Genomic DNA, 45,052 nt, shown 5'->3' with positions numbered 1-45,052 from the left:
GAGAGCTAGCACTCTCGATGTCATCAACCAAAGGAATCCCTCACCACACGAATCAACCGTGCAGTGCGGGGGTTTGTTACTTGGCACTGACTTTCGGCACGCTGTTGAGTTCTCAAGGAGCGGACGCACACCAACTCGACCCTCTCGGGCTTCCTCGGTGGCTGCTTGTTGTCCAACCCTGCGCCCGCCCGGAGTGTTCCCTCGAAGGGTCCTCCGCGCCGGCCCTCCCGGGCCGTGCGGCGCGCAGAGAGAAAGTTACGTGCCTGTCGGGAGCATGTCAAACCGGCTCGGCCGTGACGCCAGACACCGTTCCGGAACCGGCGTGTCACATGGCGGCAACGCGGCAGGACGTCCTCAGTGCGCGACGCGCTGCACCCCGGCGACGGACCGCTTGCCGCGGCGCAGCACCAGCCAGCCGCCCGGCAACCAGGCCTCCTCGCCCGGGACGATGTCGGCGTCGGTGACGCGCTCGTTGTTGAGGTACGCGCCGCCCTCCTTCACCGTGCGGCGGGCCTCGGACAGGCTCGAGACGAGGCCCGTCTGCTGGAGCAGCTGCGCGACGGTCGGCGTCCCGCCGTCGACGGTGACGCTGCCGGCCTCCCGCAGGGCGGCACCGAGGGTGTCGGCGCCGAGGGCGGTCAGGTCGTCCCGCCCGAACAGCGCGCGCCCGGCGGCCTCCGCCTGGCGGAGTTCCTCGGGCCCGTGGACGAGCGCGGTCAGCTCCTCGGCCAGGGCGCGCTGTGCCGCACGCGACGCCGGCCGCTCCCGGCTCTCGGCCAGGACCGCCTCGACCTCCTCGGCCGGCCGCTCGGAGAACTGCGGCAGCCAGGTGAGCGCGTCGGCGTCGTCGGCGTTGAGCCAGAACTGGAAGAAGGCGTAGGGCGAGGTGAGCGCGGGGTCGAGCCAGACGGTGCCGCTCTCGCTCTTGCCGAACTTCTGCCCGTCGGACTTGGTGACCAGCACGGTGGACAGGGCGTGCACCGCGGCCCCCTCCACCCGGCGGACCAGGTCGATGCCGGCGGTGAGGTTGCCCCACTGGTCCGAGCCACCGGTCTGCAGCGTGACGCCGTGGCGGCGGAACAGCTGCAGGTAGTCGTGCGCCTGGAGGATCTGGTAGCTGAACTCGGTGTAGCTGATGCCGGCCTCGGAGTTCAGCCGCGCGGACACCGCCTCCTTCGCCAGCATCCGGCCGACCCGGAAGTGCTTGCCGAGGTCGCGGAGGAAGTCGATGGCCGACAGCGGCTCGGTCCAGGTCAGGTTGTCGACGTAGACCGGCGCGGGCAGGCCCTCCTGCTCGGCCGGCCGGTCGAGGAAGGGCGCCAGCTGGCGACGGATGCTGTCCACCCAGCCGGCCACGGTGGAGCGGTCGTTGAGCTGCCGCTCGGCGGTCGGTCGCGGGTCGCCGATCAGCCCGGTGGCGCCGCCGACGAGGACCACGGGGTGGTGGCCGGCGCGCTGCAGCGCCCGCAGCACCATCACCTGGACCAGGTGCCCCACGTGCAGGCTCGGGGCGGTCGGGTCGAAGCCGCAGTAGTAGGTGACCGGTCCCTCGGCGAGGTGGGCGCGCAGGGCGTCCTCGTCGGTGGTCTGGGCGATGAGCCCGCGGCGCTGCAGTTCGTCGAGGACGGAGGAGGTCACGAGGTACCAGTCTGCCCGGCGGCGCGGCGCCGGCGTTGCCCGCCCGGGCGGAAGGCGCTCACCGACGGCGCCCCGGTCTCCCAGAACCGCCACGGCAGCTCGGTCGCCCGGCTGATCCCGACCCGGGGCCCGGCCGAGACGGCGGACGGCGGCTGCCCCGCGTGCAGCCGCACCGGCGAGGCGGGGTCGAGGACGTCGGCACCGCCGTCCTCCGGCCCGATCGCCAGCGCCGCGGTCAGCCGGGCCGGGCCGCGGGCCAGGTCCCGGGGCACGCGGGCGGAGGGACGGCGCAGGGCCGCGACCTGCTCCCCCACCACCACCTCGCCGGCGCGCAGCAGCACCGCCGAGCCGCGGCCGGCGGGACCGACGACGACGTTGGCGCACCAGTGCACGCCGTAGCTGAAGTACACGTACAGCCGCCCGGGCGGGCCGAACATGATCGCCGCGCGCGGGGTGGGGCCGCGGTGCGCGTGCGACGCCGGGTCCTCCCCCTCCCCCGAGTACGCCTCGACCTCGGTGAGCCGGACGGCGACGGTCCCCTCGGGCCGGTCGGTGACCACCCAGCAGCCCAGCAGCGCCGGGGCGACGTCGTCGACCGGCCCGAGCAGCTCCTCCGCCGTCAGCAGGCGGCCTGGCTGGCTCAGAGCGCGGCCGCCACGGGCGAGTCGGCCGACCAGCGACCGTGGGCGGCGACGACGTCCTTGAGCGCGGCCAGCTGGGCGGCGACCCGCTCGGGCGCCGTCCCGCCGCGGGTGTCCCGGGCGGCGAGCGCGCCGCGCACCGACAGCACCCCCCGGACGGCGGGGGTGAGCCGCTCGTCGATGCCGGCGAGCTGGTCGTCGTCGAGCTGGTCGAGCTCCAGGCCCGCGGCCTCGCAGACGGCGACCATCTCGCCGGAGATCTCGTGCGCCGACCGGAACGGCACGCCGTTCTTGACCAGCCACTCGGCGACGTCGGTGGCCAGCGCGAAGCCCTGCGGCGCGGCGGCCTCGAGCACCTCCGGGCGCAGGGTGAGCGTGGCGACCATGCCGGTGACCGCGGGCAGCAGGAGCAGCAGCTGCTCGAGGGAGTCGAAGACCGGCTCCTTGTCCTCCTGCAGGTCACGGTCGTAGGCCAGCGGCAGCCCCTTGAGCGTGGTGAGCAGGCCGGTGAGGTTGCCGACGAACCGGCCGGACTTGCCGCGCGCGAGCTCGGCGATGTCCGGGTTCTTCTTCTGCGGCATGATCGACGACCCGGTCGCCCAGGCGTCGTCGAGGCGGGCCCAGCCGAACTCGGTCGACGTCCAGAGCACGACCTCCTCCCCCAGCCGGGACAGGTGGACGCCGACCATCGCGGCGGCGAAGCAGAACTCGGCGGCGAAGTCGCGGTCGCTGACCGCGTCGATCGAGTTCTCCGCGGCCCGGTCGAAGCCGAGCTCGGCGGCGACGGCGTCGGGGTCCAGCGGCAGCGAGGACCCGGCCAGCGCGCCCGAGCCCAGCGGGCTGACGGCGGCGCGGCGGTCCCAGTCGAGCAACCGGTCGACGTCGCGGGCGAAGGCGTGCGCGTGGGCCAGCAGCTGGTGGCTGATCAGCACCGGCTGGGCGTGCTGCAGGTGGGTCATGCCGGGCGCGGGCACCTCGAGGTACCGCTCGGCCAGCCCCGTCAGGGCGTACTCCAGCGACGCCAGCTCACCGACCAGCGCGCGCACGTTGTGCCGCAGGTACAGCCGCAGGTCGGTGGCGACCTGGTCGTTGCGGGACCGGCCGGCGCGCAGCTTGCCCCCGAGGGTGCCGAGCTTGGCGATCAGGCCGCGCTCGAGCGCCTCGTGCACGTCCTCGTCGGCCTCGACCGGCGCGAAGGTGCCCGCGGCGACCTCGGCCGACAGCTCGGTGAGCGCGCCGACCATCTGCCCGAGCTCGTCGTCGGTAAGCAGGCCGGCGCGGTGCAGCACCCGCGCGTGGGCGCGGGAGCCGGCGAGGTCGTAGGGGGCCAGCCGCCAGTCGACGTCGGTGGACTTCGACAGCGCCGCCATGGCCGGCGACGGCCCGCCGCCGAAGCGGCCGCCCCAGAGCCGGGTCTGCGAGGCGGGGGCGGTCGGGTCGGTCACGGGGCTGATCCTCCAGCGGGGTCGTCGGTCTCGTCGGTCAGGTGGGGCGGCTCGCCGGGTGCGCGGCCGGCCAGCGACCGCAGGCGCCGGGCGAGCGCCGCGCCGCCGTCGGGGTCGCGCGAGACGACGAGCAGCGTGTCGTCGCCGGCGATGGTGCCCAGGACGTCGGGCAGGCCCACCTTGTCCAGCGCCGAGGCGAGGAACTGCGCGGCGCCGGGCGGGGTGCGCAGCACCGCGAGGTTGGCGCTGCCGTCGGCGCTGGTGAGCAGGTCCCCGAGCAGCCGCGTGAGGCGGGCGGGGGCGGCCTGCGCGGGGCGCAGCGGGGCGTTCTCCGGCGGCAGCACGTAGGACGCCGGGGCGCCGTCGGAGCCGCGCAGCTTGACCGCGCCGAGCTCCTCCAGGTCGCGGGAGAGCGTGGCCTGGGTGACCTCGACGCCGGACTCGGCCAGCAGCGCGGCGAGCTGGGTCTGCGAGGTCACCGGCCGGGCGGCGATGAGCTCGGCGATGCGGGCCTGCCGCGCCGACCGGGTCAGCGCCCCGGTCACGTGGATCGCTCCAGCAACCACGTGAGGAGGGCCTTCTGCGCGTGCAGCCGGTTCTCCGCCTCGTCCCAGACGACGCTCTGCGGGCCGTCGATGACGTCGGCGGCGATCTCCTTGCCGCGGTAGGCCGGCAGGCAGTGCAGCACGAGGGCGTCGTCGGCGGCGCGGGCCAGCGCGGCGTCGTCGACGGCGTAGGGCAGGAACGGCGCGACCCGGGTGTCGTACTCGTCCTCCTGGCCCATCGACACCCAGGTGTCGGTGGCGAGGACGTCGGCGCCGTCGGCGGCGGCCGCGGCGTCGGCGGTCCACTGGACCGAGCCGCCGGTCTCGGCGGCGATCTCCGCCGCCCTCTTCAGCACGTCGGGCGCCGGCTGGTACTCCTCCGGCGAGCCGATGCGCACGTGCATGCCGGCGGTCGCGCCGCCGAGGAGGTACGAGTGGGCCATGTTGTTGGCGCCGTCGCCGAGGTAGGTCAGCGACCGGCCGGCCAGCGAGCCCTTGTGCTCGGCCACCGTCTGCAGGTCGGCCAGGATCTGGCACGGGTGGAAGTCGTCGGTGAGCGCGTTGACCACCGGCACCCGGCTGGTGGCGGCCATGGTCTCGAGCCGGTCCTGGCCGAAGGTGCGCCACACGATCGCGGCGACCTGCCGGTCGAGCACGCGGGTGGTGTCCTCCACCGGCTCGCCGCGGCCGAGCTGGCTGGACCCGGCGTCGATCACCAGCGGGTACCCGCCGAGCTCGGCGACGCCGACCGAGAACGACACCCGGGTGCGGGTGGAGGGCTTGTCGAACAGCACGGCCACCGCCCGCGGCACGCCGTTCGCCGCGCGCAGCGGGGTGGGCGCGGCGTCGGTGTGCCGGGTGCGCTTGAGCTCGGCGGCCAGCGCGAGGACCTCGGCCTGCTCGCCGGGGGTGAGGTCGTCGTCGCGGGTGAGGTGCCGGGTCACGAGTCGGTCTCCTGCAGGGCGGTGTCGAGGGCGGCCGGCAGCGCGGCGACGAAGGCGTCGACCTGGCCGTCGGTGAGGACCAGGGAGGGCGCCAGGCGCAGCACGCCGGGGGCGACGGCGTTGGTGAGGAAGCCGGCCTCGCGCAGCGCGGCCTCCAGCGCGCCGGCGACCGGGGCGGTGAGGACGACGCCGAGCAGCGCGCCCCTCCCCCGCACCCCGGAGACGCCGGGGTGCCCGAGGCCCTCGATGCCGGCGGTGAACCGGTGCTCGAGCTCCTTGGCGCGCTCGAGCAGGCCCTCGTCGCGCATCGTGTCGAGGACGGCGAGCGCGGCGGCGCAGGCGATCGGGTTGCCGCCGAACGTGGAGCCGTGCGAGCCGGCGGTCATGAGCTCCGCGGCGTCGCCGAAGGCGAGCGTGGCGCCGATGGGCAGGCCGCCGCCGAGTGCCTTGGCCATGGTGACCAGGTCGGGCTGCAGGCCGTCTGCCTGGTGGGCGAACCAGTGGCCGGTGCGGCCGGTGCCGGTCTGCACCTCGTCGACGGCGAACAGCGCGCCGGCGTCCGCGGCGGTGCGGGCGGCGGCGGCGAGGTAGCCCGGCGGCGGGGGCTGCACGCCGCCCTCGCCGAGCAGCGGCTCGAGCAGCACCATCGCGGTCCGGTCGCCGACCGCCCCGGCCAGCGCGTCGGCGTCGCCGTAGGGCACGTACCGGGCGCCGCCGGGCAGCGGAGCGAACGCGGCGGCCTTGGACGGCTGGCCGGTGAGCGCGAGCGCGCCCATCGTGCGGCCGTGGAAGGCGCCCTCGGCGGTGACCACCTCGGGCCGCCCGGTGAGCCGGCTGATCTTGAAGGCGGCCTCGTTGGCCTCGGCGCCGGAGTTGCAGAAGAACACCCGTCCTGGCCGGCCGGCCAGCTCCAGCAGCCGCTCGGCGAGCGTGACGCCGGGCTCGTGCATCGCCAGGTTGGAGACGTGCCCGAGGGTCTGCGCCTGCCGGGTGATCGCCTCGACCACCCTCGGGTGGGCGTGGCCGAGGATCGTCGTCGCGATGCCGCCGAGCAGGTCGGTGTACTCGCGGCCGTCGACGTCCCAGACGGTCGCGCCCTCGCCGCGCGCGAGCGCGACCGGCGGGGTGCGGTAGTTGCCCATCATCACCGCCGACCAGCGGGTGGCCAGCTCCTCCGTGTGGGTCATGCCGGCTCCTCTCCGCTCAGTGAGTGGGCGGGGACGACCATCGTCCCGGTGCCCTCGGTGGTGAACATCTCCAGCAGCAGGGCGTGCGGGGTCCGGCCGTCGACGACGGTCGCCCGCTTCACCCCGCCCTCGACCGCCCGCAGGCAGGCGGCCATCTTCGGGATCATCCCGGCGTCCAGCGTCGGGAGGATCTCGGCGAGCTCGGCGGCGTCGATCTGCTGCACCAGCGAGTCGCGGTCGGGCCAGTCGGCGTAGAGGCCCTCGACGTCGGTGAGGACGACGAGCTTCACCGCGCCGAGCGCCACGGCGAGCGCGGCGGCGGCGGTGTCGGCGTTGACGTTGTGCACCACGCCGTCGCGGTCGGGCGCGACCGTGGCGACCACCGGGATCTTCCCGGACTGCAGCAGCGCGGTGACCGGCGTCGGGTCGACGGCGACGACGTCCCCGACCCGGCCGACGTCGACCGGCTGCCCGTCGACGAGCGCCCGGGTGCGCTCGGCGGTGAACAGGCCGCCGTCCTCGCCGGACAGGCCGACCGCCAGCGGGCCGTGCTGGTTGACCAGCCCGACCACCTCGGGGGTGACCTGGCCGGTGAGCACCATGCGGACCACCTCGACGGTCTCGTCGGTGGTCACCCGCAGGCCGCCGCGGAACTCGCTCTCGATGCCGAGCCGGCCGAGCATCTCGGTGATCTGCGGGCCGCCGCCGTGGACGACGACGGGCAGGATGCCGCAGGTCCGCAGGAACACCATGTCCTCGGCGAAGGCCCGGCGGCACTCCTCGTCGACCATCGCGTGGCCGCCGTACTTGATCACCACGACGTTGCCGTGGAACTCCCGCAGCCACGGCAGCGCGCCGGTGAGGACGGCGACCTTGCGGGCGTCACCCTCCGGGTCGTAGGTGCGCATGACCCGGGTGGTGCCGATCCGCCGGCGCGGCGGGGGCGCCTCGTCGACCCGGACGTCGGGCGGGGTGGGGTCCTCGTGGGTGTTCTCGTGGGTGTTCTCGTCGGTGTTCTCGTGGGTGCTCACGTCGAGTAGGCCGAGTTCTCGTGCACGTAGGCGAGGGACAGGTCGTTGGTCCAGATCGTGGCCTGCTCGGTGCCGGCGCCCAGGTCGACGTCGATGGTGATGGCCCGGCCGGTGAGGTCGACGCCCTCGCGCGGGTCGCCGATCGCGCCGCCCCGGCAGACGGTGACGCCGTTGATCGTGACGTCGACCCGGTCGGGCTCGAAGGCGGCGTCGGTGGTGCCGATCGCCGCCAGGACCCGGCCCCAGTTGGGGTCGTTGCCGAACAGCGCCGTCTTGAGCAGGTTGTTGCGGGCGCAGGCGCGGCCGGCGGTGAGCGCGTCCTCGACGGTCGCCGCGTTGCGCACGGTGATCGCGATGTCCTTGGTCGAGCCCTCGGCGTCGGCGAGCAGCTGCATGGCGAGGTCGGTGGCCGCGGCGGTGAGCGCCTCGGCGACCTCCTCCGCACCCGGGCTGACCCCGCTGGCGCCGTTGGCCATCGCCACGACGGTGTCGTTGGTGGACAGGCAGCCGTCGGAGTCGACCCGCTCGAAGCTGACAGCGGTGGCGGCCTTCAGCGCCTCCTGCAGCACAGCCGGGTCGACGGCGGCGTCGGTGGTGAGGACGACGAGCATCGTGGCCAGACTCGGCGCGAGCATGCCGGCGCCCTTGGCCATCCCGCCGACCGACCAGCCGTCCCGCTCGACGACCGTCGTCTTGGGCACCGAGTCGGTGGTCATGATCGCCCGGGCGGCGTCGGGACCGCCCTCGGCCGACAGCGCCTTCGCCGCGTCGGTGACCCCGGGCAGCAGCCTGTCCATCGGCAGCCGGACGCCGATCAGCCCGGTGGAGGCGACCGCGACGTCGATCGCGCCCAGCCCCAGCTGCTCGGCGGTGTGCTCGGCGGTGGCGTGGGTGTCCTGGAAGCCCTCGGGGCCGGTGCAGGCGTTGGCGCCGCCGGAGTTGAGGACCACCGCGCGCAGCCGGCCGGTGGCCAGCACCTGGCGGCTCCACTGCACCGGCGCGGCCGGGAAGCGGTTGGTGGTGAAGACGGCGGCGGCGTCGTCCCGCGGCCCGTCGTTGACGACCAGCGCGACGTCGGCCGCGCCGGTGCTCTTCAGCCCGGCCGCGACGCCGGCGGCCCGGAAGCCCTGCGGTGCGGTGACGCTCACGGGGCCACCCCCACCAGCGGCAGGCCCGCGGTCTCGGGCAGCCCGAGGGCGACGTTGGCGCTCTGGATCGCGCCGCCCGCGGTGCCCTTGGTGAGGTTGTCGACCGCGGCGACGACGACCAGCCGGCCGGCGTCCGGGTCGACCGCGACCTGCACCGCGACGGTGTTGGCGCCGAGCACCTGCGCCGTCGTCGGCCACCGGCCCTCGGGGAGCAGGTGCACGAACGGCTCGTCGGCGTAGGCCTTCTGGTAGGCGGCCCGCGCGGCGTCGGCGTCGATCCCGGGCCGCAGCGGCGCCGAGCAGGTGGCGAGGATGCCCCGGCTCATCGGCACCAGGGTCGGGGTGAAGCTGATCCGCACCGGGCCCCCGGCGGCCGCGCCGAGGGTCTGCGCCATCTCCGGGGTGTGCCGGTGCACGCCGCCGACGCCGTAGGCGCTGACCGAGCCCATCACCTCGCTGCCGAGCAGGTGCGGCTTGGCCGCCTTGCCCGCGCCGGAGGTGCCCGAGGCGGCGACCACGACGACGTCCGGCTCGACCAGCCCGGCGGCCAGCGCCGGGGCCATGGCGAGGGTGACCGAGGTCGGGTAGCAGCCGGGGACCGCGATCCGCCGCGCGCCGGCCAGCCGCTCCCGCTGGCCGGGCAGCTCCGGCAGGCCGTAGGGCCACGTCCCCGGGTGCGGCGTGCCGGCGTCGCCGCCGTACCAGCGGGCCCAGGCGGCCGGGTCCTGCAGCCGGTGGTCGGCGCCGCAGTCGACGACCAGGGTGTCCGGGGACAGCTGCGCGGCGATCGCGGCCGACTCCCCGTGCGGGAGCGCGAGGACGACGACGTCGTAGCCGGCGAGGTCCTCGGGCGCGCTCGACCGGACCTCGAGGTCGGCGAAGGGCAGCAGGTGCGGCTGCAGCTCACCCAGGCGTCGGCCGGCGCTGCTGTTCGCGTGCACCCCGGCCAGGCGGAGGTGCGGGTGCCCGGCCAGCAGCCGGCACACCTCTCCCCCCGCGTACCCGGTGGCGCCGGTGACCCCGACCGTCCACGTCTGCCCTGTGTTCACGATGCATGACCATACAGGACCGTGCATGACCTTTCATGGCCGGGTCCCCGCGTGCTCTGGCGCACGCTCGTGCTCTGCCCAGGGAGGTGTGCAGAGCACGGAGGGAGGGGACGCCCCGGGGTCCTGCGCGCGGTCGTGCTCCGCCCACAGGGGTGGGCAGAGCACGAACGTCCGGCGCGGGAGGTGCCGGCTCCGGCCTCCGTGCTCTGCCCCCGGAGGCGGGGCAGAGCACGACCGCGCCCGGACGAGGGCGGTCAGGCCAGCGGGTCGCCGTCGCCGTACGGGAGCAGCCGCAGCTTCCGCGCGTCGTCGGCCGGCTCCGTGGCGCGCAGCGTGTCGAGGTCGTCGACCCCGGCGCGGAAGAACCGCCCCGACCACTGGTCCAGCTCCCCGGCGGCGATGGCCACCACCAGGTCGACGACGTCCTCGGGACGGGTCCAGTCGGTGCGGCCCTCGTGCATCGGCATGGCGCGGGTCATCGCGGTGTCGACGACGCCCGGCGCCAGGTCGAACGCCCGCACGCCGTGCGCGGCACCGGCCAGGTCGATCGACTCGGTGATGCGCATCTGCGCGGTCTTGCCCGCCGAGTAGGCGCTGTAGTGCGGGTTGGCGCGGGTGCTGATCCCGCTGGCCAGGTCGACCACCCGGCCGCCGCCGACGGCGACCATCCCGGGCAGGACCGCGCGGGCGACGAGGAACGGCCCGCGCACCTGGCTCTCCACGACCTCCCACCACTGGTCGGGGTCGGCCTCCCACAGCGGCACCTCGGCGGCGTCGATCAGGCCGGCGTTGTTCACCAGCAGCCCGATCGGCCCGAGCTCGCGGACCACCTCCGCGACGGCGGCGTCGACGGCGGCGCGGTCGGTGACGTCGGCGGGCAGCGCGAGGGTGCGGGCACCGGTGGCGGCGGCGACCTCGGCCATCGCCGTCCGCAGCCGCTCCGCGCCGCGGGCGACGCCGGCGACGGCGGCCCCGCGGGCGGCCAGCCCCTCGGCCAGGTGCCGGCCGATGCCCGCCGACGCCCCGGTGACGAGTGCGACCAGGCCGGTGAGGTCCGCCATCAGTCGCCGCTGCGCAGGGTGATCCCCTGCAGCTCGACGACGGCGACGATGCCCTCGCGCACCCGGGCGACGTCCTCGGCGGTCAGCGTGCGGTCCGGCGCGCGCAGCACCAGGGAGTACGCCAGCGACCGCGACCCGGCCGGGACCGGCGGGCCGGAGTACACGTCGAACAGGCGGACCGCCTCGAACAGCTCCCCCGCACCCCCGCGGACCAGCGACTCGACGTGCGCGGCGGTGATCTCGTCGGGCACGACGAAGGCCAGGTCGAGGAAGACCGGCGGGAACGTCGAGATGCGCGGCCCCACCGGGACGGGCGCCGGCGGGAACGCGTCGACGTCGAGCTCCATCACCGAGGTGCGGGCCGGCAGGTCGAGGGCGGCGCACACCCGCGGGTGCAGCTCGCCGGCGTACCCGACCACCCGGTCGTCCACGACCAGCTCCGCGCAGCGCCCCGGGTGCCAGGGGGCCTGCTCGCCGGGGCGGACGAACAGCTCCACGCCCGCGGCGGCGGCCACCAGCCGGGCGGCCTGGACGGCGTCGGCCCAGCCCGCGGCCCGGCCCGGGCCCCACCAGCCGCGCGGCTCGCGCTGCCCGGTCAGCGCCACGGCGACGTGCCAGGGCTGGTCGGGCACCGCGCCGAGCAGGGCGGCGAGGGTGTCGTCGTCGGGCCGGCGGTCGACGCCGGGCAGCGGCGCGGGGGTGCGCCGGTCGCCCGGGAAGACCGCGCCGTGCTCGAACAGGGCGACGTCGCGGCGGCCGCGGGAGAGGTTGCGGGCCAGCGTCGCGAGCAGGCCGGGCAGCAGCGTGGTGCGCAGCGCCGGCTCCTCCTCCGACAGCGGGTTGCGCACGAGCACGACCCGGCGGCGCGGGTCGTCGTCGGCGAGGCCGAGGGCGTCCAGCGCCGGGGCGCCGACGAACGGGTAGGACGGCGCCTCGACGTAGCCGGCCTCGGCCAGCGCGCGGCCCACCGTGCGACGGCGGCGCTGGGTCTCGGTGAGCCCGCGCCCGGGCGGGGCGGTGGGCAGCACCGAGGGGACGTCGTCGTAGCCGGCCAGCCGGACGACCTCCTCGACCAGGTCGGCCGGGTCGGTGAGGTCCGGGCGCCACGACGGCGGCGTGACGGTCAGCGAGCCGCCGTCGGCCTCCACCGCGCAGCCGACCGCGCCGAGCAGCTCGACCACCTGGGCGGGCGAGTAGGGCACGCCGGAGACCCGGCCGGGCCTCGCGGCGTCCAGCGCGATCGACGGGCGGGGGGCGCGGGTGTCGACGTCGACCAGCGCGCCGACGACGCGGGCGCCGCCGTGCTCGGCGAGCAGCTCCGCGGCGCGGGCGAGCGCGGCGACGGTCATCTCCGGGTCGACGCCGCGCTCGAAGCGGCGGGCGGCCTCGCTGGGCAGCCGGTGCCGGCGAGCGGTGCGCGCGACGCCGGTGGGCTCCCAGTGCGCCGCCTCGAGCAGCACGTTCGTGGTGCCGTCGCCGATCTCGGTCGAGGCGCCGCCCATCACCGCGGCCAGCCCGATCGGGCCGGTGTCGTCGGTGATGAGCAGGTCGTCGCCGGACAGCGCCCGGTCGGCGCCGTCGAGGGTGGTCAGCCGCTCGCCCTCGCGGGCCCGGCGGACGACGATCGGGCCGGTCACGGCGTCCCGGTCGAAGGCGTGCATCGGCTGGCCGAGCTCGAGCATCACGTAGTTGGTGACGTCGACGGCCAGGGAAATCGAACGGACGCCCGACTGGGCCAGCCGGCGGCGCATCCACCAGGGGCTGGGCCGGGTCGGGTCCAGCCCCTCGAGCGCGACCATGGAGAACCGGTCGCAGCGGTCGGCGTCGGCGACGGTCACCTCCCACGCCGGCTCGCCGGACCAGGCGGCCGGCGCCGCCGCGCCCGGGTCGCGCCACGCCACGCCCAGGCCGGTGCCCACCTCGCGGGCGATCCCGCGCATGGACAGGCAGTAGCCGCGGTCGGGGGTCACGTTGAGCTCGATGACGACGTCGTCGAGGCCCACGACGGGGCGGGCGTCGGCGCCGGGCTCGAAGCCCTCGCCCAGCACCAGGATCCCGGCGTGGTCCTCGCCGATGCCGAGCTCGCGGACCGAGCAGATCATCCCGTCGGAGACGTGGTCGTAGGTCTTCCGCGCGGCGATCTCGAACCCGCCGGGCAGCACGGCGCCGGGCAGCGCGACGACGACGCTGTCCCCCGCGACGAAGTTGCTCGCCCCGCAGACGATCCCGCGCGGGGCGCCCTCGCCGACGTCGACCTGGCACCACCGGATCGGCTTCTTGAAGCCGGTGAGCTCCTCGATCTCCAGCACCCGGCCGACCACGAGCGGGCCGGTGACCTCGGCCGGGGTGTGGACCTCCTCGACCTCCAGGCCCAGCCGGACGAAGGCGGCGTCGAGGTCCTCGACGGGAGTCCCGGCGGGGACGTCGACGTACTCGGCCAGCCAGCCGACGGGGACCCGCATCTACAGCTCCACTCCGAACGCACTCGTGAACCGGACGTCGCCCTCGACGATGTCGCGCATGTCGCCGACGCCCGAGCGGAACTGCAGCGCCCGCTCGATGCCGACGCCGAAGGCGAAGCCGCTGTACTCCTCGGGGTCGACGCCGCAGGCGACGAGCACCCGCGGGTTGACCATCCCGCAGCCGCCCCACTCGACCCAGCGCGGGCCGTCGCGGTGCTCGGGGAACCAGACGTCGAACTCGGCCGAGGGCTCGGTGAACGGGAAGTACGACGGCCGCCAGCGGGTGACCGCCTCGGGGCCGAACAGCGCCCGCGCGAGGTGGTCGAGGGTGCCGCGCAGGTGCGCCATCGTCAGCCCGCGGTCGACGGCCAGGCCCTCGACCTGGTGGAAGACCGGGGTGTGCGTCGCGTCGAGCTCGTCGGTGCGGTAGACCCGCCCGGGCGCGACGACGTACACCGGCGGCGTCCGGGACAGCAGCGTGCGGGCCTGCACCGGGCTGGTGTGCGTGCGCAGCACCAGGCCGGAGTCCTCGGGGGCGACGAAGAGGGTGTCCATCATCGTGCGCGCCGGGTGGTCGCGGCCGATGTTGAGCGCGTCGAAGTTGAACCACTCGGCCTCGAGCTCGGGGCCGTCGGCCACCTCGTAGCCCATGCCGACGAACACGTCGGCGATCCGCTCCTGCAGCGTGGTCAGCGGGTGGCGGGCGCCGCGCGGGGTGCGGTCCCAGGGCAGGGTGACGTCGACCCGCTCCTCGGCCAGCGCCCGGGCGTCGCGCTCGGCCTCGAGCTCGGCCCTGCGCGTCTCGTACGCCTCGGTGACGGCGACCCGCGCCGCGTTCACCCGCTTGCCGGCGTCGGCGCGGGCGGCCGGCGGCAGCGCGCCGAGCTCGCGGCGGGCCAGCGGCACGGGCGCGCGGTCGCCGAGGTGGGCCGGGCGCACGGCGGCCAGCGCCTCGAGGTCGCCCGCTCCCGCGAAGGCCTCCCGCGCCGCTGCGACGGCGGCGTCGAGGGCCTCGGCGGACAGGGCCGCGACCTGCTTCGGGTCGTAGGGGTCGTTGGCGCCGGACACGGGAGGCCATTCTGCCCGGCGGCCCCGGGACGCCGCTGCCGGGTTTGCCGCGACCGCCCGACGGCCGCTCGTGCCCGCCGCCACCCCGCCCGGGATCGGCGGTCCCGTGACCACCGGGCGCGAACGGCCACGGGATCGCCGGTCCCGGTGCCGGCGGGAGGACGGGGGCCGGCGGCTGCCAGGATCGGCGGGACGGCGGGACGACGACGCGGGAGGCGCACCGGATGGCGATGGTGCTGGCGCTGGCCTCGGCCGTCGTCTACGGGATGGCCGACTTCTGCGGGGGGATCGCCAGCCGCCGGGCCGCCGCGGCCGCCGTCGTCGCGCTGTCGCAGGCGGCCGGGCTGGTCGCCGTCGTGCTGCTGCTCCCCTGGCTCGGCGGCAGCCCCACACCGGCCGACCTGGGCTGGGGCGCGGCCGCCGGTGTCGCCGGCGGGGCCGGGCTGCTGCTGTTCTACCGCTCGCTGGCCACCGGGGTGATGAGCGTGGTGGCCCCGGTGACGGCGGTGGCGGCCGCGGCGCTGCCGGTGGTCGGCGGCCTGCTGCTCGGCGAGCGGCTCGGCGTCCTGGCCGCGCTCGGCATCCTGCTCGCGCTGGTCGCGGTGGTGCTCGTGGCGGCCGAGGGCGGGCTGTCCTCGCTGCGCGCCGCGCGGCTGGGCACCGTCGCGCCGGCGCTGGCCGCCGGCGCCGGCTTCGGGCTGTTCTTCGTGCTGCTGGACCGCACCGGCGGGGACTCGGGCCTGAGCCCCCTGCTGGCCGCCCGTGTCGTGTCGGTGCTGCTGATCGGCGGGCTCGCGCTGGCGTCGGGCCGCTCGCTGCTGGTGTCCCGCGGGGTGCTGCCGGTGGTGGTGCTCGCCGGCGTCGGCGACATGACGGCCAACGCGCTGTTCCTCGTCGCCACCCAGGTCGGCGAGAAGCTGGCGATCACCGGGGTGCTGGCGTCGCTGTACCCGGCGAGCACGGTCGTGCTGGCGCAGGTCGTGCTGCGCGAGCGGCTGGCCGGGGCGCAGCGCGCCGGGCTGGCCGTCGCGGCGGCCGCCGTCGTCCTCATCGCGCTGCCCGCCTGACCCTCCCGGGGGAGCCGGGCGGACCGACGGGTGTCGCCCCGGGGGTCCGCTGCCGACAACCGGGACGTGACCCGCCCCCACGAGGCACCGGCGCCCTCCGGATCCGACCCCGTCCTCGCCGACACCCTGCGCGGCGTGCGCAGCGTCTTCCAGCCCATCGTCGAGATCGACACCGGGCGGGTCGTCGCCTACGAGGCCCTCGCGCGCGGCCCGGTCGGCCCGCTGGAGCGGCCCGACGCGCTGTTCGCCGCGGCCCGCGGCGCCGGCCGGCTCGCGGAGCTGGACGAGGCCTGCCGCGCGGCCGCCTTCCGCGGCGCCGTCGACGGCGGGCTCGTGGCGCCGCTGACCGTCTTCGTCAACGTCGAGCCCGAGGTGCTCGACACCGCACCGCTGGCCGACCTCGTCGCCATCGCCGAGGGCGCGCCCGGCGACCTGCGGGTGGTCATGGAGATCACCGAGCGGGCGATCGCGGCCCGGCCGGCCGAGCTGCTGCGCACCGTCGAGCGGGTCCGGGAACTGGGCTGGGCCATCGCCGTCGACGACGTCGGCGCCGAGTCGATGTCGCTGGCGTTCCTGCCGCTGCTGTGCCCCGACGTCGTCAAGCTCGACCTGCGCCTGGTGCAGGAGCGCCCGGGCCCGGCGATCGCCGAGATCGTGAACGCGGTCAACGCCTACGCCGAGCGCAGCGGCGCCGTGGTGCTCGCCGAGGGCATCGAGACCGCCGGGCACCTAGCCTACGCCCGCGGGCTGGGCGCCACCCTCGGCCAGGGCTGGCACCTCGGCCGCCCCGGCCCGGGCGCCGCCCCGGGGTTGCCGGTCGGCGAGCTGGTGCTGCCCGGCGCCGGCCGGCCCACCGGCGCGGTCGGCGCGGTCTCCCCCTTCGCCTGCCTGCCCGACGACGTCCCGCTGCGCCGCGCGCCCAAGGCCCTGCTCATCGAGCTGTCCAAGCAGCTGGAGCGGGAGGCCATGCGCCTGGGCGAGACCTGCGTGGTGGCCGCCACCTTCCAGGAGGCGCGCCACTTCACCGTCGCCACCACCCAGCGCTACCGCGACCTGGCCGAGCGGACCGGCTTCGTCTGCGCGCTGGGCGAGGACCTGCCGGTGGAGCCGCTGCCGGGCGTGCGCGGCGCGCACCTCGCCGACGACGACCCGGTGCGCGGCGAGTGGGACGTCGCCGTCCTGTCCCCGCACTTCAGCGCCGCGCTGCTGGCCCGCGACCTCGGCGACGACGGGCCCGACCTGGAGCGCACGTTCGAGTACGCGCTGACCTACGAGCGCACGACGGTGTCCCGCGCGGCGTCGTCGCTGCTGTCCCGGGTGGCCCCGCGCGCCGGCGGCACCGTCCCCGCGGCGGCCGTCGCGCCCCGGCCGGCGGTGGTGGCGAGCCCGGCGGCCGCCGGCCTGGCGGTGGGCACCACGCAGGCGGAGGCGCTGCTGCGGCGGGCGCTGGAGGCCACGCCGAGCGGGGTGACCGTCGTCGACGTGCGGCTGCCCGACCAGCCGATCGTCTACGCCAACGAGGCCTTCCGGCAGCTGGCCGGCCTGTCCTCGGACGAGATCCTCGGCCGCAACTGCCGGCTGCTGCAGCACCCCGACACCGACCCGGGCGCGGTCGCCCGCGTCCGCGCGGCGGTCGACGCCGGGCAGCCGTGCCGGGAGGCGCTGCTCAACGTCCGCGGCCCCGGGCGGACGCCGTGGTGGAACGAGCTGCACCTCGCGCCGGTGCACGACGCCGACGGCACCGTCGTCCAGTACATCGGCGTGCAGGTGGACGTCACCGCGCGCGTGGAGGCGGAACGGGCCCTGGTCCGCGAGCGCGACCGGACGTCGGCCGCGCTGGCCCGCATCCAGGAGCTGGCCTACACCGACCCGCTGACCGGGCTGCCCAACCGGCGCCGGCTGGAGGAGCAGGTGGAGGCCGCGATCTGGGAGGCCCGCGCCCGCGGCGACGCGCTCGGCCTGCTGTTCGTCGACCTCGACGGGTTCAAGGCGGTCAACGACCGGCTCGGCCACGCCGCCGGCGACGAGCTGCTGCAGGTGGTCGCCCGCCGGCTGCGCGAGCGCGTCCGCCGCCGTGACCTGCTGGCCCGCCTCGGCGGCGACGAGTTCCTCATCGCGCTGCCGGACCTGCGGCCGGAGACGGCGCCGGAGGAGGCGCGGCGGGTCGCCGACGAGCTCACCGCCTCGATCCGCCGGCCGGTGCCGCTGCACGGCACCGAGGTGCACGTGGACGCGAGCATCGGGGTCAGCGTCTGCCCCGCCGACGGCGTCGCGTTCGCCGACCTGCTGCACCGCGCCGACCTGCGCATGTACGACCGCAAGGCGGTCACCCGCGGCGCCGCCACCCGGGCCGCCACCGCGCGGGCCGCCGCGGGCGCCGCGCCGGTGCCGCGGCGGGAGCCGGCCCTGCCGTAGGGATGCGCCCCGGAGGTCCGCCCGCGCACGGTGACGTCGCGGGCGTTCCCTCAGGCGGGCGGCAGCAGGCCGACCAGTCCCCCGGCGGCCAGCGCGGTCAGCTGCTCGACCAGCTCGGCGGCGGGCACCTCGCGGGTGCCCGACCACCAGTGCGCGGCCAGCTGCACCATGCCGACGACGCCGTAGGCCCACGTCGTCACGGCACCGGTGGGCCGGCCCGCGGCGGCCAGCCGCTCGCCGAGCAGCGCCGCCAGCGCGCCGGCGACCTCCCGCTCGGTGGCGGCCACGAGGTCCGGGCGCCCGGCGCGGCCGGCCGAGGCGTAGGCGAAGCGGTAGAGCTCCGGCTCGTCCTCGACCAGCAGCACGAACGCGGCGATGACCGCGCGCAGCCGCTCGACGTCGTCGCGGCGCTCGGCGGCCAGCTCCCCCAGCAGCCGCGGCAGCAGGACCGCCGAGGAGATGCGCTCGAGGACGGCGTCGACCAGCTCGTCCTTGTCGGTGAAGTAGCGGTAGATGACCGTCTTGGACACCCCGGCGGCGCGGGCGACGTCGTCGACGGCGAACCCCGGGCCGGCCGCGCGGACCGCCTCGACGGCGGCGGCGACGAGCTCCTCGCGGCGGGCGCGGCGGTGCTCGGTCCAGCGGGCGCGCCGCCCGTCCGCGGCCGGCCGCGGGTCGCCGTCGAGCCGCTGCCTGGGTCCCACGGTCACGGCCGCCCTCCCCCACGGAGACACCCGCCGACCCGAGGAGGCCGGCAGACCTGCACCCTGCCGTCCGCGCCCCGTGGCGGGAAGGCGTCGGCACCCGTCCGGCTCCCGCCGCGGCGCGCCGCCCTCACCGGAACGTCGCCGCGGCCTCCTCGACCACCGCGACGTAGGCGGCCCGGTCGGCGTCGCCGTCGCGGGTGAGGTTGTCGTCGTCCCGCCGCAGGCCGGCCGCGCCGTCGAGGCCCTCACGTAGCACGTCGGCGTGCCCGGCGTGGCGGGCCACCTCGGCCAGCACGTGCACCAGCAGCGTGTGCAGCGTGGGGTGCCGCCGCTCCTCGGGCCACCACGGCACCTCGCCGGTGGCGTCGAGCGGCAGTGCGGCGACCGAGGCGTCGGCGTGCGCGGTGGCGCGGGCGTACAGCGCCAGGACGTCCTCGCGGGACTCGTCGGCGCGCACCCACAGGTCGTCGTCCCCGGCGTCGGGGTCGTCCCAGACCATCGGCTCCGGGAACGGCCGGCCCACGACGTTGCCGAGGTAGCCGGCCTCCACGCAGGCCAGGTGCTTGACCAGGCCGAGCAGGTTGGTGCCGGTGGCCGTCAGCGGCCGGCGGACGTCGTACTCGGACAGCCCCTCGAGCTTCCACAGCAGCGCCTCGCGGGCGGTGCTGAGGTAGCGCAGCAGCACGGCCTTCGCGTCGTCCACGCGGGCAGCCTCTCAGCCCTGGGCGAGCTGCGTCGCGTAGAGGCAGATCGCCGCGGCGGCGGCCAGGTTGAGGCTCTCGGCGCGGCCGCGCATCGGGATCCGCACCCGGGCGTCGGCGGCTGCGGCCAGCTCCGGCGGCACCCCGCGCGCCTCGTTGCCGAACAGCCACAGCACCGGCCCGGCGAGGGCGTCCCCCAGCTCGTCGAGCGCGGCCTCGCCCCCGCCGTCGGCGGCCAGCACGGTGACCCCGCGCGCCTGCAGGCCGGCGACCAGCGGCTCCAGCGGCGCACCCCGGACGACGTCGACGTGGAACAGGCTGCCGGCGCTGGAGCGGACCGCCTTGCCGCCGTAGGGGTCGGCGGACCCGGCGCCGAAGACCACCGCGCCGGCGCCGCAGGCGTCGGCGGTGCGCAGCACGGTGCCGGCGTTGCCGGGGTCGGCCAGTCCGGCCAGGCCGACGGCAAGCGAGGGCGGGTCGGCGGTCAGCCGGTCGGCGGGCAGGTCGCGCAGCGCGCAGACGGCGACCAGGCCCTGCGGCGTCACGGTCTCGGACAGGCCCGCGGCGGCCCTCTCGGTGACCAGCCGGACGGGGACGGTGGTGCCGGCGAGCAGGTCGCGGTGCGCGGCGGCCGCGGCCTCGGTGGCGAACACCTCGCGGACGTCGTCCGGTGCGGTGGCCAGCGCCTCGGAGACCGCCTGGCGGCCCTCGGCGAGGAAGGCGCCCGCGGCGTCGCGGCCGGCGCGCCGGGTCAGCTTGCGCGCGGCGGCGACCCGGCCCGACCGCTCGGTCAGCAGCTCGCTCACGTCGTCTCCCCTCGTCGGGATCGGCGGTCCCGTGGCCATCGGGCGCTCATCGCCACGAGACCGCCGGTCCCGCGCGCACACGGGCCCCACACGCACCGACGCCGCCGGCGCCGGCCCAGGTGGGCCGGTCACCGACGGCGTCGGGAGGGAGTGCCTACGCGGCCTGCTCGCCGCCGGCCGGGGCCGCCGCGACGGCGGCCCGGGCGGTCTCCACCAGGGCGGCGAAGGCGGCCGGCTCGTTGACCGCGAGCTCGGCGAGCACGCGGCGGTCGAGCTCGATGCCGGCCAGCTTCAGGCCCTGCATGAACCGGTTGTAGGTCATGTCGTTCTGCCGCGCCGCGGCGTTGATGCGGGTGATCCACAGCTTGCGGAAGTCACCCTTGCGCGCCTTGCGGTCGCGGTAGTTGTAGGTGGCCGAGTGGAGGATCTGCTCCTTGGCCTTGCGGTACAGGCGCGAACGCTGACCGCGGTACCCGCTGGCGGCCTCGAGGGTCGTCCGGCGCTTCTTCTGGGCGTTGACCGCCCGCTTCACGCGTGCCACGTGAGAACTCCTTGCTGGTTACGGGAGGCGGGGGCTCAGATGCCCAGCAGCTTCTTGATGGTCTTGCTGTCGGCCGGGGACATGACCTGGTCCTTCTCCAGCCGGCGCTTGCGCCGCGAGCTCTTGTGCTCGAACTTGTGCTGGTTGTTGGCCTGCTCCCGCATGATCTTGCCGGTGCCCGTGACGCGCACCCGCTTCGCGGTGCCCTTGTGGGTCTTCTGCTTCGGCATGTCCTCGTCGTCCTGTTCGTGGGTGTCGGCGCCGCCCGGCAGCACGAGGCTGCCGAGACGACGCCGGCCGTCTCGGTGGTGCGTGGTCGGCCCTCCTGCAGGGGCCCGCCGCGAGCGTGCGAGCGGTGGGGGGCAGGAGGGTCCTTCCTCAGGCCGTCGGGGTCTGCCCCTCGGCGGCCCGGTCGGCCTTGGCCTGACGGCGGGCGCCGTCGGTCGCGGCCTGGTTCCGGTGCGGGGCGATCACCATGACCATGTTCCGGCCGTCCTGCTTCGGGTTGGACTCGACGACGCCCAGCTCGGAGACGTCGCCGGCCAGCCGCTGCAGCAGGCGGTAACCCATCTCGGGCCGCGACTGCTCGCGCCCGCGGAACATCACGGTGATCTTGACCTTGTCGCCCGCCTTGAGGAAGCGCTCGACGTGGCCCTTCTTGGTCTCGTAGTCGTGCGGGTCGATCTTCAGGCGCAGCCGCATCTCCTTGATGACGGTGAGCGCCTGGTTCCGCCGGGCCTCGCGGGCCTTCTGGGCGGACTCGTACTTGAACTTCCCGTAGTCCATCAGCTTGACGACCGGCGGCCGGGCCATCGGCGCGACCTCGACGAGGTCGAGCTCGGAGTCCTGCGCCAGGCGCAGCGCCTCGCCGATCGGCACGATGCCGACCTGCTCGCCCTCCGGGCCCACCAGGCGGACCTCGGGGACGCGGATACGGTCGTTGATACGGGGCTCGGTGATGGCCTCTCCTCTGCTCTGTCACACGGGAGGAGGTCGCGCCCACCCGGGCACCGGAGACGGCGAGGGCCCCGTGAGCGGGTGCTCACAGGGCCCGTCTCGCCGGTGCGGCACCGGCCCGTCGCCGGGCCGGGCACGTCGCGGAGGACCGGCCGGGGCAGGCCGGACTCCCGCGAACCGGGGACCTGGGCACCTCGACGGCGCCAGGTGGGAGCGGGCTCCTCTTGGTCAGCGGCCCGGGGCGGGGCCGCTGGAGTGGTTCACGCGCCTCGTGTAGCGGGGAGGCACGCTCATGCTACAGCGTCGCGGACGCTGCAGGTATTCCGGGAGCCGGGACGCCGCTCACTCGTGCAGCAGCGGGCCGTGCGCCGGCGCGGGACGGGCGGCGACGTCGGCGGCCAGCAGCGCCCGCAGCCCCTCGACGGCGGTGGCCGCGCGCTCGCCGTCGACCGCCTGCAGCGCCGTCATCGCCATCGCGTCGCCGTTGGCGAGCTCCAGCGTGGCCACCCACGCCCGGCGGTCGAACCGGACGCCGCGCACCGCCGCCCAGGGCAGCGTCCGCTGCCCGAGCAGGTTCCGCACCCGGATGCCCGAGGCGTCGGCGTCGACCCGCGGCCGGCCCAGCAGCAGGATCCCCGCGCCGACGAACAGGCCGATCCCGGCGATGGCCACGCGGTCGGCGGCGTCGAAGGGGTTGAGCTCGTCCGAGGGGTGGGTGACGAGCGCGGTGACGACCATGACGACGACGACCGTGACGGCGAGCAGCGTGCAGACCACCCGCATGAGGAGGGGGACGGCGGAGATCCGGGCGGGGGTGGTGGGCGGCGTCGGCACGCCCCCATGGTCCCAGCCCGGCGCGCGCCGCCGGGGCTGGCAGAGTGCCGGGGCGTGGACGCGAGCGGCGTGGAGGTGACCGGCCGGGCGCAGCGCGCCGCGTGGCGCGAGCGGTCGGTGCCCGCCGTCGAGCGGGTGCGGCCGGGCCTGTGGTCGGTGCCGGTGCCGATGGGCGGCCCGCTGCGGTGGGTCAACGCCCACGTGCTCGAGCTGGCCGGCGGCGGGCTGGGCCTGGTCGACACCGGCTGGGACGCCGACGACAGCTGGGCGGCGCTGTGCGCCGGGCTGGCCGGGATCGGCGCCGGCGTCCGCGACGTCCGCGGCGTGCTGGTCACCCACATGCACATGGACCACGTCGGCCTGGCGGGCCGGGTGCGGGAGGCCTCGGGTGCGTGGGTGGCGATGCACCCGGCCGACGCCCGCGACCTGACCGCCTTCACCGCCCGCTCGCCCGAGGAGTCCACCGAGGTGGAGGTCGCCTTCCTCGTCGGGCTGGGCGCCCCCGAGCCGGACGCCCGCGCGGACGCCGGGACGCCGGAGGAGCGCGCGCGGTGGCGGCGGCTGGCGCTGCCCGACCGGCTGCTCGAGGACGGCGACCGCGCGGACCTGCCCGGCTGGTCGCTGCGCGCCGTCCACACGCCCGGCCACACCGCCGGGCACCTGTGCTTCGCCGACGAGGCCACCGGCCTGTTCTTCGCCGGCGACCACGTCCTGCCCCGCATCAGCCCGAACGTCTCGACGCACGCCGGCGGCGCCGCCGACCCGCTGCGCGACTACCTGTCCTCGCTGGAGCGGGTCGCCGGGGAGGAGGCCGGCGAGGTGCTGCCCGGCCACGAGTGGCGCTTCCGCGGCCTGGCCGGCCGGGCCCGCGAGCTGCGGGCGCACCACGAGCGCCGGCTGGCCGAGCTGCTGGCCGCGGTCCGGGCGCACCCGGGGAGCACCCCGTGGGACCTGGCCGCACACCTGACGTGGTCGCGGCCGTGGTCGCAGTACGAGCGGCGGATGCGGATCTTCGCCGTCACCGAGACCGACGCCCACCTGCGGCTGCTGGTCACCCGCGGCCTGGTCGTCGGCGACGGCGCGCGGGTGCCGCGCTACGCGGCGGCGCACCTGCGCTGATCCGGCACTAACCTGGGTGCCCACAGGTCGCGGCACCTCGAAGAAGCGGGTGGCCGCGGCCGGTCCCCGCGAGGTGCCCGTGTCCCAGGACGCCACCCGATCCCTCCCCCTGGCCGACGAGCTGTCGGTCGTCTCCGCGCGCGTGGCCGGGCTGCTGCTCTCCGAGGAGACCGTCGCCACCGCACTGGGCCTGGTCGGCTCCCTCGTGCTGCAGACCGTCCCGGCGGCGGCCGGCGCGGGCGTCTCGATCGTCGACCGCACCGGGCGGCGGTCGTCGGGCTCCACCGATCCGGTGGTCGAGCGCGCCGACGCGCTGCAGTACGAGCTCGACGAGGGGCCGTGCCTGGCCGCGGCCGCCGGGCGGGTGCTCGTGCGGGCCGACGACCTGCGCGCCGAGCCCCGCTGGCCGCACTGGGCCGCCGCGGCGGTCGAGCTCGGCCTGCTGTCCACCCTGAGCGTGCCGCTGGTGGCCGGGGACCGGACGCTGGGAGCCCTCAAGGTCTACGGCGCCGACCCCAGCGTCTTCACCGACCACGACGCGCAGGTGCTCACCCTGTCCGCGGCGCAGGCCGCCCTGCTGGTCACCCACGTCACGGCCCGGGAGCAGGCCCGCCGGGCCAGCGACGACCTGCGGAGGGCCGTGACGACGCGCGACGTCGTCAGCACCGCCAAGGGGGTGCTCATGGCCCGGCACGGCGTCGGCGAGGAGACCGCGCTGGCCATGCTGCTGTCCCGCTCAGGAGGGGACGCCGGCACGCTGCGGCAGGCGGCCCGGGCGGTGGTCGACTCGGCCGTCCGCCGGCTCCGCTGATGGTCGCCGCCGGCGTCCCCGACGAGGACCGGCGCACCGTGCTCGTGGCCGCGCTCCGGCACGCCGAGCTCACCCTCGAGCAGCTGTGGCTGCGGTACTTCGAGCTCGGCGGCAACGCCGACCTGTTCGACGTCGAGGCCCACCTGGACGGGCTGGCGCGGCTGTCCGACCTCGACGGCGACCTGCTGGCCGTCGCGGTCAACGAACGGCTCGACGAGCTGTCCGCGGCCCGCCGGGTGCCCTACTCCCGGCCGCTGCGCCCGCCCCGGCCCACCACCGGGCCGCTGGCGGCGCTGCTGCAGCTGCTCGAGGCCGCCCGCACCGCCCCGCCGGACCGGCTGCCGCAGCTGGCCGCGGGGGCCGGCCGGGTGCTCGGCGTCGACGTCACGGTGCACGTCGTCGACCACGAGCAGCGCCGGCTGGTGCAGCTGCCCGGCGAGGGCCGCAGATCCGGCGAGCCGGTCGCCGTCGACGGCACCCTGCCGGGGCGCGTCTTCCAGTCCGGGCAGCTGCTGCCGTCGGAGGCCGGGGGGCTGCCGCGCCTGTGGGTGCCGCTGCTCGACGGCGCCGACCGGGTCGGCGTCCTGGAGGTGCGGGTGGAGGCCGCCCGGGACCTGGAGGACCCCGGCCTGCGCGAGCAGTGCTGGTGGCTGGCCTCGATGGTCGCCCACCTGGTCACCTCGATGGGCGTCTACGGCGACGTGCTCGAGTGCACCCGGCGCACCCGGCCGCGGACGCCGTCGGCCGAGCTGGTCTGGCAGCAGCTCCCTCCGCTGACCGCCGCGACCGACGCCTTCGTCGTCGCGGGCCTGCTGGAACCCAGCGCCGCCGTCGGCGGGGACGCCTTCGACTACGCGCTCGCCGAGGACGCGGTGTGGCTGACCGTGCTCGACGCCATGGGGCACGGCCTCGGGGCGGGGCTGATGAGCGCCGCGACGCTCGCCACCGCCCGCAGCGCGCGGCGGGACGGGCGCGGCCTGCACGACCAGGTCCGCGCGGTGGACGAGGTGGTCGCCGCGACGTTCCCCGGCAGCGCCTTCGTCACCGGGGTGCTCGCCCAGCTCGACGTCGCCACGGGGCGGCTGCGCTACGTCCGCGCCGGGCACCCGCCGCCGCTGCTGCTGCGGCGCGGGCGGGTGGTCAAGGAGCTCAGCGCGGGCGGGCGGGTGCCCCTCGGGCTCGGCACGCCGGCGTTCGAGGTCGCCGAGGAGGTGCTCGAGCCCGGGGACTGGCTGGTGCTCTACACCGACGGCGTCACCGAGGCGCGCGACGCCGCGGGACGGTGGTTCGGCGAGCAGCGGCTGGTCGAGTTCCTCACCCGGGCGGTCGCGGCCGGGCACCCGCCGCCGGAGACCGTGCGCCGGCTGGTGCGCGCGGTCCTCGACCACCAGGGCGGCGTGCTGCAGGACGACGCCAGCATCCTCATCGCCTCCTGGACCACCCGCTGACCGGTCGCGCCCCCGCGGCCGGCCGGCCGAGCAGGGGCCGTCACACGACCGCGACGCCCACCGGCCACCATGGACCGGTGACCTCCTCCCCCGACGCCCCGGCGCTCGCGACCGGTCCGGAGCAGGCAGCCGGCCCCGCGCCGCTGGCCGGGTACACCGTGGCGGTCACCGCCGCGCGGCGGCGGGAGGAGCTCGGCACGCTGCTCGACCGCCGCGGCGCCCGGGTGGTGTACGCCCCGGCGATCCGGATCGTGCCGCTGGCCGACGACGCCGAGCTGGTCGCCGCCACCGAGGCGGTGCTCGCCGCGCCGGTGGACCTGGTGGTCGCGACGACGGGGGTGGGCTTCCGCGGGTGGCTGGAGGCGGCCGAGGCCTGGGACCTCCCGCTGGTCGGGCACCTGCGCGGCGCCCGGGTGCTCGCCCGCGGCCCCAAGGCGCGCGGCGCCATCCGCGGCGGCGGGCTGGTCGACGCGTGGTCGCCGGCGTCGGAGTCGTCGGCCGAGGTGCTCGAGCACCTGCTGTCCGGCGCGGAGGGCCCGCTGGAGGGGCGCCGGGTCGCCCTCCAGCTGCACGGCGACCCGCTGCCGGAGTTCGTCGACGCGCTGCGCGCGGCCGGCGCCGAGGTGCTGACCGTGCCGGTCTACCGGTGGGTGCTGCCCGAGGACGTCGCGCCGCTGCGCCGGCTGGTCGGCCAGGTCGTGGCCCGCGCGGTCGACGCGGTGACCTTCACCAGCGCGCCGGCCGCCGCCAGCCTGCTGTCGGTGGCCGCCGAGCTCGGCCGGCGGGACGAGCTGGTCGCCGCGCTGACCGGCGGGGTGCTGCCGGTGGCCGTCGGTCCGGTCACCGCCGGCCCGCTGACCGCCGCCGGGATCCCGACGCTGCAGCCCGAGCGCTCCCGGCTGGGCGCGCTGGCCCGCGAGGTCGTCGCCCGGCTGCCCGAGCGGGACCCGGTGCTGCGGGTCGGCGGCGCCGCGCTGCAGGTGCGCGGGCACGCCGCCGTCCTCGACGGCCGCCTGGTGGAGCTGCCGCCGGGGCCGATGGCGGTGCTGCGGGCGCTGGCCGCCCGTCCCGGCGCCGTCGTCGCCGAGGCCGACCTGGTGCCCGGGCTGCCCGGCGGCGGGGACGGGCACGCGGTGGAGATGGCGGTGACCCGGCTGCGCGCCGCGCTCGGGCCGGGCGTCGTCGAGACCGTCGTCGAGCGCGGCTACCGCCTGGCCGTCTGAGCCCCGTGCCCTCCCGCGGGGACGCCCCGGGGCGTCCCCGCGGAAGGGCACCGGTCACACGCCGGCCGGGCGGGCCGTCGGGGGCAGGTGGACCACCCGGGTGACGACCACGCAGGCGGCGTGGAAGCCGATGAAGACGAGGTAGGCGGCGTCGCCGCTGCCGGTGGTGCGGAACGACTGCCGGAACGCGAGGTCCACCAGCACCCCGCCGAGGGCGCCGACCGCGCCGGCGATGCCGACAGCGCGCCGGTCGTCCGCAGCGCCCGCCGGTCCGCGGCGGCCGGGTCGCCCCCGGCGGTCACCGCCCGCTGCGCCTGGTGCGGAAGACCGCCGGGATCATCTCGTAGGCCGACCCGTTGCCGATCCCGCTGAGCACGAACAGCAGCACGAACCCGACGACGAACAGCGGCAGCGACCCCACCCGGCTCGCCGTGAGGACCACCGCGGCGCCGGCGGCCATCGCGACGGAGGTCCAGAGGGTGGTCCGGGCACCGCCGAAGCGGTCGGCCAGCGACCCGCCGAGCGGCGGGACGAGGCTGCCGAGCAGCGGACCCAGCCAGGTCAGCGACGCCGTGGCCAGCGGGGTGGCGAAGTCCTCGCCGAACTGGTCTGCAGCACCTGGCCGAAAGCGAACCCGAAGCCGGTGAACGAGCCGGACGTGCCGGTGTGGAGGAGGGACATCACGTAGGTGTGCGGCTCGCGGGCCGCCTCGCGCAGGGCCCGCGGCTGGTTGCGCGCCGTCGTCAGGTCGTCCACGAGCGGGGCCGCGCCGACGGCGGCGACGACGATCAGCGGGACGTGGACGCAGAGCACGATCCGCGGGTGCTCCACCCCGGCGGTCGCCAGCACGAGCAGGCCGACGAGCTGCACCACCGGGACGCCGAGGTCGCCGCCGCCGGCGTTGAGGCCGAGCGCCCAGCCCTTGAGCCGGTCGGGGTGGAAGGCGTTGACGTTGGCCATCGCGCTGGCGAAGTTGCCGCCACCGACGCCGGCGAGGCAGGAGACGACCAGCGGCGTCGTGCAGGAGACGCCGGGCTCGAGGACGACGGCGGTGGCGATCGTGCTCACCGGCCCTGCCCCGCTGTGGTGAGGGTCCGGGCGCCGGGCCGACACGGGGCGGCCGGCTCGGCCATGATCGACGGCGTGGCGGAGTACACGGAGGCGGCACCGGGACGCGCGCTCGTGGAGTCCGGGGAACTGGTCGCCGGGACGATGGCGCGCACGGCCGCGGGGCTGGTGTTCGACGACGGCTCGGCGAAGGTGCGCCTGGACGGCGGGCTGGCCGCGTGGCTGCGGCGCACCGCGACCGCGGCCGACACCGACCCGGCCGCGCCGGTGTCCTCCCGCGCCCGCTGCCGCGCCGGCGCCGCGCTCGCCTTCGCCGCCGAGCTGTCGGTGACCCGCGCCGCCCAGGGCCGCACGGTGCGCACCGACGGGTTCCTCACCCCCGGTCCCGGCGACCGCGCGCCCGCCGACGAGGTGGCCGAGGCCGTGGTGCTCGCCGCGCGTGCCGTCACCGAGGAGTGGCGCGTGCGCCACCTCGGCTACCTGCTCGCCGAGGCCGCCGTCTCCCCCGACCTCGACGCCGCCGTGGTCTTCCGCGGGCTGCGGGTGGCCACGGAGCTCACCGGCCGGCAGTGGGTGCTGCTGGCCGCGGTCGGCCGGCGCGAGCGCACCCCGCTGCCGATGACGCCGGTGCCGCAGGACCCGCGCGGCTGGACGGCGTGGGGCGCGCTCGAGGACCTCACCGACCTGCAGCGCCGCGGGCTGCTCGACCCGCCGCCGGCGACCCCGCGCCCCGGCGGCGCGGCGCTCCCCCGGCTGCGCCCGGCCGACCTGCGGCTGACCCGCCGCGGCGTGCTCGTGCACCGGCTGCTGGCGCTGGACTTCGTGCGCGACGCGACGGTCGCCGCCGCCCTCGCCGAGCTGGCCTGACCTCCCCGGCGGATCGTGATCCGTCCGTGACCTGCCGGTGTGGGTGCGGCGGGCGCCCCGCGGCGTGGAAGGGGTGACGGCCGACCGCGGGAGGGCACGGGTGGAGCAGGGCTTCGAGGACGCGTCCTTCGAGGACTTCGTGTCCCGCGAGCAGGCCGGGCTGCTGCGCCTGGCCGTGCTCCTCGCCGGGGACCGCGGGCACGCCGAGGACCTGGTGCAGACCGCGCTGCTCAAGACCTACCGGCACTGGGACCGGGTCACCCGCGGCGGCGACCCGACCGCCTACGTCCGCCGGGTCGTCGTCACCACCCACACCAGCTGGCGGCGCCGGCTGGCGAGCACCGAGCAGGTGGTCGAGACGCTGCCCGACCGCGCCGACCCGGCGCGGCCGCGCGAGGACGACGAGGAGCTGCGCGCCGCGCTGCGCTCGCTGCCGCCGCGGATGCGCGCCGCCGTCGTCCTGCGCTACTACGCCGACCTCTCCGAGCAGCAGGCCGCCGAGGCGATGGGCTGCTCGGCCAGCGCGGTGAACACCCACACCACCCGGGGGCTGGCCCGCCTGCGCGCGCTGCTGGCGCGGCCGGTCCTCGTGAGCGGGGAGGACTCCTGATGGACGACCTGACCGACCGGCTGACCCGGCTCGCCGAGCGCACCGCTCCCCCGCCGCGGGAGGACCTCGCCGCCGCGGTGGTGACGCGGCACCGGCGCGACCGGCGCCGGCGCACGGGCATCGCCGCGGTCGCCGTCGCGGTGGCGGCCGTGGTGGTGGCGGTGCCGGTGGTGGTGCGCGGCGGGGACGACCCGGTCCCCACCGCCGGCGTGGCCGCGCCCGGGGAGGCCGCGGCCGACGTGCTGTCCGGACCCACCCGCGGCTCGCTGGCCGGGGACGCGGCGTTCGTCGAGGGCGTGCGTCGGCTGCCGTGGTCGAGCGCGGACGTCGGCGTGCCCGAGCCGGCCGTGGCCGACCGGCACGTCGTCTTCGCCGGGGACGTCGCCGGCGCGCGCTGGGCCCTGGTGGCCGCCCGCACCGGGGCGCAGCCGCCGCCGCTCGTGCCCGACCCCGAGCTGGAGACCGACCTCGGCGCGCGCGGCGGGACCGTCGTCGCCTGGTTCACCGGCCCGGCCGGCGCGAGGGCGGAGCAGATGACGGTGCAGGACGTGCCGCACGCCGTCGACCCCTCCCTGCCGCTGGCCTACGCCGACACGGGGATCGACGCGGTGGTGGTCGTGGCCGCGCCGGGTGACGTGGTCAGCGTGTCCGAGCGGCCGGAGGTCGCCGCCGACGGCACCGTCTCGCGCACCTGGACGGAGGTGGCGGCCCCCGACGGCGTCGCGGTGCTCGACCGCGGACCGTCGTCGCTCCCCTCCGACGCCGCCTTCCGCTACCGCGTCGAGCGCGACGGGTCCGTGCTGGCCACCGGCATGCCGGACACCCGCTGGGGCGGGGCCCCGCCGGGCGACCTCGACGTCACCTGGGCGCGCGAGCAGCCGCCGGCGGCGCCCGGCGACGAGATGCGCACGGGCGAGATGGAGTCCCTCCTCGCGCGCACCGGGCTGACCGCGGACGCCGTCGCCTTCACCGTGCTGTGGGCCGGCGACGTGCCCGCGCCCACCGTCGGCACCGCCCGGGTCGCCGTCTTCTCCGCCACCCTCCCCTCGGGCGCGGTGTACGTGGGGACGACGGCCGCGGTGGCCGTCGACCGCAGCGGCAGCGCCGGCTGGAGCTGCGGGTCGGAGCTACGGGCCGCCGGCGAGGGCGACCGGGCGGTGGCCGCGGTGTGCGAGGTGACCGACGCCAGTGCGGACCCGCCCGTGCTGCCGACCCTGGTCGTGGTGGCCCCGCCGGGGGCGACGACGGTGCGGCTGCTGGACGCGGCCGGCGGCGTGCTCGGCGAGACCGCGCTCGACGACGGCGTCGCGGTGGTCGCGGCCCCCGGGGACCTGGCGTCGGTGGAGACCCTCGACGCGGCGGGCGCGGTGCTCGAGCGCGCCGAGCCGCTCCTGGAGGCGACGCTCGAGTGAGGATCCCGGTGCTGCTGGCCGCCGTCCTGCTCGCCGGCTGCGCCGGAGCACCCGGCGGCTCCGGCGCGGTCGTCTGCCCGGCGATCGGGTGGGTCGACGCGGTGCGGGTGGAGCTCACCGGCGACTGGACCGGTCCGGCCCCGGCGTCGGTGCGGGTGGTCTGTGAGCCCTCGTGCGGGCAGGTCGTCCGCCTCGACCGGGACCCGGAGCCGCGGCGCGAGGTCACCGCGCCGCTGACCGGGACGACGGCCGGCGTACCGACGGGCACGGGGACACCGGACGCCGCGACCGTCACCGTGCTCGCGGCCGACGGCGGTGCGCTCGCCGAGGTCGACGCCGACCTGGACTGGGTGCGGGTCGGGGGCAGCGAGGAGTGCGGCGGGCCGATGGAGGCCACCGTCGTCGTCCCGGCGCCCTGAGCGCTCGGGTGCTCCCACGGGTGCGCGCTCCCGGGGCCCACGGCCACGTCGGTCGGCCCGGGGAGCGCACGCCCGACCGCGCGGGGCGCACGGGCCCGTGCACCGGGCGCGGGATGTGCACGTGGCGCGACCCGGGGCGCTCCGGCACCGCGCTCGGTGCACACGCCGCTGGTTGCAGACACCGGCGGGGGCCGTGAGTGGTCAGGCCGGGGGCATGATCGCCGGTGTGGAGGAGCCGGTCGGCACCCGCGTCCCCGTCACCCCCGGGAACCGCGGGGACGTCCCCGGGCCCTTCTTCCACAGGACGCGGGCGACGCTCGCCGTCGGCGACGAGCCGGTCCCCGGTCGCGGCTCGGACTCCCAGGCCGGCCGGGTGACGGACCACGTGTACTCCGCGGCGCTGGTCGACACCGCCGCCCGGGGAGCGGAGCCGGCGACGGCGCCGGCCGGGGACCGGCACCGGGGCCACGTCCACGTCGTGGAGCCGCTGGGGCCCTTCGAGGACGACCCGAACGTCACCGACGAGCGGTTCCCCGGCAACCCCGCGCGGTCCCACCGGACCCGCTCCCCGCTGCGCGTCGGCGAGGTGGAGGACTGGGAGGGGCACGCCCCGGAGGCGGTGGAGGGGATGCTCGCCTCCCTGGCGCGGCCGCGGGAGCAGGGGCTCGACGTCATCGAGGACTGAGCGGTGTGTGCACGCGGCGCGATCCGGAGGAGCCGGGGACCGCGCTGCGTGCACACCCTGCGCCTCGGACGTCCCCCGCACCTCGGACGTCGACGACGAGCAGCCCCTCGACCTCGCGGACCGGGTACACGCGCACCGGGGTCAGCGACCCGCCGCCGAAGCAGCCGACGGCGTCGCAGCCGTACCGGGCCCGGGTGCGCCCGATCGCGGCGACGACGCGGTCGAACGCCTCGTCCCAGCCGGCCTGGACCAGCGGGCTGGTGCGGTCGCCGGGCACCGCGCGGACCAGCGGGCGGGTCAGCCGCTCGGGGTGGTCGAGCAGCTCGGTGGCCGACCAGCCCTTGCTGCACAGCCCGCCCCGGTTGGTCGGGGAGTCGAGGGGTACGAGCGTCGCCGGACGGTCCCCGCGGTGACCGCCGTGCCGCACTGCAGCGAGCAGTAGGGACAGTGCGTCTCGGTGGTCCGCGTGCGAGGACCGGCCGGTGCGGCGGTGCCGGACGGGAGGGCTGCGGACACGGCCCCGAGCGTCGGGCGCGGCGGTCTCCCCGCGGCCACGACGACGTCGAGGCTGCGTTCCGGAGACCTCACGGGCGGGAACGGGGTCCGGTGCGGCGCCGGTGGTGTGCAGGCTCCGACGAGGAACCGGGAGGCGGACGTGGCGCGGACCGACGACACCGTCCCGGTGCACCGTCCCGACCCCGACTCACCGGAGGCCCGTGGCGGAGCCGCGGCCGTCCTCCCCGCCGGACCCCCCGGCACCGGGCGGGCCCCCCTCGACCGCCGCCGCATCCTGGGCGCGGCCGTCGAGTTCATCGACCGGAACGGTCTCGCCGCCCTCACGATGCGGCGGCTCGGCGCCTTCCTCGGGGTGGAGGCCATGGCGCTCTACCGGTACGTGCCCGGACGCGAGCAGCTGCTCGACGGCGTCGTCGAGACCGTCATCGACGAGCTGTACGGCGATCCCGACGTGCACATGCGCGCCGCCGGCGGGTGGCAGGACTTCCTGCAGCGGCTGGCCCACGGCGTCCGGCGGATCGCCCTCGCGCACCCCGAGGTCTTCCCCCTGGTGGCCACCCGGCCGCCGGAGGCCCCCTGGGTCCGCCCGCCGCTGCGCAGCCTGCGCTGGGTCGAGTCCTTCCTCACCGCGATGACCGACAGCGGCTTCGGCGCCGAGGCGGCGGTCGCCGCGTACCGGGCCTACTCGAGCTTCCTGCTCGGGCACCTGCTGCTCGAGGTGTCGCAGAAGGGCGTGCAGATCAGCCCCGAGGACGCGCCGGGGGGCGTCCCCGGCACCGGGACCGACCTCTCCCAGTACCCGCTCGTCACCGAACTGGAGGAGCTGCTGTCCCGGGACGAGTCGGCCGCCGAGTTCGAGGAGGCCCTCGAGAACCTGCTGGGCCGCCTGGAGTCCCTCCGGCGGGAGGGGCGCGTCCCCGGGGAGTGAGCCGGATGGGGTTTACGTCGTAAACGACGGGGCATCCCCAGGGTGGCCAGCTGACCCCCGGCACTCCGCCGCGTGAGGGAGCCGGCCGATCCCCCCTTCCGCGAGGAGCACACGTGATCGACGACCGGCAGATCAGCGACGTCATCGGCAGCACCGCCGTCGGCCCCGACGGCAAGCACGGCAGCGTCGGCGAGGTCTTCCTCGACGACGAGACCGGCCGTCCCGAGTGGGCGACCGTCCGCACCGGCCTGTTCGGCACCAAGGAGGCCTTCGTCCCCCTGGCCGACGCCACGGTCTCCGGCGGCGAGCTGCGGGTCCCCTACGACAAGGCGAAGGTCAAGGGCGCCCCGCACGTCGACGTCTCCGCCGGCCACCTGTCGCCGCAGGAGGAGCAGGAGCTCTACCGCTACTACGGCCTGGGGACCGCGGGCACCACGACCGGTCAGGCGATGACGACCGGGACGACGACCGGGACGACGACCGGGACGACCGGCGGCCGCGCCGACCTCAGCGGCAGGGAGGGCGTCGTCGGCCGCGACACCTCGGGCCCGACGACCGACAACGCCATGACCCGCTCCGAGGAGCACCTCGAGGTGGGCACCCAGCGCGTCGAGGCCGGCAGGGCGCGGCTGCGGAAGTACGTCGTCACGGAGAACGTGAGCCAGACCGTCCCCGTCTCCCACGAGGAGGTGCGGGTCGAGCGCGAGCCGATCACCGACGCCAACATCGGCAACGCGATGGACGGGCCGGCCATCTCCGAGGAGGAGCACGAGGTCGTCCTGCACGCCGAGCGCCCCGTCGTGTCCAAGGAGGCCACGCCGGTCGAGCGCGTCCGCCTCGACACCCAGACGGTGACCGAGCAGCAGGAGGTCACCGGGCAGGTGCGCAAGGAGCAGATCGAGGTCGACGGCGACGTCGACCCGACGACCCGTCGCCGCTGACCCCACCGCGGACCGGCCGGCCCCTCGGCCGGTCCGCACCCGCGCTCCCCGATCCCGTCGGGAAAGCACCATGAGCTCCCCTCCCGGCGGCGACGCCACCTCCGGCTCGGTCGGTGCGTCGGCCACCCGCGGGAAGGCCCGTGACGCCGTCGACGCGCAGCACGAGCGCTTCGGCGGCATCACGTGGGGAGCGGCCTTCTTCGGCTGGCTGTCCGCCAACGGCCTGGCCGTGGTCCTGCTGGCCCTGCTGTCCGCCGCCGGCGTCGCCTTCGGCCTGACCCAGGTGTCCAGCGCCGACCAGGCCACCGACCAGGCCACCGCACAGGCCGACACCATCGGCGTCATCGGCGGCACCACGCTGCTGGTCGTGCTGTTCCTGGCCCACCTCGCCGGCGGCTACGTCGCCGGGCGCACGGCCCGCTTCGACGGGGTCCGGCAGGGCATCGCCGTGTGGGTGGTCGGCCTGCTGGTCGCCGTCGTCCTCGCCGTCCTCGGCGCGGTGCTCGGCTCGGAGTACAACGTGCTCTCGCAGCTCAACCTGCCCAGCATCCCGATCGGCGGGGACACCCTGACCACCGCCGGGATCGTCACCGGCACCGCCGCGCTCCTGGCCACGCTGCTCGGCGCGATCCTGGGCGGCAAGCTCGGTACCCGCTACCACCGCAAGGTCGACCGCGCCGGCTTCGACGTCTGAGTCCGACGCCCCGTGGGGCCGGTCCCGTCCCGGGGGCCGGCCCCACGGTCGTGTCCGGGCCCTGCGTGCGCCGTGGTGTCATGGCTGGCATGAGCGAACCCGGGCCGACGGTCCACGTCGGCGTCCCGGTGGTCCGGGCGGCCGAGCCGCGCGACGTGCCGCGCATCGCCGCCACCCTCACCGTGGCGCTGGCCGAGTCGCGGTGGGTGCGCTGGGCGCTGCCGCTGGACGGGCGCACGCAGCGGCTCACCCGGCTGGCCGAGCTCGACGCCGGCCACCGCGGGGTCGCCACCGGCACGACTTGGGTCAGCGAGGACGTCGACGCCGTCGCCTCGTGGGACGCCCCCGCCGGGGCCGCGACGCCGGTGCCGGCCGACGTCCGCGCGGCGCTGGAACGGGAGGTGCCGCGGCTGCACGCCGACCGCGCCGACGCCGTCGCCCGCACCGAGGCCCAGCTCGCCGCCGCGCTGCCCGAGGGCCCGCACTGGCGGCTGCGCGCGCTGGCCACCCGGCCGCGCTCGCGCCGTCGCGGGCTCGGCGGCGCGGTGCTCGCGCCGGTGCTGGCCCGCTGCGACGCCGACGGGGTCCCCGCCGCGCTGGTCGCCCCCGCCTGGGCGGTCGTGCGCTTCGCCCGCGGCCTGGGGTTCGAGGTGACGCAGGCGACCCGCTCGGCCGACGGGCAGCTGCCGCTGTGGGTGGCGGTGCGGCCGCCGGGCGTGCCCATGCCGGAGCTCTGACGGAGGACCCCCTCGCCCCCCACCGCTCGCAGGCGTCCTCACTCCCAGCTGCCGCGGCGGCGCTTGAGCTCGCCGCGGCGCTTCTTCTCCGCGATCCGCCGCTCCTGCGAGCCGCGGGTCGGCTTCGTGCGCCGGCGCGGCGGTGGCGGCGCGGCCAGGGCGGCGCGCAGCACCGCGGCGAGCCGCTCGCGGGCCGCGGCCCGGTTGCGCAGCTGCTGGCGGTGCTCGCCGGCGACGACGGTCAGGACGCCGTCGACCAGCCGCGGGCCCAGCCGCTCGGCCAGCCGCTGCCGCTGCCCGTCGGTCAGCCCGCGCAGCTCCAGCGGCGCGACCGACAGCTCGACGCGGGAGTCGGCGGTGTTGACGCCCTGCCCGCCCGGCCCCGAGGACCGCGAGAAGCGCCACGCCAGCGCCGCGGCGGGGACGACGAGGGAGCCGGTGACCGGGAGGTCTCCGCTGGTGTCGTCGCTGCCGGGCACGCGCCCAGTCTCGTCGACGGCCTGGTCGTCCGCGATCACGGCGCTCCCGTGGGGACACGCCGACGTCGCCCGGCGCGTCGCCACGCCAGATCCGTGATCGCGGAGGTCAGGCCGGGACCGGCGGGACGAGCGCGCCCAGTAGGCGGCGCACGACCTCGACGTCGCCGTCGACGCGCAGGTCCCCGGCAGCCAGGGCGTCGTCGAGGGACCGGCGGCCGAAGGCGACCGGGCGCAGCACCGCCGGCGCGCCGGACAGGACGGCATCCGGTGCGCCGGTCGTGCCGCGGACGGCGGACAGCCGGCCGTCGGCGACGGTGAGGGTGACCCGGTCGGGCGCCATGGGGTCGTCGACGGCGAGCTCCACCCGCGCCGACCACCCGGCCAGCCGCGCGGGGTCGGCGACGGTGCGCAGCGCGAGCACGAACGCGTCGGTACCCAGCTCACCGGCCGAGGTCTGCACCGTGCGCGAGCCCCACCGGCCGAGCGCGAGCAGCACGTCCTCGAGCTCGCGCCCGCGCGAGGTGAGCGCGTAGACCCGCCCGCCCACCGGCGGCCCGGCCACCGACCGCGTGACGATCCCGGCCGCCTCCAGGTCGCGCAGCCGCTGGCTCAGCACGGTCGGGCTGCTGGCGCCCAGCCCGCGCGCCAGGTCGGTGTAGCGCTTGGGGCCGAGCAGCAGCTCGCGGACGACGAGCAGCGCCCACCGCTCCCCCACGACGTCGAGAGCGCGGGCGACCCCGCACGGGTCGCCGTAGCTGCGGCGGTCCGGCACGCGGCCGAGGCTACCCCTTGCACTTTGTCAGACCTAGCCACTACTACTGAATCCGTAGCAGCCGATCGGAGGAGGAGTCGTGGGCCGGATCAGCATCGTGGAGAACGTCAGCCTGGACGGCGTCGTGCAGGCGCCGGGCTCACCGGACGAGGACACCCGCGGCGGGTTCGCCCACGGTGGCTGGTTCGCGCCCTATCCCGACGGCGTCCTCGGCGAGGTCATGGGCCGCGGCATGGCGGGCGAGGGCGCCATGCTGTTCGGCCGGCGCACCTTCGAGTCGATGCAGGCCGCGTGGGCGGGCACCACCGACAACCCGTTCGGCCCGGTGCTCGACGCCAAGCGGAAGTACGTGGTCACCCGGGATCCGGGCTACGCACCGACGTGGGAGAACACCACGGTCCTCGCCGGCGACGCCGCCGCCACCGTCGCGGAGCTCAAGGCCACCGTCGACACCGACCTCACCGTCCTCGGCAGCCCCGACCTGCTGGCCACCCTGCTCCCGGCGGGCCTGGTGGACGACGCGTGGCTCGCCGTCGCGCCGGTCGCCCTGGGCGGCGGACGCACCCTGTTCCCGGCCGGCGCGCACCTGCGCTGGGAGCTGGTCGAGTCGGTGGCGACGACGACCGGCGTCGTCCTGTCCCACTACCGCCTCGCGCGCTGAGCCCTTCCCCGCCGCCCGGGACCGTGGTGCGCTGGCCGCCGTGCCACCCACGCTCTACGAGTGGGCCGGCGGTGCACCGGCCTTCCGGCGCCTGATCGACGCGTTCTACGACCGGGTCGAGCGGGACGACCTGCTCGGCCCGCTCTTCCCCGGCGGCGTGTCCGAGGCGCACCGCGCGCACGTCACCGCCTGGTGGTGCGAGGTCTTCGGCGGCCCGCCGCTGTACACCGAGCAGCTGGGCGGGTACGAGCGGATGCTCGCCCACCACCGCCGGCTGCGGCTGGTGCCCGAGCAGCGGTTCCGCTTCGCCACGCTGATGAGCCGCGCCGCCGACGACGCCGGGCTGCCCGACGACCCCGAGTTCCGCGCGGCCTTCGTCGGCTACGTCGAGTGGGGCACCCGCCTGGCGCTGGCCAACTCGCAGGAGGGCGCCGCCGTCGTCGAGCACGCCCCGGTGCCGCGCTGGGGCTGGGGTGTGGCGCCGCCGTACCAGCCCTCGTGAGGACGATGGGGCGGTGACCTCCCTGTCCGCCGCCCTCGCCGCCGGCCCGGTCCTGCTCGACGGCGGCCTGTCCACCGAGCTCGAGGCCCGCGGGCACGACGTCGCCTCGGCGCTGTGGTCGGCGCGACTGCTGCGCGACGACCCCGGTGCCGTCGTCGCCGCGCACGCCGCGTTCGCCGCCGCCGGGGCCCAGGTGGCGACGACGGCGAGCTACCAGGCGACCGTCGAGGGGTTCGCCGCGGCCGGGGTGGACCGGGACGAGGCGCTGGCGCTGGTCGCCCGCTCGGTGGCGCTGGCCCGGGAGGGGGCGCCGGGGTCGTGGGTCGCCGGGTCGGTCGGGCCGTACGGCGCCGCGCTGGCCGACGGCTCGGAGTACACCGGCGCCTACGCGGCCGAGGTCGGCGTCGACCGGCTGCGCGCCTTCCATCGGCCGCGGATGGCCGCGCTCGCCGACGCCGGCGCCGACGTGCTCGCCTGCGAGACGCTGCCCGCCGCCGCCGAGGTGGAGGCGGTGCTGGCCGAGGCCACGTCGCTGGGCGTGCCGGTGTGGCTGTCGCTGACCACCGTCGTCGACGCCGACGGCGTGGCGCGCACCCGCCGCGGCGAGCGCGCGGCGGACGTGTTCGCGATGGCGCGCGGGGTGCCGGAGGTGGTCGGCGTCGGCGTCAACTGCACCGACCCGGCCGGGGTGCTCCCGGCGCTGACGGCCGCGGCGGCCGCCGGGGTGCCGCTGGTGGCGTATCCGAACAGCGGGGAGGGGTGGGACGCCGCGGCGCGGCGCTGGACGGGCACCGGCGGGATCGCGGCCGGCGACGCCGCGGCGTGGGTGGCCGCGGGCGCTCGGCTGGTCGGCGGCTGCTGCCGGGTGCGCCCGGCCGACGTCGCCGCGCTGGCCCGCACGATCAGCTGAGCTGATCGTGCCACGTCCTGGCCCACCGCCGACGGTGAGCCAGGACGCGTCAGCGTGAGCTCAGGTGATCATCCGCGGACGGCGTTACAGGATCGGGTTGCCGCCGGTCACCGCGACGCGCGCGCCCGACACGTAGGACGCCTCGTCGCTGGCCAGCAGCACGTACACCGGCGCGAGCTCGGCCGGCTGGCCGGCGCGGCCCATCGGCACCTGCTGCCCGAAGCTGGCCACCTTCTCCTCGGGCATGGTGGCGGGGATCAGCGGCGTCCAGACCGGCCCGGGCGCGACGCTGTTGGCCCGGATGCCCTTCTCCGCGTACATCTGCGCGAGGCTCGCGGTGAAGTTCGCGATGCCGGCCTTGGTCATCGCGTACGGCGCGAGGCTCGGGCTCGGCATGTCGGAGTTCACCGACGACGAGTTGATGATCGACCCGCCCGACGGCATGTGCGGGATGACGTCCTTGCAGAGGGTGAACATCGCCGTGAGGTTGGTGGCCACCGTGTGGTCCCACTCCTCGTCGGAGACCTCCTCCAGGCTGTCGTGCGACATCTGGAACGCGGCGTTGTTCACCAGGACGTCGACCTTGCCGAACTCCTCGACCGCCTTCGGGATGATCGTCTTGGCGTGCGCGCGGTCGGAGAGGTCACCGGCGACCAGCACGCACCGGCGCCCGGCCTCCTCGACGTACTTCTTGGTGTCCTCGGCGTCCTCGTGCTCGGAGAGGTAGGAGATGAGCACGTCGGCGCCCTCGCGGGCGAAGGCGATCGCGACGGCGCGACCGATGCCGCTGTCGCCGCCGGTGATGACCGCGGCCTTGCCGGTCAGCCGGCCCGACCCGCGGTAGGTCTCCTCACCGTGGTCGGGCTTGGGGTCCATCTCGCCGAGGGTCCCCGGCGGGGTCTGCTGCTGCTCGGGCTGGGACTCGGGGCGGGGTGACGACACGGGGGCTCCTCCTGCTCGCGGGACCGGCGGGCCGGGTCTGCTCCCCGTCCCGCCCTCGGCGAGCGCCTACCCGTGCGATCCCGTGCGGAACCCGGACGGCCTCAGGCCGCGCGCCGCGGCTTCGCCTGCGCGGCCGACTGCGGCGAACCCCACCGCATCTCGATCCGGCGACGCCCGTCGGCGTCGGTCACCGTCACCCAGTGGCACTCCGGGCAGTTCTTCTCCAGCACGCGCCTCATCCACCTTCCGTTCACCTGCTGTTCACTTTGACGGACGGAGGCGATCCGCGCCACACCCCACCGGGCGGGTCGTGACCGTTTCGTGACGTCGCCCCGGCGTCCGGGAAGGCCGTGACCGTCGGGCACGCTGTTCCCCACGATGACCGCGACCGCGCCCCTCCCCCTGCTCGACGACCCCGGCGACCTCACCGCCCTCCGGGCGCGCGGCAGCGACCCCGACGAGCTGTTCACCTCCTTCGCGGCCTGGGCCGAGGACGGCGGCACGCCGCTGTACCCGCACCAGGAGGAGGCGCTGATCGAGCTGGTCAGCGGCGCGAACGTCGTCCTCGCGACGCCGACCGGGTCGGGCAAGTCCCTGGTGGCCACCGGCGCGCAGTACGCGGCGATGGCGGCCGGGCGGCGCAGCTTCTACACCGCGCCGATCAAGGCCCTGGTCAGCGAGAAGTTCTTCGCGCTGTGCGGGGTGTTCGGCGCGGCCAACGTCGGCATGCTCACCGGCGACGCGAGCGTCAACGCCGGCGCGCCGGTCATCGCCTGCACGGCCGAGGTGCTGGCCAACGTGGCGCTGCGCGAGGGCGCCGGCGCCGACATCGGCCTCGTCGTCATGGACGAGTTCCACTTCTACGGCGACCCCGACCGCGGGTGGGCCTGGCAGGTGCCGCTGCTGGAGCTCACCGACGCGCAGTTCCTCCTGATGAGCGCCACGCTCGGCAACACCGACGCGCTGCGCGAGGACCTCACCCGCCGCACCGGCCGGCCCACCGCGCTGGTCGCCGGCGCCGAGCGCCCGGTGCCGCTGCACCACTGGTACGCGACGACGCCGGCGCACGAGACCATCCAGGAGCTCCTGGACACCAGGCAGGCGCCGGTCTACGTCGTGCACTTCACCCAGGCGCAGGCGCTCGAGCGGGCACAGGCGCTGATGAGCGTCAACGTGTGCACCAAGGAGGAGAAGGCCGCGATCGCCGACGCGATCGGCGGCTTCCGGTTCACCTCGGCCTTCGGGACGACGCTGTCGCGGCTGGTGCGCCACGGCATCGGCGTCCACCACGCCGGGATGCTGCCCAAGTACCGGCGGCTGGTGGAGCAGCTGGCCCAGGCCGGGCTGCTCAAGGTCATCTGCGGCACCGACACCCTCGGCGTCGGCATCAACGTGCCGATCCGCACCGTCGTGTTCTCCGCGCTGAGCAAGTACGACGGCAGCCGCACCCGGCTGCTCAACGCCCGCGAGTTCCACCAGATCGCGGGGCGGGCCGGGCGCGCCGGCTACGACACGGCGGGCACCGTCGTCGTCCAGGCGCCGGAGCACGAGGTGGAGAACCTGCGGCAGTTCGCCAAGGTCGCCGACGACCCGAAGAAGCGCCGCAAGCTGGTCCGCAAGAAGGCGCCCGAGGGGATGGTGCCGTGGTCGAAGGCGACCATGGAGCGCCTGGTCGCCGCCGAGCCCGAGCCGCTGACCAGCCACATGCGGGTGACGACGGCGATGCTGCTCGACGTCGCCGACCGGCCCGGCGACCCGGTCGCGGCGGTGCGCCGGCTGCTCACCGACAACCACGAGCCGCGCAAGCGGCAGCTGCGGCTCATCCGCGAGGCGGTCGGCATCGCCCGCTCGCTGCTGCAGGCCGGCGTGCTGGAGCGGCTGCCCGAGCCGGAGCCCGACGGCCGCCGCTACCGGCTGACGGTCGACCTGCCGCCGGACTTCGCGCTCAACCAGCCGCTGTCGACGTTCGCCCTCGCCGCGATCGAGCTGCTCGACCCCGCCTCGGACACCTTCGCCCTCGACGTCGTCAGCGTCGTCGAGGCCACCCTCGACGACCCGCGGCAGATCCTGGCCGCGCAGCTGAACAAGGCGCGCGGCGAGGCCGTCGCGCAGATGAAGGCCGAGGGCATCGAGTACGACGAGCGGATCGAGCTGCTCGAGGACGTCACCTACCCGAAGCCGCTCGAGGAGCTGCTCGAGCACGCCTTCGCCGTCTACGTGCGCAGCAACCCGTGGGCCGCCGACGCGCACCCCTCACCGAAGTCCGTCGTCCGCGAGACGTGGGAGCGGGCGATGACGTTCAAGGAGCTGGTGTCCACCTACGGGCTGACCCGCTCCGAGGGCGCGGTGCTGCGCTACCTCTCCGACGCGGTGAAGGCGCTGCGGTCCGGCGTGCCCGCGGCCGCGCGCACCGAGGAGGTCACCGACGTCGTCGAGTGGCTGGGTGAGCTGGTGCGGCAGGTGGACTCCTCGCTGCTCGACGAGTGGGAGCAGCTGACCAGCCCGGATCAGCCGCTGGACGAGCCGGTCGCCGTCCCGGCGCGGGCCCGGCCGCTGACCGGCAACGAGCGGGCGTTCACCGCGATGGTCCGCAACGCGCTGTTCGCACGGGTGCAGCTGTGGGCGCGGCGCCGCTGGTACGACCTCGGCGAGCTCGACGCCGGCTCCGGCTGGGACGCCGAGCGGTGGGGCGAGGTGGTCCGCGGCTACTTCGCCGAGCACGCCGAGGTGGGCACCGGCGCCGACGCCCGCGGGCCGGCGCTGCTGGTGTGGGACCGGAGCGAGCCCGGTGTCTGGCGGGTGCGGCAGATCGTCGACGACCCGGCCGGCGACCACGACTGGGGCATCGACGCCGAGGTCGACCTGGCCGCCTCCGACGAGGCCGGCGAGCTGGTGCTGCGCGTCGTCGGCGCCGGCCGCAAGGACGCGTGACCCCCGCCGAGGTGCTCGCCGTGCTCGCCGCCGGGGGTGCGGCGGGCGCGATCAACGCCGTCGTCGGGTCCGGGACGCTGGTGACCTTCCCGGTGCTGCTGGCCACCGGGCTGCCGCCGGTCACCGCGAGCGTGTCCAACACGCTGGGGCTCGTGCCGGGCAACGTCAGCGGCGCGGTCGGCTACCGACGGGAACTCGCCGGGCAGCGCGGGCTGGTGATGCGGCTGCTGCCGGCGTCGGTGCTGGGCGCGCTGACCGGCGCGGTCCTGCTGCTGCACCTGCCGGCGGCGGCGTTCGAGGCGGTGGTCCCGGTCCTGGTCGGGCTGGCCGTGGTGCTGGTCGCCGTCCAGCCGCTGCTGACCCGCCGGCTGGCCGCCCGCCGCACCGACGACGGCGCGCCGCCCCGCGGGTGGCGGCTGGCCGGCCTGGTCGCCGGCGCGTACGCGACCGGCAGCTACGGCGGCTACTTCGCCGCCAGCCAGGGCGTGCTGCAGATGGGCGTGTTCGGGCTGCTGCTGGCCGAGCCGCTGCAGCGCCTCAACGCGCTCAAGAACGTGCTCAGCGCCGCGGTGAACGCCGTCGCCGCGACGGCCTACGTCGTCGTCGCCACCGACCGGGTCGACTGGGCCGCCGCCGGGCTGGTCGCCGGCGGCTCGGTGGTGGGCGGCGCGCTCGGCGCCCGGTACGGCCGCCGGCTGCCCGCGGCGGTCCTGCGGACGGCGATCGTCGTCCTCGGCTGCGTGGCCATCGGGGTGCTGGTGGCCCGGTGAACGCGCTGGAGTGGCTGCTGCTGGTCCTCGCCGGGGTCGGCGCCGGGCTGGCGGGGAGCATCGCCGGGCTGGCCTCGCTGGTGAGCTACCCGGCGCTGCTGGCCACCGGGCTGCCGCCGGTGACCGCCAACGTCACCAACACCGTCGCGCTGGTGCTCACCAGCGTGGGGTCGGTGAGCGCGTCCCGGCCGGAGCTGGCCGGGCAGGGCCGCCGGCTGGTGCCGCTGGCCGTCGCGGGGGTCGTCGGCGGGACGGCGGGGGCCGCGCTGCTGCTGCTCACCCCGGCGGAGGCGTTCGAGCGGCTGGTCCCGCTGCTCATCGGCGGCGCGGCGCTGGCCATCCTGCTGCAGCGGCCGCCGGGCGAGCTGGCCGCGGAGGGCCGCCGGCTGCACGGCGCCCGGGACCCGTGGTGGCTGGTCGCCGGCACCGGCGTCGTCGCGGTCTACGGCGGCTACTTCGGCGCCGCCGCCGGGGTGCTGCTGCTCGCGCTGGTGCTGCTGGGCACCGGCGAGGGCCTGCCGCGCGGCAACGCGCTGAAGAACGTCGTCCTGGGTGCGGTGAACGGGGTGGCCGCCGTCGGGTTCGTGGTGCTCGCGCCGGTGGCCTGGAGCGCCGCGCTGCCGCTGGCGCTGGGCTGCCTGGCGGGGGGACGGCTCGGGCCGCGCGTCGTGCGGCGCGTGCCGCAGGCCCTCCTGCGGCGGCTGATCGCGCTGGCCGGGCTGGGCCTGGCCGTCGTCCTCGCCGTGCAGGCCTACGGCTGAGGTCCCCCGGTGTGGTGCGCGCGCGGCCGCTGGACCAAGGTGACCACGGGTCGGGGGACGCGCAGGTCCGGGACGCAGCCACCGGCAGGACCGGTGACCGGGACGACGGGAGTGGACGGGTGACGGCGAGTGACGCGGCGACGCGGTTCCTGGACGCACTGCAGGACCCGCCCGGGACCGGGGAGGACGGCCCGGAGATGGTGCCCTCCCGGCTGGCCCGGGCGGCGGCGCAGGCGGTCCGGGTGGACGGCGCGGCGCTGAGCATCCACGAGGGCGCCGGGCTGCGGACGCCGATCGGCGCGAGCGACCGCACCACCTCGCGGGCCGAGCAGCTGCAGTTCACCGCCGGCGACGGCCCGTGCCTGCGCGCCCACGACACCGGCAGCGCCATCGTCTTCGACATCGAGGACATCCAGCGCAACTGGCCCGAGCTGCACGAGGCGCTGCTCGGCGAGACGCCCTACCGCGCGGTGTTCTCGGTGCCGCTGGCCCCGCCGCTGGGGCCCACGGTGATCGTCGACCTCTACGCGCGGGAGCTGGCCACGCTCACCGGCGTCCCGCGCGACGACGTCGAGGCGGTCGTCGTGTGCCTGACCGAG

49 protein-coding genes (1 of these 49 only partly in view) are annotated in these 45,052 nt (G+C 76.7%); 22 read left to right on the top strand and 27 right to left on the bottom strand.

Going from position 1 to position 45,052, the window contains the following annotated elements; genetic code table 11:
* Nucleotides 1-354: 354 nt before the first annotated feature.
* The 12 genes from tyrS to pheS all read right to left on the bottom strand — a co-directional run bounded on the left by tyrS (nucleotide 355) and on the right by pheS (nucleotide 14,219).
* Entirely contained in the window at nucleotides 355-1,638 is a 1,284-nt protein-coding gene (gene tyrS, locus ACI8AK_RS17555; protein WP_387987088.1) for a tyrosine--tRNA ligase, read from the bottom strand.
* Nucleotides 1,635-2,261 (bottom strand): DNA-3-methyladenine glycosylase, encoded by a 627-nt coding sequence (locus tag ACI8AK_RS17550; protein ID WP_387987093.1) that lies wholly within the window; start codon nucleotides 2,259-2,261, stop codon nucleotides 1,635-1,637. Before ACI8AK_RS17550 ends, tyrS begins: the two co-directional genes overlap by 4 nt.
* A 17-nt stretch (nucleotides 2,262-2,278) precedes the next feature.
* Nucleotides 2,279-3,724: an argininosuccinate lyase gene (gene argH, locus ACI8AK_RS17545; protein WP_456957298.1), complete on the bottom strand. Its 1,446-nt coding sequence runs from the start codon at nucleotides 3,722-3,724 to the stop codon at nucleotides 2,279-2,281.
* Nucleotides 3,721-4,269 (bottom strand): arginine repressor, encoded by a 549-nt coding sequence (locus ACI8AK_RS17540; RefSeq protein WP_387987082.1) that lies wholly within the window; start codon nucleotides 4,267-4,269, stop codon nucleotides 3,721-3,723. Before ACI8AK_RS17540 ends, argH begins: the two co-directional genes overlap by 4 nt.
* On the bottom strand, nucleotides 4,266-5,213 hold the full coding sequence (argF, locus tag ACI8AK_RS17535) for an ornithine carbamoyltransferase (RefSeq protein WP_387987079.1): 948 nt from the start codon (nucleotides 5,211-5,213) through the stop codon (nucleotides 4,266-4,268). Before argF ends, ACI8AK_RS17540 begins: the two co-directional genes overlap by 4 nt.
* Nucleotides 5,210-6,400, bottom strand: coding sequence for an acetylornithine transaminase (locus tag ACI8AK_RS17530; protein ID WP_456957296.1), 1,191 nt, complete (start codon nucleotides 6,398-6,400; stop codon nucleotides 5,210-5,212). Before ACI8AK_RS17530 ends, argF begins: the two co-directional genes overlap by 4 nt.
* On the bottom strand, nucleotides 6,397-7,431 hold the full coding sequence (argB, locus tag ACI8AK_RS17525) for an acetylglutamate kinase (RefSeq protein WP_456957295.1): 1,035 nt from the start codon (nucleotides 7,429-7,431) through the stop codon (nucleotides 6,397-6,399). The genes ACI8AK_RS17530 and argB overlap by 4 nt, the downstream gene beginning before the upstream one ends.
* Complete coding sequence (gene argJ, locus ACI8AK_RS17520) at nucleotides 7,428-8,579, bottom strand: bifunctional glutamate N-acetyltransferase/amino-acid acetyltransferase ArgJ (protein ID WP_456957293.1); 1,152 nt, start codon at nucleotides 8,577-8,579, stop codon at nucleotides 7,428-7,430. Before argJ ends, argB begins: the two co-directional genes overlap by 4 nt.
* Entirely contained in the window at nucleotides 8,576-9,628 is a 1,053-nt protein-coding gene (gene argC, locus ACI8AK_RS17515) for an N-acetyl-gamma-glutamyl-phosphate reductase (RefSeq protein WP_456957291.1), read from the bottom strand. Before argC ends, argJ begins: the two co-directional genes overlap by 4 nt.
* Before the next feature lie 254 nt (nucleotides 9,629-9,882).
* Nucleotides 9,883-10,689: an SDR family NAD(P)-dependent oxidoreductase gene (locus tag ACI8AK_RS17510; RefSeq protein ID WP_456957289.1), complete on the bottom strand. Its 807-nt coding sequence runs from the start codon at nucleotides 10,687-10,689 to the stop codon at nucleotides 9,883-9,885.
* Nucleotides 10,689-13,151: a phenylalanine--tRNA ligase subunit beta gene (gene pheT / locus ACI8AK_RS17505; RefSeq protein WP_456957288.1), complete on the bottom strand. Its 2,463-nt coding sequence runs from the start codon at nucleotides 13,149-13,151 to the stop codon at nucleotides 10,689-10,691. The genes ACI8AK_RS17510 and pheT overlap by 1 nt, the downstream gene beginning before the upstream one ends.
* On the bottom strand, nucleotides 13,152-14,219 hold the full coding sequence (gene pheS, locus ACI8AK_RS17500; protein ID WP_387987060.1) for a phenylalanine--tRNA ligase subunit alpha: 1,068 nt from the start codon (nucleotides 14,217-14,219) through the stop codon (nucleotides 13,152-13,154).
* 224 nt (nucleotides 14,220-14,443) lie between these two features.
* On the opposite strand from pheS, the gene ACI8AK_RS17495 reads away from it, so the two are divergent.
* Together ACI8AK_RS17495 and ACI8AK_RS17490 are read left to right on the top strand one after the other, a co-directional pair.
* On the top strand, nucleotides 14,444-15,286 hold the full coding sequence (locus tag ACI8AK_RS17495) for an EamA family transporter (protein WP_456957286.1): 843 nt from the start codon (nucleotides 14,444-14,446) through the stop codon (nucleotides 15,284-15,286).
* 66 nt (nucleotides 15,287-15,352) lie between these two features.
* Nucleotides 15,353-17,701: a diguanylate cyclase domain-containing protein gene (locus ACI8AK_RS17490; protein ID WP_456957285.1), complete on the top strand. Its 2,349-nt coding sequence runs from the start codon at nucleotides 15,353-15,355 to the stop codon at nucleotides 17,699-17,701.
* 50 nt (nucleotides 17,702-17,751) lie between these two features.
* Here ACI8AK_RS17490 and ACI8AK_RS17485 read toward each other — a convergent pair whose 3' ends face one another.
* From ACI8AK_RS17485 to ACI8AK_RS17455, 7 genes are all read right to left on the bottom strand, one after another.
* The gene (locus ACI8AK_RS17485) at nucleotides 17,752-18,411 is read right to left on the bottom strand and encodes a TetR/AcrR family transcriptional regulator (RefSeq protein ID WP_387987052.1); all 660 of its coding nucleotides are present in this window, start codon (nucleotides 18,409-18,411) and stop codon (nucleotides 17,752-17,754) included.
* A gap of 124 nt (nucleotides 18,412-18,535) precedes the next feature.
* Nucleotides 18,536-19,111, bottom strand: a complete 576-nt coding sequence (locus ACI8AK_RS17480) for a DinB family protein (protein WP_456903603.1) — start codon at nucleotides 19,109-19,111, stop codon at nucleotides 18,536-18,538.
* Between the two features lie 12 nt (nucleotides 19,112-19,123).
* On the bottom strand, nucleotides 19,124-19,915 hold the full coding sequence (locus ACI8AK_RS17475; RefSeq protein WP_456903602.1) for a TrmH family RNA methyltransferase: 792 nt from the start codon (nucleotides 19,913-19,915) through the stop codon (nucleotides 19,124-19,126).
* Nucleotides 19,916-20,069: 154 nt separating this feature from the next.
* Complete coding sequence (gene rplT / locus ACI8AK_RS17470) at nucleotides 20,070-20,456, bottom strand: 50S ribosomal protein L20 (RefSeq protein WP_075015337.1); 387 nt, start codon at nucleotides 20,454-20,456, stop codon at nucleotides 20,070-20,072.
* Between the two features lie 35 nt (nucleotides 20,457-20,491).
* A complete protein-coding gene (gene rpmI / locus ACI8AK_RS17465) occupies nucleotides 20,492-20,686 on the bottom strand; it encodes a 50S ribosomal protein L35 (protein WP_387987043.1) in 195 nt (64 codons plus the stop codon).
* 148 nt (nucleotides 20,687-20,834) lie between these two features.
* Entirely contained in the window at nucleotides 20,835-21,365 is a 531-nt protein-coding gene (infC, locus tag ACI8AK_RS17460) for a translation initiation factor IF-3 (RefSeq protein ID WP_387987040.1), read from the bottom strand.
* A 390-nt stretch (nucleotides 21,366-21,755) separates the two neighbouring features.
* Entirely contained in the window at nucleotides 21,756-22,247 is a 492-nt protein-coding gene (locus ACI8AK_RS17455; RefSeq protein ID WP_387987038.1) for a PH domain-containing protein, read from the bottom strand.
* Between the two features lie 54 nt (nucleotides 22,248-22,301).
* Between ACI8AK_RS17455 and ACI8AK_RS17450 the strand changes: the two genes are divergently transcribed.
* The 4 genes from ACI8AK_RS17450 to ACI8AK_RS17435 all read left to right on the top strand — a co-directional run bounded on the left by ACI8AK_RS17450 (nucleotide 22,302) and on the right by ACI8AK_RS17435 (nucleotide 26,848).
* On the top strand, nucleotides 22,302-23,366 hold the full coding sequence (locus ACI8AK_RS17450) for an MBL fold metallo-hydrolase (protein ID WP_387987035.1): 1,065 nt from the start codon (nucleotides 22,302-22,304) through the stop codon (nucleotides 23,364-23,366).
* A 16-nt stretch (nucleotides 23,367-23,382) separates the two neighbouring features.
* Complete coding sequence (locus tag ACI8AK_RS17445; protein ID WP_456957283.1) at nucleotides 23,383-24,177, top strand: GAF and ANTAR domain-containing protein; 795 nt, start codon at nucleotides 23,383-23,385, stop codon at nucleotides 24,175-24,177.
* Entirely contained in the window at nucleotides 24,177-25,625 is a 1,449-nt protein-coding gene (locus ACI8AK_RS17440) for a PP2C family protein-serine/threonine phosphatase (protein WP_387987030.1), read from the top strand. The genes ACI8AK_RS17445 and ACI8AK_RS17440 overlap by 1 nt, the downstream gene beginning before the upstream one ends.
* 77 nt (nucleotides 25,626-25,702) lie before the next feature.
* Nucleotides 25,703-26,848 (top strand): uroporphyrinogen-III synthase, encoded by a 1,146-nt coding sequence (locus tag ACI8AK_RS17435; RefSeq protein ID WP_456957281.1) that lies wholly within the window; start codon nucleotides 25,703-25,705, stop codon nucleotides 26,846-26,848.
* Nucleotides 26,849-26,902: 54 nt separating this feature from the next.
* Here ACI8AK_RS17435 and ACI8AK_RS17430 read toward each other — a convergent pair whose 3' ends face one another.
* From ACI8AK_RS17430 to ACI8AK_RS17420, 3 genes are all read right to left on the bottom strand, one after another.
* Nucleotides 26,903-27,052 (bottom strand): hypothetical protein, encoded by a 150-nt coding sequence (locus ACI8AK_RS17430; RefSeq protein WP_456957279.1) that lies wholly within the window; start codon nucleotides 27,050-27,052, stop codon nucleotides 26,903-26,905.
* Between the two features lie 94 nt (nucleotides 27,053-27,146).
* Complete coding sequence (locus ACI8AK_RS17425; RefSeq protein ID WP_456957277.1) at nucleotides 27,147-27,308, bottom strand: hypothetical protein; 162 nt, start codon at nucleotides 27,306-27,308, stop codon at nucleotides 27,147-27,149.
* A 101-nt stretch (nucleotides 27,309-27,409) separates the two neighbouring features.
* Complete coding sequence (locus ACI8AK_RS17420) at nucleotides 27,410-27,916, bottom strand: hypothetical protein (protein ID WP_456957276.1); 507 nt, start codon at nucleotides 27,914-27,916, stop codon at nucleotides 27,410-27,412.
* A gap of 75 nt (nucleotides 27,917-27,991) precedes the next feature.
* Between ACI8AK_RS17420 and ACI8AK_RS17415 the strand changes: the two genes are divergently transcribed.
* The 5 genes from ACI8AK_RS17415 to arr all read left to right on the top strand — a co-directional run bounded on the left by ACI8AK_RS17415 (nucleotide 27,992) and on the right by arr (nucleotide 31,909).
* Nucleotides 27,992-28,783, top strand: a complete 792-nt coding sequence (locus ACI8AK_RS17415; RefSeq protein ID WP_456957274.1) for a hypothetical protein — start codon at nucleotides 27,992-27,994, stop codon at nucleotides 28,781-28,783.
* A gap of 73 nt (nucleotides 28,784-28,856) precedes the next feature.
* Nucleotides 28,857-29,393 carry a SigE family RNA polymerase sigma factor gene (locus tag ACI8AK_RS17410; protein ID WP_387987021.1) on the top strand — a complete coding sequence of 179 codons (537 nt, stop codon included), beginning with the start codon at nucleotides 28,857-28,859 and terminating at the stop codon, nucleotides 29,391-29,393.
* Nucleotides 29,393-30,805, top strand: coding sequence for a hypothetical protein (locus ACI8AK_RS17405; RefSeq protein WP_456957272.1), 1,413 nt, complete (start codon nucleotides 29,393-29,395; stop codon nucleotides 30,803-30,805). The genes ACI8AK_RS17410 and ACI8AK_RS17405 overlap by 1 nt, the downstream gene beginning before the upstream one ends.
* Nucleotides 30,802-31,224: a hypothetical protein gene (locus ACI8AK_RS17400; protein ID WP_387987018.1), complete on the top strand. Its 423-nt coding sequence runs from the start codon at nucleotides 30,802-30,804 to the stop codon at nucleotides 31,222-31,224. The genes ACI8AK_RS17405 and ACI8AK_RS17400 overlap by 4 nt, the downstream gene beginning before the upstream one ends.
* Before the next feature lie 214 nt (nucleotides 31,225-31,438).
* Nucleotides 31,439-31,909, top strand: coding sequence for an NAD(+)--rifampin ADP-ribosyltransferase (arr, locus tag ACI8AK_RS17395; RefSeq protein WP_456957270.1), 471 nt, complete (start codon nucleotides 31,439-31,441; stop codon nucleotides 31,907-31,909).
* Here the strand turns inward: arr and ACI8AK_RS17390 are convergent.
* Nucleotides 31,896-32,336, bottom strand: coding sequence for a molybdopterin-dependent oxidoreductase (locus ACI8AK_RS17390; protein ID WP_456957269.1), 441 nt, complete (start codon nucleotides 32,334-32,336; stop codon nucleotides 31,896-31,898). The two genes, arr and ACI8AK_RS17390, sit on opposite strands and share 14 nt — an antisense overlap.
* A 228-nt stretch (nucleotides 32,337-32,564) precedes the next feature.
* Between ACI8AK_RS17390 and ACI8AK_RS17385 the strand changes: the two genes are divergently transcribed.
* The 4 genes from ACI8AK_RS17385 (at nucleotide 32,565) to ACI8AK_RS17370 (ending at nucleotide 35,725) form a co-directional block, all read left to right on the top strand.
* The gene (locus ACI8AK_RS17385; RefSeq protein WP_456957267.1) at nucleotides 32,565-33,353 is read left to right on the top strand and encodes a TetR/AcrR family transcriptional regulator C-terminal domain-containing protein; all 789 of its coding nucleotides are present in this window, start codon (nucleotides 32,565-32,567) and stop codon (nucleotides 33,351-33,353) included.
* A 113-nt stretch (nucleotides 33,354-33,466) separates the two neighbouring features.
* Nucleotides 33,467-34,294: a DUF2382 domain-containing protein gene (locus ACI8AK_RS17380; protein WP_456957265.1), complete on the top strand. Its 828-nt coding sequence runs from the start codon at nucleotides 33,467-33,469 to the stop codon at nucleotides 34,292-34,294.
* Between the two features lie 70 nt (nucleotides 34,295-34,364).
* The gene (locus ACI8AK_RS17375; protein WP_456957263.1) at nucleotides 34,365-34,988 is read left to right on the top strand and encodes a hypothetical protein; all 624 of its coding nucleotides are present in this window, start codon (nucleotides 34,365-34,367) and stop codon (nucleotides 34,986-34,988) included.
* A gap of 89 nt (nucleotides 34,989-35,077) precedes the next feature.
* Nucleotides 35,078-35,725, top strand: coding sequence for an N-acetyltransferase (locus tag ACI8AK_RS17370; RefSeq protein WP_456903592.1), 648 nt, complete (start codon nucleotides 35,078-35,080; stop codon nucleotides 35,723-35,725).
* Nucleotides 35,726-35,763: 38 nt separating this feature from the next.
* Here ACI8AK_RS17370 and arfB read toward each other — a convergent pair whose 3' ends face one another.
* Entirely contained in the window at nucleotides 35,764-36,204 is a 441-nt protein-coding gene (arfB, locus tag ACI8AK_RS17365) for an alternative ribosome rescue aminoacyl-tRNA hydrolase ArfB (protein WP_456957261.1), read from the bottom strand.
* A gap of 106 nt (nucleotides 36,205-36,310) precedes the next feature.
* Complete coding sequence (locus ACI8AK_RS17360; protein ID WP_456957259.1) at nucleotides 36,311-36,976, bottom strand: winged helix-turn-helix transcriptional regulator; 666 nt, start codon at nucleotides 36,974-36,976, stop codon at nucleotides 36,311-36,313.
* A gap of 79 nt (nucleotides 36,977-37,055) precedes the next feature.
* On the opposite strand from ACI8AK_RS17360, the gene ACI8AK_RS17355 reads away from it, so the two are divergent.
* Genes ACI8AK_RS17355 through mmuM form a run of 3 tightly spaced genes read left to right on the top strand, consistent with a single transcriptional unit; the run spans nucleotide 37,056 to nucleotide 39,049 of the window.
* Nucleotides 37,056-37,637: a dihydrofolate reductase family protein gene (locus tag ACI8AK_RS17355; RefSeq protein ID WP_456957257.1), complete on the top strand. Its 582-nt coding sequence runs from the start codon at nucleotides 37,056-37,058 to the stop codon at nucleotides 37,635-37,637.
* A 40-nt stretch (nucleotides 37,638-37,677) separates the two neighbouring features.
* On the top strand, nucleotides 37,678-38,139 hold the full coding sequence (locus tag ACI8AK_RS17350) for a group II truncated hemoglobin (protein WP_387986994.1): 462 nt from the start codon (nucleotides 37,678-37,680) through the stop codon (nucleotides 38,137-38,139).
* A 13-nt stretch (nucleotides 38,140-38,152) separates the two neighbouring features.
* Nucleotides 38,153-39,049, top strand: a complete 897-nt coding sequence (gene mmuM, locus ACI8AK_RS17345) for a homocysteine S-methyltransferase (protein ID WP_456957255.1) — start codon at nucleotides 38,153-38,155, stop codon at nucleotides 39,047-39,049.
* Nucleotides 39,050-39,133: 84 nt separating this feature from the next.
* Here the strand turns inward: mmuM and ACI8AK_RS17340 are convergent, their stop codons facing one another.
* Complete coding sequence (locus ACI8AK_RS17340) at nucleotides 39,134-39,991, bottom strand: SDR family oxidoreductase (RefSeq protein WP_387986989.1); 858 nt, start codon at nucleotides 39,989-39,991, stop codon at nucleotides 39,134-39,136.
* A 101-nt stretch (nucleotides 39,992-40,092) separates the two neighbouring features.
* A complete protein-coding gene (locus ACI8AK_RS17335) occupies nucleotides 40,093-40,230 on the bottom strand; it encodes a hypothetical protein (protein WP_456957253.1) in 138 nt (45 codons plus the stop codon).
* Nucleotides 40,231-40,369: 139 nt separating this feature from the next.
* On the opposite strand from ACI8AK_RS17335, the gene ACI8AK_RS17330 reads away from it, so the two are divergent.
* From ACI8AK_RS17330 to ACI8AK_RS17315, 4 genes are all read left to right on the top strand, one after another.
* Entirely contained in the window at nucleotides 40,370-42,922 is a 2,553-nt protein-coding gene (locus ACI8AK_RS17330; RefSeq protein WP_456957251.1) for a DEAD/DEAH box helicase, read from the top strand.
* Nucleotides 42,919-43,692: a sulfite exporter TauE/SafE family protein gene (locus ACI8AK_RS17325; RefSeq protein ID WP_456957249.1), complete on the top strand. Its 774-nt coding sequence runs from the start codon at nucleotides 42,919-42,921 to the stop codon at nucleotides 43,690-43,692. Before ACI8AK_RS17330 ends, ACI8AK_RS17325 begins: the two co-directional genes overlap by 4 nt.
* A complete protein-coding gene (locus tag ACI8AK_RS17320; protein WP_456903587.1) occupies nucleotides 43,689-44,453 on the top strand; it encodes a sulfite exporter TauE/SafE family protein in 765 nt (254 codons plus the stop codon). The genes ACI8AK_RS17325 and ACI8AK_RS17320 overlap by 4 nt, the downstream gene beginning before the upstream one ends.
* A 119-nt stretch (nucleotides 44,454-44,572) precedes the next feature.
* Nucleotides 44,573-45,052, top strand: the 5' portion of a protein-coding gene (locus tag ACI8AK_RS17315; protein ID WP_456957247.1) for a hypothetical protein. 261 nt of this gene lie beyond the right edge of the window; only the first 480 of its 741 coding nucleotides appear in the window; its start codon is at nucleotides 44,573-44,575; its stop codon lies off the right edge, out of view.

It is taken from the genome of Geodermatophilus sp. SYSU D00867, from assembly GCF_054050315.1.
This window is presented reverse-complemented; position numbering and strand designations above follow the sequence as displayed.

Bases quoted from the DNA above. Each gene is read 5' to 3' on its own strand.
- ACI8AK_RS17530 (WP_456957296.1), bottom strand. From the start codon at position 6,400: ATGACCCACACGGAGGAGCTGGCCACCCGCTGGTCGGCGGTGATGATG.
- ACI8AK_RS17510 (WP_456957289.1), bottom strand. From the start codon at position 10,689: ATGGCGGACCTCACCGGCCTGGTCGCACTCGTCACCGGGGCGTCGGCG.
- pheT (WP_456957288.1), bottom strand. From the start codon at position 13,151: ATGCGGGTCCCCGTCGGCTGGCTGGCCGAGTACGTCGACGTCCCCGCC.
- ACI8AK_RS17495 (WP_456957286.1), top strand. From the start codon at position 14,444: ATGGCGATGGTGCTGGCGCTGGCCTCGGCCGTCGTCTACGGGATGGCC.
- rpmI (WP_387987043.1), bottom strand. From the start codon at position 20,686: ATGCCGAAGCAGAAGACCCACAAGGGCACCGCGAAGCGGGTGCGCGTC.
- ACI8AK_RS17440 (WP_387987030.1), top strand. From the start codon at position 24,177: ATGGTCGCCGCCGGCGTCCCCGACGAGGACCGGCGCACCGTGCTCGTG.
- ACI8AK_RS17425 (WP_456957277.1), bottom strand. From the start codon at position 27,308: ATGGCCGCCGGCGCCGCGGTGGTCCTCACGGCGAGCCGGGTGGGGTCG.
- ACI8AK_RS17405 (WP_456957272.1), top strand. From the start codon at position 29,393: ATGGACGACCTGACCGACCGGCTGACCCGGCTCGCCGAGCGCACCGCT.
- arr (WP_456957270.1), top strand. From the start codon at position 31,439: ATGATCGCCGGTGTGGAGGAGCCGGTCGGCACCCGCGTCCCCGTCACC.
- ACI8AK_RS17375 (WP_456957263.1), top strand. From the start codon at position 34,365: ATGAGCTCCCCTCCCGGCGGCGACGCCACCTCCGGCTCGGTCGGTGCG.
- ACI8AK_RS17370 (WP_456903592.1), top strand. From the start codon at position 35,078: ATGAGCGAACCCGGGCCGACGGTCCACGTCGGCGTCCCGGTGGTCCGG.
- ACI8AK_RS17335 (WP_456957253.1), bottom strand. From the start codon at position 40,230: ATGAGGCGCGTGCTGGAGAAGAACTGCCCGGAGTGCCACTGGGTGACG.
- ACI8AK_RS17330 (WP_456957251.1), top strand. From the start codon at position 40,370: ATGACCGCGACCGCGCCCCTCCCCCTGCTCGACGACCCCGGCGACCTC.